Annotated in this window: 53 protein-coding genes (1 of these 53 running past the window's edge); 19 read left to right on the top strand and 34 right to left on the bottom strand. The window is 67.9% G+C overall.

All coding sequences use genetic code 11. The annotated features are described in order from the left end of the window. The 5 genes from AC5P6S_RS15865 to AC5P6S_RS15845 all read right to left on the bottom strand — a co-directional run. On the bottom strand, positions 1-834 hold the beginning of the coding sequence (locus AC5P6S_RS15865; RefSeq protein WP_005407725.1) for a TonB-dependent receptor plug domain-containing protein. 2025 nt of this gene lie to the left of the window's left edge; 834 of the gene's 2859 nt are visible here — the first part of the coding sequence; its start codon is at positions 832-834; its stop codon lies off the left edge, out of view. 393 nt (positions 835-1227) lie between these two features. Then, positions 1228-2550, bottom strand: coding sequence for an ABC transporter permease (locus tag AC5P6S_RS15860; protein ID WP_005407726.1), 1323 nt, complete (start codon positions 2548-2550; stop codon positions 1228-1230). Between the two features lie 13 nt (positions 2551-2563). After that, complete coding sequence (locus AC5P6S_RS15855) at positions 2564-3721, bottom strand: ABC transporter permease (RefSeq protein ID WP_005407727.1); 1158 nt, start codon at positions 3719-3721, stop codon at positions 2564-2566. Positions 3722-3735: 14 nt separating this feature from the next. Then, complete coding sequence (locus AC5P6S_RS15850) at positions 3736-4425, bottom strand: ABC transporter ATP-binding protein (RefSeq protein ID WP_004137569.1); 690 nt, start codon at positions 4423-4425, stop codon at positions 3736-3738. Positions 4426-4527: 102 nt separating this feature from the next. After that, on the bottom strand, positions 4528-5781 hold the full coding sequence (locus AC5P6S_RS15845) for an efflux RND transporter periplasmic adaptor subunit (RefSeq protein ID WP_024956150.1): 1254 nt from the start codon (positions 5779-5781) through the stop codon (positions 4528-4530). 202 nt (positions 5782-5983) lie between these two features. On the opposite strand from AC5P6S_RS15845, the gene AC5P6S_RS15840 reads away from it, so the two are divergent. Genes AC5P6S_RS15840 through AC5P6S_RS15825 form a run of 4 tightly spaced genes read left to right on the top strand, consistent with a single transcriptional unit; the run spans position 5984 to position 9479 of the window. Next, positions 5984-6880, top strand: coding sequence for an ABC transporter ATP-binding protein (locus AC5P6S_RS15840; protein WP_099561272.1), 897 nt, complete (start codon positions 5984-5986; stop codon positions 6878-6880). Beyond that, positions 6877-7659, top strand: coding sequence for an ABC transporter permease (locus tag AC5P6S_RS15835; RefSeq protein ID WP_005411975.1), 783 nt, complete (start codon positions 6877-6879; stop codon positions 7657-7659). The genes AC5P6S_RS15840 and AC5P6S_RS15835 overlap by 4 nt, the downstream gene beginning before the upstream one ends. Positions 7660-7665: 6 nt before the next feature. Next, positions 7666-8880: a sensor histidine kinase gene (locus AC5P6S_RS15830; RefSeq protein ID WP_099561273.1), complete on the top strand. Its 1215-nt coding sequence runs from the start codon at positions 7666-7668 to the stop codon at positions 8878-8880. Then, positions 8877-9479: a response regulator transcription factor gene (locus AC5P6S_RS15825; protein WP_005407733.1), complete on the top strand. Its 603-nt coding sequence runs from the start codon at positions 8877-8879 to the stop codon at positions 9477-9479. The genes AC5P6S_RS15830 and AC5P6S_RS15825 overlap by 4 nt, the downstream gene beginning before the upstream one ends. A 576-nt stretch (positions 9480-10055) precedes the next feature. On the opposite strand, the gene AC5P6S_RS15820 is transcribed toward AC5P6S_RS15825, so the two are convergent. From AC5P6S_RS15820 to AC5P6S_RS15775, 10 genes are all read right to left on the bottom strand, one after another. Beyond that, the gene (locus tag AC5P6S_RS15820) at positions 10056-10589 is read right to left on the bottom strand and encodes a cytochrome b (protein WP_099561274.1); all 534 of its coding nucleotides are present in this window, start codon (positions 10587-10589) and stop codon (positions 10056-10058) included. Beyond that, the gene (locus AC5P6S_RS15815; protein ID WP_099561275.1) at positions 10586-11689 is read right to left on the bottom strand and encodes a catalase family peroxidase; all 1104 of its coding nucleotides are present in this window, start codon (positions 11687-11689) and stop codon (positions 10586-10588) included. The genes AC5P6S_RS15820 and AC5P6S_RS15815 overlap by 4 nt, the downstream gene beginning before the upstream one ends. Positions 11690-11825: 136 nt before the next feature. Beyond that, the gene (locus tag AC5P6S_RS15810) at positions 11826-13193 is read right to left on the bottom strand and encodes a leucyl aminopeptidase family protein (RefSeq protein ID WP_012478900.1); all 1368 of its coding nucleotides are present in this window, start codon (positions 13191-13193) and stop codon (positions 11826-11828) included. Between the two features lie 3 nt (positions 13194-13196). After that, positions 13197-13916 (bottom strand): HAD family hydrolase, encoded by a 720-nt coding sequence (locus tag AC5P6S_RS15805; protein WP_049441851.1) that lies wholly within the window; start codon positions 13914-13916, stop codon positions 13197-13199. A 74-nt stretch (positions 13917-13990) separates the two neighbouring features. Further along, positions 13991-14308, bottom strand: coding sequence for a hypothetical protein (locus tag AC5P6S_RS15800; protein WP_495204668.1), 318 nt, complete (start codon positions 14306-14308; stop codon positions 13991-13993). Between the two features lie 241 nt (positions 14309-14549). Continuing rightward, positions 14550-15659, bottom strand: a complete 1110-nt coding sequence (locus AC5P6S_RS15795; RefSeq protein ID WP_005411982.1) for an AI-2E family transporter — start codon at positions 15657-15659, stop codon at positions 14550-14552. 67 nt (positions 15660-15726) lie between these two features. Further along, positions 15727-16188, bottom strand: coding sequence for a hypothetical protein (locus AC5P6S_RS15790; protein WP_005411983.1), 462 nt, complete (start codon positions 16186-16188; stop codon positions 15727-15729). Further along, the gene (locus AC5P6S_RS15785; protein WP_005407741.1) at positions 16185-16655 is read right to left on the bottom strand and encodes a phage holin family protein; all 471 of its coding nucleotides are present in this window, start codon (positions 16653-16655) and stop codon (positions 16185-16187) included. The genes AC5P6S_RS15790 and AC5P6S_RS15785 overlap by 4 nt, the downstream gene beginning before the upstream one ends. 8 nt (positions 16656-16663) lie before the next feature. After that, the gene (locus AC5P6S_RS15780; RefSeq protein ID WP_004153835.1) at positions 16664-17029 is read right to left on the bottom strand and encodes a hypothetical protein; all 366 of its coding nucleotides are present in this window, start codon (positions 17027-17029) and stop codon (positions 16664-16666) included. Positions 17030-17130: 101 nt separating this feature from the next. Continuing rightward, positions 17131-18564 (bottom strand): Do family serine endopeptidase, encoded by a 1434-nt coding sequence (locus tag AC5P6S_RS15775; protein ID WP_012478904.1) that lies wholly within the window; start codon positions 18562-18564, stop codon positions 17131-17133. 491 nt (positions 18565-19055) lie between these two features. On the opposite strand from AC5P6S_RS15775, the gene AC5P6S_RS15770 reads away from it, so the two are divergent. Both AC5P6S_RS15770 and AC5P6S_RS15765 read left to right on the top strand, forming a co-directional pair. Next, the gene (locus AC5P6S_RS15770; RefSeq protein WP_049450901.1) at positions 19056-19949 is read left to right on the top strand and encodes a hypothetical protein; all 894 of its coding nucleotides are present in this window, start codon (positions 19056-19058) and stop codon (positions 19947-19949) included. Between the two features lie 107 nt (positions 19950-20056). Further along, positions 20057-20749, top strand: a complete 693-nt coding sequence (locus tag AC5P6S_RS15765) for a hypothetical protein (protein ID WP_495204667.1) — start codon at positions 20057-20059, stop codon at positions 20747-20749. Between the two features lie 15 nt (positions 20750-20764). Here the strand turns inward: AC5P6S_RS15765 and AC5P6S_RS15760 are convergent, their stop codons facing one another. Both AC5P6S_RS15760 and AC5P6S_RS15755 read right to left on the bottom strand, forming a co-directional pair. Then, entirely contained in the window at positions 20765-21124 is a 360-nt protein-coding gene (locus tag AC5P6S_RS15760) for a DUF1428 domain-containing protein (RefSeq protein WP_005407745.1), read from the bottom strand. Between the two features lie 91 nt (positions 21125-21215). Continuing rightward, on the bottom strand, positions 21216-23618 hold the full coding sequence (locus AC5P6S_RS15755) for a S9 family peptidase (RefSeq protein ID WP_495204666.1): 2403 nt from the start codon (positions 23616-23618) through the stop codon (positions 21216-21218). A gap of 210 nt (positions 23619-23828) precedes the next feature. Here AC5P6S_RS15755 and AC5P6S_RS15750 point away from each other — a divergent pair, with 210 nt between their 5' ends. Both AC5P6S_RS15750 and AC5P6S_RS15745 read left to right on the top strand, forming a co-directional pair. Beyond that, positions 23829-24401 (top strand): OmpO family porin, encoded by a 573-nt coding sequence (locus tag AC5P6S_RS15750; protein WP_005407747.1) that lies wholly within the window; start codon positions 23829-23831, stop codon positions 24399-24401. A gap of 190 nt (positions 24402-24591) precedes the next feature. After that, positions 24592-25263, top strand: coding sequence for a response regulator transcription factor (locus AC5P6S_RS15745; protein WP_005407749.1), 672 nt, complete (start codon positions 24592-24594; stop codon positions 25261-25263). Positions 25264-25270: 7 nt separating this feature from the next. On the opposite strand, the gene AC5P6S_RS15740 is transcribed toward AC5P6S_RS15745, so the two are convergent. Continuing rightward, a complete protein-coding gene (locus tag AC5P6S_RS15740; protein ID WP_043035177.1) occupies positions 25271-25708 on the bottom strand; it encodes a DUF6165 family protein in 438 nt (145 codons plus the stop codon). Between the two features lie 129 nt (positions 25709-25837). Here AC5P6S_RS15740 and AC5P6S_RS15735 point away from each other — a divergent pair, with 129 nt between their 5' ends. Beyond that, the gene (locus AC5P6S_RS15735) at positions 25838-26536 is read left to right on the top strand and encodes a TorF family putative porin (protein ID WP_138970246.1); all 699 of its coding nucleotides are present in this window, start codon (positions 25838-25840) and stop codon (positions 26534-26536) included. Here the strand turns inward: AC5P6S_RS15735 and AC5P6S_RS15730 are convergent. Next, positions 26533-27681: an MFS transporter gene (locus AC5P6S_RS15730; RefSeq protein WP_219625406.1), complete on the bottom strand. Its 1149-nt coding sequence runs from the start codon at positions 27679-27681 to the stop codon at positions 26533-26535. The two genes, AC5P6S_RS15735 and AC5P6S_RS15730, sit on opposite strands and share 4 nt — an antisense overlap. Positions 27682-27824: 143 nt before the next feature. Here AC5P6S_RS15730 and AC5P6S_RS15725 point away from each other — a divergent pair, with 143 nt between their 5' ends. Further along, the gene (locus AC5P6S_RS15725; RefSeq protein ID WP_495204665.1) at positions 27825-28712 is read left to right on the top strand and encodes a LysR family transcriptional regulator; all 888 of its coding nucleotides are present in this window, start codon (positions 27825-27827) and stop codon (positions 28710-28712) included. Here AC5P6S_RS15725 and AC5P6S_RS15720 read toward each other — a convergent pair. Further along, positions 28681-29148, bottom strand: a complete 468-nt coding sequence (locus AC5P6S_RS15720) for a YehS family protein (protein ID WP_005411992.1) — start codon at positions 29146-29148, stop codon at positions 28681-28683. The two genes, AC5P6S_RS15725 and AC5P6S_RS15720, sit on opposite strands and share 32 nt — an antisense overlap. An 83-nt stretch (positions 29149-29231) precedes the next feature. On the opposite strand from AC5P6S_RS15720, the gene AC5P6S_RS15715 reads away from it, so the two are divergent. Continuing rightward, positions 29232-29720, top strand: coding sequence for a hypothetical protein (locus AC5P6S_RS15715; protein ID WP_005407755.1), 489 nt, complete (start codon positions 29232-29234; stop codon positions 29718-29720). Positions 29721-29807: 87 nt separating this feature from the next. Beyond that, positions 29808-30560 carry an SDR family NAD(P)-dependent oxidoreductase gene (locus AC5P6S_RS15710; protein ID WP_005411994.1) on the top strand — a complete coding sequence of 251 codons (753 nt, stop codon included), beginning with the start codon at positions 29808-29810 and terminating at the stop codon, positions 30558-30560. Positions 30561-30649: 89 nt separating this feature from the next. Here AC5P6S_RS15710 and AC5P6S_RS15705 read toward each other — a convergent pair whose 3' ends face one another. The 4 genes from AC5P6S_RS15705 to AC5P6S_RS15690 all read right to left on the bottom strand — a co-directional run bounded on the left by AC5P6S_RS15705 (position 30650) and on the right by AC5P6S_RS15690 (position 34773). After that, positions 30650-31549, bottom strand: coding sequence for an SPOR domain-containing protein (locus tag AC5P6S_RS15705; RefSeq protein ID WP_005407757.1), 900 nt, complete (start codon positions 31547-31549; stop codon positions 30650-30652). A gap of 21 nt (positions 31550-31570) precedes the next feature. After that, positions 31571-33259 (bottom strand): arginine--tRNA ligase, encoded by a 1689-nt coding sequence (argS, locus tag AC5P6S_RS15700; protein WP_012478915.1) that lies wholly within the window; start codon positions 33257-33259, stop codon positions 31571-31573. Between the two features lie 113 nt (positions 33260-33372). Continuing rightward, positions 33373-34077, bottom strand: a complete 705-nt coding sequence (gene radC, locus AC5P6S_RS15695) for a RadC family protein (RefSeq protein WP_005407759.1) — start codon at positions 34075-34077, stop codon at positions 33373-33375. 69 nt (positions 34078-34146) lie between these two features. Beyond that, the gene (locus tag AC5P6S_RS15690; protein ID WP_033834997.1) at positions 34147-34773 is read right to left on the bottom strand and encodes a response regulator; all 627 of its coding nucleotides are present in this window, start codon (positions 34771-34773) and stop codon (positions 34147-34149) included. 228 nt (positions 34774-35001) lie between these two features. On the opposite strand from AC5P6S_RS15690, the gene coaBC reads away from it, so the two are divergent. From coaBC to AC5P6S_RS15675, 3 genes are read left to right on the top strand one after another with little or no spacing between them, the layout of a single operon-like run. Further along, on the top strand, positions 35002-36264 hold the full coding sequence (gene coaBC, locus AC5P6S_RS15685) for a bifunctional phosphopantothenoylcysteine decarboxylase/phosphopantothenate--cysteine ligase CoaBC (RefSeq protein ID WP_049449536.1): 1263 nt from the start codon (positions 35002-35004) through the stop codon (positions 36262-36264). Then, complete coding sequence (gene dut, locus AC5P6S_RS15680) at positions 36261-36734, top strand: dUTP diphosphatase (RefSeq protein ID WP_005407763.1); 474 nt, start codon at positions 36261-36263, stop codon at positions 36732-36734. Before coaBC ends, dut begins: the two co-directional genes overlap by 4 nt. A gap of 12 nt (positions 36735-36746) precedes the next feature. After that, positions 36747-39089, top strand: a complete 2343-nt coding sequence (locus AC5P6S_RS15675; protein ID WP_005407764.1) for a phosphomannomutase/phosphoglucomutase — start codon at positions 36747-36749, stop codon at positions 39087-39089. A gap of 316 nt (positions 39090-39405) precedes the next feature. Here AC5P6S_RS15675 and AC5P6S_RS15670 read toward each other — a convergent pair whose 3' ends face one another. From AC5P6S_RS15670 to pyrE, 8 genes are all read right to left on the bottom strand, one after another. Then, positions 39406-40119 (bottom strand): response regulator transcription factor, encoded by a 714-nt coding sequence (locus AC5P6S_RS15670; RefSeq protein WP_005412001.1) that lies wholly within the window; start codon positions 40117-40119, stop codon positions 39406-39408. Next, positions 40100-42760 (bottom strand): ATP-binding protein, encoded by a 2661-nt coding sequence (locus AC5P6S_RS15665; RefSeq protein ID WP_099561763.1) that lies wholly within the window; start codon positions 42758-42760, stop codon positions 40100-40102. Before AC5P6S_RS15665 ends, AC5P6S_RS15670 begins: the two co-directional genes overlap by 20 nt. 36 nt (positions 42761-42796) lie before the next feature. Beyond that, positions 42797-43447 carry a potassium-transporting ATPase subunit KdpC gene (gene kdpC / locus AC5P6S_RS15660; RefSeq protein ID WP_049459891.1) on the bottom strand — a complete coding sequence of 217 codons (651 nt, stop codon included), beginning with the start codon at positions 43445-43447 and terminating at the stop codon, positions 42797-42799. After that, complete coding sequence (gene kdpB / locus AC5P6S_RS15655) at positions 43444-45501, bottom strand: potassium-transporting ATPase subunit KdpB (RefSeq protein ID WP_005412004.1); 2058 nt, start codon at positions 45499-45501, stop codon at positions 43444-43446. Before kdpB ends, kdpC begins: the two co-directional genes overlap by 4 nt. Before the next feature lie 10 nt (positions 45502-45511). Beyond that, a complete protein-coding gene (gene kdpA, locus AC5P6S_RS15650) occupies positions 45512-47221 on the bottom strand; it encodes a potassium-transporting ATPase subunit KdpA (protein ID WP_012478921.1) in 1710 nt (569 codons plus the stop codon). 12 nt (positions 47222-47233) lie between these two features. Further along, complete coding sequence (locus AC5P6S_RS15645) at positions 47234-47326, bottom strand: potassium-transporting ATPase subunit F (RefSeq protein ID WP_005407770.1); 93 nt, start codon at positions 47324-47326, stop codon at positions 47234-47236. A 174-nt stretch (positions 47327-47500) separates the two neighbouring features. Further along, complete coding sequence (locus AC5P6S_RS15640; RefSeq protein WP_049418611.1) at positions 47501-48166, bottom strand: hypothetical protein; 666 nt, start codon at positions 48164-48166, stop codon at positions 47501-47503. 19 nt (positions 48167-48185) lie between these two features. After that, on the bottom strand, positions 48186-48845 hold the full coding sequence (gene pyrE, locus AC5P6S_RS15635; protein ID WP_005407772.1) for an orotate phosphoribosyltransferase: 660 nt from the start codon (positions 48843-48845) through the stop codon (positions 48186-48188). Positions 48846-49007: 162 nt separating this feature from the next. Here pyrE and AC5P6S_RS15630 point away from each other — a divergent pair, with 162 nt between their 5' ends. The 3 genes from AC5P6S_RS15630 to AC5P6S_RS15620 all read left to right on the top strand — a co-directional run bounded on the left by AC5P6S_RS15630 (position 49008) and on the right by AC5P6S_RS15620 (position 51486). After that, the gene (locus AC5P6S_RS15630; protein ID WP_024956358.1) at positions 49008-49808 is read left to right on the top strand and encodes an exodeoxyribonuclease III; all 801 of its coding nucleotides are present in this window, start codon (positions 49008-49010) and stop codon (positions 49806-49808) included. Then, complete coding sequence (locus tag AC5P6S_RS15625) at positions 49805-51178, top strand: AmpG family muropeptide MFS transporter (protein WP_005412009.1); 1374 nt, start codon at positions 49805-49807, stop codon at positions 51176-51178. Before AC5P6S_RS15630 ends, AC5P6S_RS15625 begins: the two co-directional genes overlap by 4 nt. Positions 51179-51255: 77 nt before the next feature. Further along, positions 51256-51486 (top strand): hypothetical protein, encoded by a 231-nt coding sequence (locus AC5P6S_RS15620; RefSeq protein ID WP_005407775.1) that lies wholly within the window; start codon positions 51256-51258, stop codon positions 51484-51486. A 79-nt stretch (positions 51487-51565) separates the two neighbouring features. Here AC5P6S_RS15620 and AC5P6S_RS15615 read toward each other — a convergent pair whose 3' ends face one another. Beyond that, on the bottom strand, positions 51566-52693 hold the full coding sequence (locus AC5P6S_RS15615) for an anhydro-N-acetylmuramic acid kinase (protein ID WP_005412010.1): 1128 nt from the start codon (positions 52691-52693) through the stop codon (positions 51566-51568). A gap of 65 nt (positions 52694-52758) precedes the next feature. Beyond that, positions 52759-54231: a M23 family metallopeptidase gene (locus tag AC5P6S_RS15610; protein WP_049396553.1), complete on the bottom strand. Its 1473-nt coding sequence runs from the start codon at positions 54229-54231 to the stop codon at positions 52759-52761. A gap of 167 nt (positions 54232-54398) precedes the next feature. On the opposite strand from AC5P6S_RS15610, the gene tyrS reads away from it, so the two are divergent. Next, positions 54399-55610 carry a tyrosine--tRNA ligase gene (tyrS, locus tag AC5P6S_RS15605; protein ID WP_024956356.1) on the top strand — a complete coding sequence of 404 codons (1212 nt, stop codon included), beginning with the start codon at positions 54399-54401 and terminating at the stop codon, positions 55608-55610. Positions 55611-56048: the final 438 nt, after the last annotated feature.

Here is a 56048-nt window from a genome sequence, read left to right as displayed (position 1 = left end):
CGGATTGGGCGTGTGGAAGTTGCCCTTCTGGCTCGGGTCGCCGCCCGGGCCCACGGTCAGCGACTTGCCGTCGACAGTGACGCTGCCCCACTGCGTGGTCTGGTTCAGTGCCTTGACGTCGTCGGGATGGCGCGGGCCACCCGGGTAACGGCTGAACTCGCGCTCGCTGCCGAGGATCTCGTCTTCCTTGGTGCGCTCGGCGCCGACGCTGAACCAGCCGCGGTCGAAGGTCTTGCCGAAGGTGGCGCTGTAGGAGCGCTTCTGGCCGTCACCCTCACCGTACTGGCCGACGTAGACGCTGGCTTCGCCACCGTCGAAGTTCTTGCGGGTGATGATGTTGACCACACCGGCGATGGCGTCCGAGCCGTACAGCGCGGACGCGCCATCGGTGAGCACTTCCACGCGCTCGACAATCGCCGAGGGAATCGAAGCCAGGTCGGAGTAGCCACCGGCGCTGACGCCCATGCGGCGGCCGTCGATCAGCACCAGGCTGCGCTCCGGGCCGAGGTTGCGCAGGCTGACGTACGTGCCGCCGAAGTCGCGCGAAGAACTCAGCGACGACGAGCGGCTCAGGCTCGGTGCGCCGGCGGCGGTGACGTCCTGCAGGATGTCGGCGACGTTGATGTAACCCTTCTTCTCGATCTCGGCGCGGCTGAGCGCGACGACCGGCTGTGCGGTCTCGACACTGGCCTGGCGGATGCGCGAGCCGGTGATTTCGATGCGATCGAGGTTGGTCGGGGTATCGCCGGCGCTCTGTGCGAAGGCGGGGGTGGTGCAGCTGGCGGCCAGCGCGATGACGATCGCGTTGCGCAGCGGATTGGTTTTCAGGGACATCCGTGAAATCTCGTGTTTCAGGAAAAACAAGCGCCCGTTCTATGGACGCGTGGGGTGCTGCAAACCAACGTGGGGGGGCGATTCTAGAATGTTTCCATTCGTAACTGTTTGCCTCTGCGCCGCGGATGTGCGCGAAAATGAATCGCAACCAACAATCCACAGATGGGATGTGCGCAACGTCACGCGCGTTGCGCTTGCGATGGGCAGAGGCATCGATAGCGGCGTATTTCCCGCAATCTGTAGCCGTGCGCGTGTGCCGGCATCCATCCACGCATGGCGTGGATCTACTGGACGTCCTGGCTCACCACCAAGCGTGGATGACGCGCAAAAGAAAAGGGACGGAGCCTTCGCTCCGTCCCCCTGCGTGATGCGCATTCCACCGCTGCGTGATGCTCAGGTTTCGCGCAACGCCGTGGTGATCGGCAAACGTGCCGCGCGCAGCGCCGGGAACAGGCCGCCGACCAGGCCGATGCCCAGCGCCCATTTCAGTCCGGTCCACAGCAGTTCCGGCGACACGTGGAACTTGAACACCACCGCGCTGAAGTTGCTGCCGATGGTGGACACGCTGTAGCCATTGAACAGCAGCCACGCCACCGCACACCCCAGAAGGCCACCCAGCAACGCCAGCAGCATGGTCTCCAGCATCACCGCCGTCACCACCGGCAGGCCGCGGAAGCCGATCGCGCGCATGGTGGCGATCTCGCGCGCACGGGTGGCCACGGCCGCATACATGGTGTTGAGTGCGCCGAACACTGCACCCACCGCCATGATCGTGCCGATCACCTTGCCGAGGATGTCGATCAGCTTGGTCAGCCCGCCGCCCTGCTTGCTGTAGTAGACACGGGTGGTTTCCACGTCCAGTTTCAGGCGCGGGTCGGCGGCGACCGCTGCCTTGAACTGCTCGAAGCCGGCCTTGCCATCGGTACGCACGCTGATCGACTGCCAGGCGCTGCGCTGGTAGGTGGTGGCCAGCGTATCGGCGTCGGTCCACAGCTCCGAATCGTGCGCATCGCCGGTGGCGAACACGCCGACCACGGTCCAGGTCTGGTTGCCCAGGGTCAGCGTCCTGCCCACGTCCATGTCGCGGAACTGGCCCTTGGCCCCCTGGCCGACCACGATCTCGCGCAGGCCAGCTGCGAACTTGCGGCCTTCGATGATCTTGACCTTGTCATGCACGGCCCAGGCCTGCGGACCAACGCCGCGGAACTGCGCGTTGACGTCGGTGCCGTCGGACTTCGATACCAGGTTGACCACCTGCGACAGCTCCGGCGACAGCAGCGGCCGGCCTTCGCCATCGCGGCTGATGCCGGGCAGGGTGGACAACGTCGGCACCTGCTCGCGGGTGATCACCGAGTTGGTCTCGGCCTGCGAGCCGCCGCGCAGCACGATGGCGGTGGTGTCGTCGCCGGTGTTGTTGAGCGTGGCCTGGAAGCCTTCGCCCATCGCCAGCATCGCCACCAGCACGCCGACCACGCCGGCGATGCCGACCACGATCACCGAGGACGCGCCCCAGCGCTGCGGCAGGCTGGCCACGCCGATGCGGGTGGCGGCCAGCGCCAACCGTCCGCCACGGGTCAGCAGCAGCCAAAGTGCCACCAGCACGGCCACGGCCAGCACGCCAAACCACGGCAGGCTGATCCACAGCACCAGGCCGATCACCAGCAGCAGCACCGTCAGGCCGTTGCCCAGCCATTTCTTGAGTTTGCTCTTGAACATGTCGGTGTCCTCCTCAGCGGCCGGCCAGTGCGTCGACGATCTTCAGGCGCTTGGCACGCAGCGCCGGCAACAGGCCGACGATGATGCCGATCACCACGATCAGGCCCAGCCCCATCAGCCAGGTCGGCGTCGGCACGTGCGGCGGCAGCATGCCCATGCTCTTCGGGCCGATCGCCGGCAGGATCAGTGCGGCCAGGCCCATGCCGATCAGGCCGCCCAGGCCGATCAGCAGCACCGACTCCACCATCACCAGGGTCAGCACGGTGCTGTCCTTGAAGCCCAGCGTCTTCAGCGTAGCGAGCTCCGGCACGCGCTCGCGCACGGCCTGCGCCATGGTGTTGCCGGTCAGCAGCAGCAGGGTGAAGAACACCGCGCCCATGATTGAAGTGACGATCATGCCGATGTCGGCGAACTGCTTGACGAAGGCCTGCTGGAACGCCGACTCGGTCTGGGTCTTGGTCTCGTGGTCGGAGTTGGCCGAGATTGCATCAATGGCCTGCGCTACCCGCGAGGAATGATCCGGGTTGTCCAGCGTCACCGTGTACCAGCTCACCTGGTTCTTGATGTAGTCGTTGGATTCATCGAAGTACTTCCAGTTCATCATCAACTGGCGTTCTTCGTTGGCCGCCAGCGCTCGGTCCTTGGAACGGTAGATGCCCTTCAGTTCCAGCGGCCAGTCGTTGCTACCGCCGCGCGGGAAGATCGTGGCCTGCAACGGGATGGTGTCGCCGATCTTCCAGCCGAACTGCTTGGCCAGCGATTCGCCGACGATGGCGCCGGTGCGGGTCTGCTTCCAGTCCTCCAGCTGGGCCGGATCGATCTGCAGTTCGCGGTAGACATCGAAGTAGTTGGGCGACACCGAGAAGTTCGGGAAGAAGTTCTTTGGATCCTGGTAGATGCCGCCGAACCACATGCCGTAGGCCACGTCGCGCACGCCGGCCACCTGGCGGATCTGGGTTTCCAGGCGGATCGGCAGCGACTGGGTGATCGACAGCCGCGAGGCCACCACCAGGCGATTGGCGCCTTCCACGCTGCCGCCGGACGAGAACGCCACGCGCACCGAGTCGAGCATGCCGAACAGCAGGAACGCGGCCACCACCGACAGCAGGGTCAACAGGGTGCGCGTGCGGCTGCGGAACAGCTGCGCCCACACCAACGAGAAGTATTTCATCGCCGTGGCCTCCGTCAGTGGGCCAGCGGCGCGTCGGCCAGCTCGCCCTTGTCCAGGTGCACCGTGTGCGTGGCGTACTCGGCGGCCTTCGGGTCATGGGTGACCATGATGATGGTCTTGCCGTGTTCGCGGTTGAGCTGCTGCAGCAGGCCGAGGATCTCCTCGGCGGACTGGCGGTCGAGGTCGCCGGTGGGTTCGTCGCAGATCAGGAAGGTCGGGTCGGAGACGATCGCCCGCGCGATCGCCACGCGCTGCTGCTGGCCGCCGGACAGTTCATTGGGGCGATGGCTGCGGCGGTCGGCCAGGCCGACCAGGGTCAGCGCGATCTCGGCATTGCGGCGGCGCTGCGCGGCATTGAGGTGGGTCAGCAGCAGCGGCAGCTCCACGTTCTTCTGCGCGGTCAGCATCGGCATCAGGTTGTAGAACTGGAACACGAAGCCGACGTGGTGGCTGCGCCAGGTCGACAGCTGGCCGCCGCTCATCTGGTCGATGCGCTCGCCTTCGATGCTGATCTCGCCGCCGCTGGGGTTGTCCAGGCCGCCGATCAGGTTGAGCAGGGTGGTCTTGCCCGAGCCGGACGGGCCCATCAGCGCGACGAAGTCGCCGCTGGCGATGTCCAGGTCGATGCCGTGCAGCACCTGCACTTTCTCGGGGCCACGCTGGTAGGTCTTGGTGATGTTGCGCAGTGAAACCAGGGTCGACATGGGTGGTTCTCCACGGAAGGCGGGAAACGGGGAAGCGCACCTGCGGTGGCCGCAGGCGTGCGTCGAGCGGTGTTGCCGGCGGCGCCCATGGGCGCCAGGCCGTTACTGCGCTTGTTTCTGTTGCACCTTGGCGCCATCGCGCAGGGTGTCCGGCGGGTTCACCACCACCGACTCACCCGCGCTGACGCCCTTGAGGATCTGGCGGTCCTTGCCCATCGCCTGGCCGGCCTCGACCGTGCGCTGCTGCACGCGGCTCTGGTCGCCCAGTACGAAGGTCACCGAGGCGCCCTCGCGCTGGATCACCGCGCCAGCCGGCACGCGCACGCCCTGCGGTTTGGCGGCCGCCTGCGGCTGCGCCTGCTCCAGGAAGCTGACCCGCACGCCCATCTCCGGCACGATGCGCGGGTCCTTCACCTTCAGCGCCACGCGCACCTTCACCGTGGCCTTGCCGCGGTCGGCAGTGGGGATGATGGCGATGACCTCGCCCGGAATCTTCCACTCCGGATAAGCGTTGAGCGTGGCTTCCACCGGCATCTTCGGTTGCACGCGGCCGATGAAGGCCTCGCCGACCTCGACTTCGATCTCCAGCGAGTCCATGTCGACGATGGTGCCGATGCCGGTACGGGTGAAACCACCGCCCGCCGACAGCGGCGAAACGATTTCGCCCGGCTGCGCGGCCTTGGCGGTGACCACGCCGGAGAACGGCGCGCGCACGATGTTGTTGTCCACGCCCAGATCGGCAATGGCCAGCTGGTCGTTGGCGACCTTGACGTTGCGCTGGGCCGTTTCCAGCTGCGCACGCAGGCTGTCACGCTGGGCCACGGCCTGGTCGTACTGCGAACGTGACACCAGTTGCTGGCCGACCAGCGCCTGCAGGCGGCTGGCTTCGGCGGCGGCCTGCTTCTGCTGTGCCTCCAGCCCGGCCACCTGGCTGCGCGCGGCCTGCAACTGCGAGGCATACAGGCTGCGCTGCGCATCGGCATCGATCGGATCCAAGGTGGCCATCACCTGGCCGGCTTCGACCCGCATGCCTTCCTCGATCATCACCTCGCGCACCTTGCCGGTGATCTTGGCCGAGACCGTGGCCATGCGCCGGGCGACCACGTAGCCACTGGCATCGAGCACCGAACTGCTGGCGCTGCCCTGCTGGATGGCCACTGCGGGCGCGGTTTCCACTTCCACGGCCGGCGCGCGGCCGAACAGGAAGGCCACGGCAGCGGCGATCAGCAGCACGACCACGATGATCGCGATCCACAGCCAACGACGGCTACCGCCATTGCTGCCACCACCGGAGGCGGGCGGCGGCGACTTGCGGTCGATACGGAGTTCCTTCAACAGCTCGGCAGAAGCGTTCATTCGTTCCATCACAGGCGTTCGGGCGGGTGTGGCCGGAAGCGCGGACGGCGGCGGTTCCGGCGGTGGAGCGTGCGGTACAGCATGAAGGCAGGCACAGCGATGACGGCAGTGACAGCTGTCATCCGATGACACTGACGGCGGCAACTGCGAAATGTGACCACGGCGGCACAGGATGGCAACGTCCCCGCTACCGGTACCGCCCATGGATCCGATCGCCCCGTCGCTGGCCCGCCTGCAGCAGGTGCAGGTGCGCTACCGCGACCATACCGCCCTGCAGGGCATCGACCTGCAGGTCCGCGCTGGCCAGGTGCTGGCATTGCTGGGCCGCAACGGTGCCGGCAAGAGTACCGCGATCAGCGTGCTGTTGGGCCTGCGCCGCGCCGGTGCCGGCCAGGTCGAGCTGCTCGGTGGCGACCCGCAGCAGCGCAGCAGCCGCCTCGGCCTGGGCGTGATGCTGCAGAGCACCAGCCTGCCGCCGATGCTGCAGGTGGACGAACTGGTGGCGCAGGCCAGCGCCTGCTATCCGGACCCGATGCCGCTGCAGGAGGTGCTGCAGCGCGCAGGCCTGCAGGCACTGGCAGGCCGTCGCTACGGTCAGCTGTCCGGTGGCCAGCAGCGCGCGGTGCAGTTCGCCATCGCGCTGTGTGGCCGCCCGCGCGTGCTGTTCCTGGACGAGCCCACCACCGGCCTGGACATCCAGGCGCGGCAGGCGATGTGGCAGGCGATCCGGCAGCTGGTGGCCGAAGGCTGCGGCGTGCTGCTGACCACCCACTATCTGGAAGAGGCCGAAGCGCTGGCGCGGCAGGTGCTGGTCCTGGAGCAGGGCAGGGTGCTGGCCGATGCACCGTTGAGCGAGCTGCGCCTGGCCGATCGGCCGCGCCGCATCCGCTGCCGCAGCGTGCTGACTGTTGAAGACGTACAGCAATGGCCGGGTGTGCAGCAGGTGCAGCGTGACGGCGAGCATCTGCAGCTGCTGGCGAGCCCGGCCGAGCCGGTGGTGGCGCGCCTGCTGGCCGCCGATGCACAGCTGCGTGAGCTGGAAGTACAGGGCGCGGCACTGGCCGACGCTTTCCTCGACATGACCCGGGAGGCCGCATGAACACGATGACCCGTACCGGCACTACACCCGCGCCGGTATCAGCCTGGCGCCAGGCCTTGCGCCCGTACGGCGCTGAACTGGTGGCGGAGCTGCGCCGCGCCTGGCGTACACCCGCCTTCGCGGTGCCTTCGCTGCTGTTCCCGGTGCTGTTCTACCTGTTGTTCGGCGTGCTGTTGGGCCGCGGCCATGCACCGCTCTACCTGCTGGCCACCTACTGCGTGTTCGGTGCGATGGCCCCGGCCCTGTTCGGCTTCGGCGTGCAGCTGGCGCTGGACCGTGAAGGCGGCCTGCTGACCCTCAAGCGAGCGCTGCCGATGCCGGCGGCGGCACCGTTGCTGGCGCGACTGGCGATGGCCGTGATGTTCGCGTTGCTGGTAGCCGCCCTGTTGATCGGGGTGGCGTGCGCGCTGGGTGGCGTGCAGCTGCAGGCAGTGCAGATGCTGCAGCTGCTGGCGGTGGCGGGCCTGGCAGCGCTGCCGCTGGGGGCGATCGGCCTGCTGATCGGCAGTCATGTCAGTGCCAGCGCGGCGCCGGCGATGGTCAACCTGGTCTACCTGCCGCTGGCCCTGCTGTCGGGCCTGTGGCTGCCGTTGTCGGCGCTGCCCAAGGTGTTCTCGATGATGGCACCGCTGTGGCCAACCTGGCATCTGGCGCAGCTGGCGCTGCCGGTGGTCGGGCTGCCGTCGGTGGGCAGCATGGCTGGCCACCTGCTGGTGCTGCTGGCGGTCACGGTGGTGGCGCTGCTGCTGGCGCGCCGCCGCCTGCGCCGGATCGGCTGAACTGGCATGATCGGCAGCGATCATTCCCGCCTGGATTCTTCCGTGTCGTCGAGCTGGCTTGCGTCCCTGCTGCGCCCCGCGCCGGACTCGGCGGTGGCCGACCTGCTGCGGCGTGGCAAGTCGCCCTGGAGCGGTGCGATCCACCTGCTGTGGTCGGTCTGGATCTTCCTCACCCCGGTGCTCAGCAATGGCTTCACGGTGCGCTGGCTGCTGCTGACCGTGGCCAGCTATCCGCTGTTCCTGCTGCTCTATGCGAAGGTGATGCTGGCGCCACGGCATCACGCATGGCGCTATGCGCTGGGCATGATCCTGATGGCCCTGGTGCTGCTGCCGTGGTATCCGTCGGGACTGAGCTACTTCGTGTTCGGTTGCGTGATGATCCGCATGAGCAGCCGTGGCGGCTGGTGGGTGTACCTGTTGCAGCTCACCGGCCTGAACCTGTTGTTCTGCGGCGCTGCGCTCTACGTCGGTTATCCGTGGCAAGCCATGGTGTGGATGCCGGCCGTGTCGTTCATCGTCGGCCTGGTGGTGAACGTGGAGGCCTTGAGCCATCAACGGGACGTTGCCCTGCAACTGTCCCAGGACGAGGTGCGGCGGCTGGCCACCACCGCCGAGCGCGAGCGTATCGGCCGCGATCTGCATGACCTGCTGGGCCACACGCTGTCTCTGATCACGCTGAAGCTGGAGCTGGCGCGCAAGCTGTACGACCGTGATGGCGCGCGCGCGCGGCAGGAGATCGGCGAAGCCGAGGCGATCGCCCGCGAGGCGCTGGCCCAGGTGCGCAGTGCGGTGACCGGCATCCGCGCCAGCGACCTGGCTGGCGAGCTGGCCTCGGCGCGCCTGCTGCTGGAATGCCAGCAGGTACACCTGCAGTACACACCGCCGCCGCCGATGCCGGTCGACGTGGAACGTGGGCTGGCGCTGGTGCTGCGCGAGGCTGCGACCAACATCGTGCGTCACGCACAGGCGACCCGGGTGCAGGTGGATTTCATGCTTGAGGAACGACAGTTGGTGATGCAGATACGCGATGACGGCCGCGGTGGCGTACAGGCCGAGGGCAACGGATTGTGTGGCATGCGCGAACGGGCGATGGCGCTGGGCGGCCAGTTGTCACTGCAGTCGTCGCGCGGAGAAGGCACGGTAGTGACCGTGCGCGTGCCACTGGTGGCCGCGACCACGCCGCTGTCGCCAGCGTCATTGGCGCAGGATGGTGCCGCATGATCCGCATCCTGCTGGCCGAAGACCAGGCGATGGTGCGCGGTGCATTGTCGGCGCTGCTGGGCCTGGAGCCGGACATCGAGGTGCTGGGCAGCGCTGCTGACGGCGAGGCGGCGTGGCGCATGCTGCAGCAGCTGCAGCCGGACATCCTGGTCACTGACATCGAAATGCCCGGCCTGTCCGGGCTGGAACTGGCCCAGCGCATCGCCCGCCACGAGTTGCCGATCAAGGTCGTGATCGTGACCACCTTCGCCCGTGCCGGCTTCCTGCGCCGCGCGCTGGAAGCGGGCGTGCTGGGCTACCTGCTGAAGGACGCACCGGCCGAGAACCTGGCTGATGCCCTGCGCAAGGTGAAACAGGGCATCCGCGCGATCGACCCACAGCTGGCACTGGATGCGTGGTCGCAGGCCGACCCGCTGACCGACCGCGAACGCCGCGTGCTGCGGCTGGCGGGCGAGGGCCGTACCGCCAGCGAGATTGCCGAGCAGCTGGGGTTGTCGCATGGCACGGTGCGCAATTACCTGTCCGAGTGCATCGGCAAGCTGGGCGTGGCCAACCGGATCGAGGCGTACCGGCTGGCGCGGCAGAAGGGATGGTTGTAGGGGCGTGCGCCGACGCACTGGTAGCGCCGGGCGCTGCCCGGCGGATTGTTACCGCGCCTGCGGAGAGGTGTCACTTTCTTTGCTCGTGCAAAGAAAGTAACCAAAGAAACACGCCGCCAGAGCGCGAGCCGGTGCTACGCACCGGTGCCCTGCGCTTCTCGGGGAATCAGGGGACGGCGCCGAACTCGCTTCGCTCAAACACCGGCGCCTCTACGCCCCTGATTCCCCTGCGATGCTCGGCTCGCTAGAAGGCGGACCCAACGTCAAAAGCCACAGCTGCACCCAGTAGATCCACGCCATGCGTGGATGCTGTTGCTCTTGATCTTGACCTTCCAGTCCGCCTTCAAGCGAGCCGAGCACCGGAGGTCCGGCGAGGGCGAAGAGGTGCGGGTGTCTGAGCGCAGCGAGTTCCCGCGCCGTCCCTCGACGGACCGAGGAGCGCAGGGCACCGGCGTGCGAAGCACGCCGGCTCGCGGCCGGCGGAGCGTTTCTTTGGTTACTTTCTTTGCGCGCAAAGAAAGTGACACCCCTCCGCAGTCGCGGAAACAATCCGCCGGGAACACCCGGCGAATCCGCTCAATCCTTCCCGCGCGCCATCGCCTGGAACACGCCATCGCGCCGCACCCACAGGTGGAACAACGCCGCACCCACGTGCATCAGCACCGTGGCGAACAACACATACGCCAACAAGCTGTGCGCATTGCGCAGCGCGGCATACAACGCCGGGGTGTGCGGCACGATCGGCGGCAGGTGCAGGCCCAACAGCACGATCGGGTAACCGCCGGCCGACAGCATCGCCCAGCCGATCAACGGCATCGCCAGCATCAGCGCATACAGCATCCAGTGCGAGGCCTTGGCCGCCATCACCTGCCACACCGGCAGGTCGGCCGGCAGCGCCGGCGGGCGGTGGCGCAGGCGGTTGTACAGGCGCAGCAGCACCAGCAGCAGGATCGCGATGCCCAGTGGTCGGTGCAGGTCGATCAGCAGTGGCCGCATGTGCAGCGAGGCGACCATGGTCACGCCGATGAACAGCATGGCGATGATCATCAGCGCCATGGACCAGTGCAGCACCCGCGCCAGCAGGTTGAAGTGGCCGTTGCCGGTGCTCATCGTGCGGCCTCCTTCGGTTGCTCGACGTTGCCGCTGGCGCGCTCGCGCTCGCGGCGGTTGAAGGATTGCGAATACACCGCCGAGCGGGCCGCCAGGATCGGATCGTCACTGCCGCGCACGCCGCTGGGCAGGATCAGCGGATCGAAGTTGATCTGGCCGCACGCGCCTTTTTCCTGCGACTGCATGCGGTTCAGGCTGAGTACGCCGGCCACCACCTGATCACGCGACTCGGGCCACGGCACCGAGGGATCATCAATGGCATCACCGGGCTCGGCGGTGGTGACGACCAGGTTCCAGCGCACCGGGCCGCTGGCCATGCGCTGCTGCAGTTCCTGGCTGAGGAAATCGACACTGGCCTGCTTGCGCGTTTCCGCATCCATCTCCACCACCGGCGCCTGCGGCTGCCAGCGCCAGCGCACCGCACGCTTCTGGCCCTGCGCGTTGGTGAACCAGAAGCTGTTGACGCTGTTGAAGGTGGTGTCGGCCCAGCTGCTGGTCCACGGCGCCGTCTTGGCCCACTGCTGGAACGCCTGTGCGCTGGGGTATTTCGCCAGCACCGCGGCCATCTTCTGCGGGTCGGGCTTGCCGGTGGTCGGGTCGGGAATGGAGGCGCGCGTCTGCTCGTAGAACGCCTCGGCATCGGGCACGGCGAAGAACGGGAAGCTGTTCATCGCCATGCGCCATTCCTGGCCATCATCGCTGACCATCTGCACCGCCAGGCTGCGTACGCGCGCGGTGTTGTCGGCACCGTAGGGATCACCACCGCCGATCGACAGGCGGCCCATCACCGGCACGCGGCGCTGCGAGAACACCCGTGCACTGGACAGGGTAGGGGCCTGTGCACTGGGTTCGAACCAGCCGCTCACGCAGATGCCCTTGCTGTGCGCCCGGCGGAACCCGGGATGTGCCGGGCCGGTGGCTTCGATGGTGTCGGTGAAGCGCTGCGCGGTCAGGCGGCCGCCAATCCAGCCGGCCAGCCAGGCGAAGGCCAGCGCGACCGCACCCAGAATGAGTGCGATCAGTGCGATCCAGAGCAGGGGTGAATGCTTGCGTGGCGCGCCCGGCGTCTGGCCAGCGCGGGTGTAGCGGAAGAGCGACATGGTCGGAGTCCTGCCTTCACGGAGCGTGTGGGTGGTCGACCCACACATCCTCGCAGAACCCGGCCGGGGCCGAAATTCAATTTTTCGTCAGATTTTCCGGGGACGGCGTGCCGACCAACGGTCGGCACCCACCCGATCAGCTGTAGCGCTGCTTCAGCATCGCCCACGCCGAGCGCAGCGCCAGCGCTTCGCCACCGGCCGGACGGCCCGGGCGCTCGCCGTCGTTCCAGGCATACACGTCCAGATGCGCCCAGCGCTGGCCGTCTTCCAGGAAGCGTTCCAGGTACAGCGCGGCGGTAACCGAGCCGGCCATGCGCGAACCGGCGTTGGCCAGGTCGGCGATGCCGCTGCTCAGGTAGCGCAGGTAGGGGCGCCACAGCGGCATGCGCCAGACCGGGTCGCGGGTCGCGTCACCGGCCTGCAGCCACTGCTGGGCCACCGTGTCGTCGTTGCTGAACAGTGCCGGCAGGTCCGGGCCCAGGGCGATGCGCGCGGCACCGGTGAGGGTGGCGAAGTCCAGCACCAGGTCCGGTTTCTGTTCACCGGCGAAGGTCAATGCGTCGCACAGGATCACGCGGCCCTCGGCGTCGGTGTTGTCGATCTCCACGCTCAGGCCCTTGCGGGTGGCGATGACCTCGCCCGGACGGAACGCATCGGGGCCGATCGCGTTTTCCACTGCCGGCACCAGCAGGGTCAGGCGCACCGGCAGCCCGCGCGCCATCACCAGGCCGGCCAGGGCCAGTGCGTGCGCGGCGCCGCCCATGTCCTTCTTCATGTTGCGCATGCCGTCGGCCGGCTTGATGTCCAGCCCGCCGGTATCGAAGCACACGCCCTTGCCGACCAGCACCAGTGCCGGGTCGGTTTCCCTGCCCCAGCGCAGCACGACCAGGCGCGGCGCACGGTGCGAAGCGCGGCCCACGGCGTGGATGGCCGGGAAATTCTGCTTCAGCAGTTCGTCGCCGGTAATCGCCTCGACCTGCGCACCATGTGCATGGGCCAGCGCGCGCGCGGCGTCTTCCAGCTGCTGCGGGCCCATGTCTTCGGTCGGGGTGTTGACCCAGTCGCGCACGCGCAGGCTGGCGGCGATCAGGTCGGCCACTTCGCCGGTCGGCGAGGCCACCAGCTGCGCCGGTGCGCGGTTGCGCTTGCGATAGCGGTCAAAGCGGTAGCTGCCCAGGCCCCAGCCCAGCTGCAGCAGCGCCAGTTCGGCGGCCGGCAGTTCATTGGCCAGCTGCCAGACGCTGCCTTCCGGCAGCGCGTGCGGCGCATGCGCATAGCTGTAGGCATCGGCACGATCACCCACGCCCATCACGGCACCGGCCAGGCCATCGGCGCCCGGCAGCAGTGCCACGCTGTGGGCGCCGGCGTTGAAGCCCTGCGATGCCAGCCACGCCTGCGTGGCAGCCGGCTGGCTGTCCTTCCAGGCGGCGAACTGCTCGCGGTCCAGCACGTACAACGGCAGCGCCGCAGCGGTGTCGGCGGTGAAACCAGTGATCTCGCTCATGCGTCAGGTACTCCGGGGTGCGGCGGCGTCGAGGTTGGCATCCAACCAGTCGGCCAGGCCGGTAAGGGTGTCGAACTGCAGGTCCGGCTGCAGCTGCGGATGGGTCCAGGTGGCGGCGTCGCGGTTGATCCAGCAGCCGCGCAGGCCGGCGGCAATCGCCCCGGCCACGTCCATGTCGGCATGGTCGCCGACGTGCAGCACCTGTGCCGGTGCCACACCCAGGCGGGTGCACGCGGCATGGAAGATGCTGGCTTCGGGCTTGGCCGCGCCGTGTTCGCGCGAACCCAGCTGGAAGGCGAAATGATGGGCCAGGCCGATCCGCTCCAGGTCGGCGTTGCCGTTGCTCAGCGCCGCCACCGGTACCCGTGCGGCAATGCGCGCCAGCGCGTCGATCGCATCGGGATAGCACTCCACCTGGTTGCGCGCGGCGTAGAACACTTCATACGCTGGCTCCAGCAGATCGAGGCTGGCACCGCTGGTGTGCAGTGCTTCGTGCAGGGTCAGCCGGCGCAGCGCACTCAGGTCGTGGTGGAGGTGCGGATGGGCGTGGTACAGCCGCTCGCGCAGTTCGCGCATCGCCTCCACCGGATACATCGCGGCGGTAGCGGGGCTGTGTTCGCACATCCAGGCGTGCAGGACCTGTTCGATGCGGGCGCCGATCGGAGCGAACGGCCACAGCGTGTCGTCAAGGTCGAGGGTGATGGCTTGGACGGGGAAATTCACCCCGCCATTCTACCCCTGCCAGCACGGGCTTTCATGCGACGCGGCGGGCGGGTGGGCACTGTGGCTGGGCCGGGTCAGCGCAGGTTGTACGAGCAGGCGATGGTGGTCTGGCCGTCGAACTGCTGCACGTCCAGGTTGTGCCGCCCAACTTCCTTCGGGTAGGTGCCTGCTACCGGGTCGGACATCTTCGCCAGTGCCGCGACCTGTTCCACACTGGCCGAGCTGAAGTACGCGGTGAAACTGTCGATGCCATCCTCGCCGCTGTCGCCGTCATAGGACTGCAGCCGGTTCACGGGCTGGCCCAGCACCATCAAGGGCGTGGTCAGCCGGAACTCGCCGCTGGATTCGCCGTCCTGCACCCTTGCCGGGGCCGGTGTCAGCATCCGGGCCATGGCGTCGAACTGTATGGGCGTGAGGTGCCGCTTGCAGGTAACCGCCTCAGCAAGCTGAGTGCGCGCCTGATCGGCAGTCGGCGGTGTCGCGGCGAACGCGGGAGCGGCAATGCAGGCCAAGGCAAGGCAACGCGTGGCGAGAGAGTTCATCCGAGCGGATCCATCCGGGTAGGGCGCCATAGTCTGCCACTTCGTCCCTGTTTCTGGTTCCGCCACCTGCGTCCATCCGTTGTTGATGCCGTCACTCCAGCAGGCGTGCCCAGCCCTGCATGCCGTCCAGGCGTGCCAGCACCAGCTTGATGCACACCAGCAGCGGCACCGCCAGCAGCAGCCCGATCATGCCCCAGGCCCAGCCGAACACCATCAGCGCCAGGATCAGCACCAGCGGCGACAGCTTCATCCGACGGCCCAGCACGATCGGGGTCACCATCTGCCCTTCCAGTGTGTGCAGGCCCAGGTAGGCGGCCGCTGGCAGCAGGGCCTGCAGCGGGTCGCGGAACTCGACGAAGCCCATCAACAGCATCAGCGCCACGCCGATCAACGGACCCACATACGGCGCAAAATTCAGCAGCGCGGCCACCGTGCCCCACAGCAGCGCTTCCTGCAGGCCGATACCGAGCAGCATCAGCACGCCGGCGAACACCAGCCCGACCAGAGTGTTGATCACGCTGATGGTCAGCACGTAACGCGAGACCTCGCGTTCGATCGAACGCAGGATGTCCGTAGTGAAGCGCTGCTGCTGGCGGTTGGGGAACAGGGCGATCGCCGCGCGCTGCAGGCTCTGCCCGTAGATCATGAAGAACAGCGTCAGCAGCACCACGGCCAACACCGAGGCAGCCAGCCGCGGTGCACGGGTCAGCATGCGGTACGGGTCGTCCAGCTGGGTACGGATCACCTGCACCTTGTGGTTGCTGTCACCACCGGCCACACGGGCGAAGTTTTCCGCCGCCTGGTTGGCCTGCTGCACCGGCTTGGTCAGGTCCTGCACCTGGCGGGCGACCTTGCGCAGCTGCTGTGGGGCTTCCTGCGCCCATTCCATCGCCGGGCCGATCAGCTGCACGGCGAGCGAACCGGTCACGCCCAGGCCGGCGCCGAGGATCAACAGTGCGCCCAGCGCGCGCGGAATCCACAGCTTCTGCAGCAGGCGCAGGATCGGGTTGCCGACCAGGGCGAAGAACATCGCCAGCAGCACCGGCAGGATGATGTCCTGCGCGGCCCACAGCGTGTAGCCCACCGCCAGGGTCGCCAGCACCACCAGCGACATCGGCCCGCGCGGGCGCGACGGTGGTGGCAGCGCTGCCTCCGGCTCGTCGGGGCCGGCCGGTGGCGGGGACAGGAGGGACTCGCTCATCGACGCATCAACCGGAAAGGGGAGCGCATTATCCGCCGGCCGCGATCGGCGCGGCGGATTCCATGGATCAACGTTCGGACAGCTCGGTGGCCGCTTCGGCCGGACGCGGTCCGCGCAGGTCCGGTTCTGGCTCCGGCACGGAGCGTGGCGCCGGTGCCGGCCGTGCTCCGGCAGCGGAGGCCGCTGCCTGTGCCTGCTCGCTGGCATCGTCGGCTTCTTCGGCCGCATCGTCGGCGGTGGCCGCGGCCTGCGCCGCCATCGCCGTGGCGAACGCCGCCTGCGCACTGGCGAACAGGTTCGAGACCGAACCGACCATCTGCAGCCAGCGGGCACCGTTGACCTTGCCCGGCACCTCCAGCTTGCCGGCGATGAAGCCACCGGCCAGGCCGACCACCACGATGCGCAACGGCGACCAGCCCTGTCGCCATACCTGGCCGAGGGTGGACCAGTGGTCCTGTGTCTCGCCCAGACGCACGGTCACCACTTGTTCGCAGCGCTTTACCCGCCGCTGCAGCGCGCCGAACTTCATGGCTTGCCCTCGGGCAGCTGCACGCCGGCATCAGGGTCGTCTTCGCTGGGTTCGTCAAACAGGCCCAGGCGTGACAGCTGACGCCGGGTGGCGTGCATGCCGGTGTGGTGGAAGAAGTAGGACACCCGCCAGATCGCATAGCCGGTGACGGCCAGGCTCAGCAGCGAGGTGATCAGCAGGGCCTGCAGCCAACTCAGGCCCCAGCTCTGCAGCAGCGCGATGAGGGTGGCGGCCATCAGCAGCCACGCCGATGCACCAAACACGATCGCCACGCCGGCCCAGGCCAGCGCACGACCGAATGCGCTGCGCGCCAGCGCGAAGTCGGCCGAGGCCAGCCGGCGCAGTGAACGCAGCGTGTGCTTGGCCGAATCGGCAGCGGCACGACCGGCCGCGCCGACCTGGCGGATGCTCTCATCCAGCGGCGGGGTGGCCGCCGGATCAGGCGCTTGCGTGTTGTCTTCGCTCACGCTGCGGCTTACTTGTCGCTGCTGCCGCGGGCCAGCTTGGCGATGATCCAGCCGGCTGCGAAGGCAACGCCGAACGAGGCCAGCGGACGTTCGCGGATCAGTTCGGCGGCGCTGTCGATCAGGTCCTTGCCCTTGTCCATCAGCGCATCGACCTGTTCCTTGGCGGCGGCACCGCCGAACTCGGCGGCGGCCAGGCCGGACAGTGCACTGTCGGACAATTCAGCCTTGACGTTGGCCTTGCCGATGCGAAGCTCGTCGGTCGCTGCACCGGTTGCACCCTTGATCGCACCGCCGGCGGCCGTAGCGGCCTGCTTCAGGTGGGAACCGGCTTCACCCAGGTGTTCCTTCAGGTTCTCGGTATTGGTGGGGCTCATCGAATCACTCCTGTTGCGATGGGGGAACGGGAGTCGGCGGTGCCGACCTGGACTGACAGCAATAGCATTGCCGGGGTATAGGGGGTGTTACGGCAGGGCGATCAGCGCATCACGAGCTGGCCCTGCTGCTGGCCATTGTTGCGCAGCACGCGCAGCACCAGCGTCGGCGGGCGCTGCTGGAAGTTGGCGCGCCAGCTGGCCAGGTCGGCGAATTCACCGACGGTGGCATCGGTGATGATGTCGCCCTGCTGCAGGCCGTTGCTGGCGGCGCGGCTGCCGCGCTTGACCTCGCTGACCAGCACGCCGCTGGCGCCTGACTGGCGCAGCGACTCGGGCAGGTCGACGAAGGTGGCCCCGCCCAGGCGCGGGTCCAGGCTGTCGCCGGTGACCGCGCGTGCCTGTTCCTTCAGCGTCGCCTTGATCTGCAGCGGCTTGCCTTCGCGGCGTACGTCCAGCGTCATCGGGCTGCCGACCGCCGCCAGGCCTTCCACGTTGTGCAGGGCTTCGGCGCTGTCCACGCGCTGGCCATTGGCCGACACCACCACGTCGCCCGGCTTCAGGCCGGCGGCGGCCGCCGCCGAACCGGCCAGCACGCGGGTGATCAGCGCACCGCGGGTTTCGCCCAGGCCCAGGCCCTGCGCGATCTGCGCGGTCAGGTTCTGGCTTTCCACGCCCAGCGTGCCGCGCACCACCACGCCGTGCTTGACCAGCTGGTCGACCACGCTGCGCGCCAGGTTCGAGGGAATCGCCAGGCCCAGGCCGATGTTGCCGGCCATGCTGCCCTGCGGGTTGAAGCTGGCAGTGTTGATGCCGACCAGCTGGCCCTGCAGGTCGACCAGCGCGCCACCCGAGTTGCCCGGGTTGATCGACGCGTCGGTCTGGATGAAGTTCTGGTAGCCCAGCCCGCGGATGCCGCTGCGGCCCACCGCCGAGACGATGCCCGAAGTGACCGTCTGGCTGAAGCCGAACGGATTGCCGATGGCCACCACGAAGTCGCCCACCCGCAGCTGGTCGCTGTTGCCGAGCTTGATGTCGGTCAGGTTCTGCGCCGGAATACGGATCAGCGCGATGTCGGTATCGCGGTCCGAGCCGAGGAATTCGGCCTTGACCGTGCGCCCGTCGGCCAGTGTCACCTGTACGTCATCGGCGTTGTCGATGACATGGTGGTTGGTCAGCACCAGGCCCTCCCTGGCGTCGATGATCACGCCCGAGCCCAGCGATTCGTTGATGCGTTCCTGCGGGATGTCCGGGAACAGGCGGCGGAAGAACGGGTCGTTGAAGAAGGGATTGCGTACGCGCACCACCTGCTTGGTGTTGACGCTGACCACGGCCGGCATCGCCTTCTCCAGCATCGGTGCCAGTGACGGAACCTGCTGCCCGGCCACTGCGGCTGGCAGTGCCGCCATGGTCGGCACCACCGCTGGAAGCGGAGCGGCATCGGCACGGTTGTCCAGGTGGGCGTTGATGCCGGTGGCAACGAAGCCACCGAAGGCGGCGGCGATTGCGAGCGTGAGCAGGGTAGGTAGCGGTCGCATGGGAGTCGGTTCGCTGGCGGGAATGGGGGCGGTTCGGCTCTACGGTAAAACAAGCTGAATGAGTGTGTCGCGATCTGGATAAATGCGCCATGAAAACCGCGCGCCGGGAACGCGGATCGCGACGACCGGCGCTGGGCCGGTGATGACAGCGGAGGCGGCGCCCGGCAGTGCGCGGACGTCAGCCGCAGGTCGCGCGGATACAGGACGATACTTGCGCAGTTCTGCGCATCCCGGTGCCGCGACGCGCCATATTGCATGCCTTCCGAGGCATCCGGGCGGGAGCACACAACCAATGCCTGTCACGACGCGGATCATGCGGCGCAGCACTGAAAAAAAGGGGTTTCCTGTAAACACGGTGTGCCTGCAGGGATGGTCGACTACACCATCGCCGTCGCAGCAGATGCGATTGGTGGCGCATGCCCCGTTCCACGATCGTCAATGTCGGTATAGCATCGCCCCGTTTTGATACTTAAGGCCCCCAGGAGGGCAACATGAGCAACGGTAATGGTGTGTCGGTCGTGACCGACGCTGTCGAGAACGTCAAAGAAACCGCCACCAACGTTGGCGAGACCATCGCCCACGCTGCCGAAGACGCAGTGAAGTCGGTCAAGAAGACCGTCAAGCGCGCCACCAAGGCTGCCGGTACCCGCGTTGCCAAGGCCAAGAAGGCCGTGGCCAAGGTCGAGAAGACCGTTGCCAAGAAGGCCGAAAAGGCTGCCAAGTCGGTCGGCAAGACTGTTGCCAACGCCAAGAAGAAGCTGGAAGCGGCCAAGAAGAACGCCAAGGCCGAAGCCGCTGCCCTGAAGAAGGAAGTGGCCAAGAAGAAGGCCGCTGCAGGCAAGGCTGTGACCAAGAAGGCCGCCGCTGCCAAGAAGACCACCAAGGCCGCCACCAAGGCTGCCGGCAAGAAGGTCGCCACCGTGAAGAAGGCTGCCACCAAGAAGGCCGCCGTCGCCAAGAAGACCGTTGCCAAGAAGACCGCGGCCGCCAAGAAGGTGGTCGGCAAGAAGGTCGCCACCGCCAAGAAGGCTGTGGCCAAGAAGACCGTCGCCGCCAAGAAGGTTGCTGGCAAGAAGGCCGTGGCTGCGAAGAAGGTTGTCGGCAAGAAGGTTGCCGCCACCAGGAAGGTCGCCACCAAGAAGACCGCCGCGGCCAAGAAGGTTGTCGGCAAGAAGGCTGCCGTCGCCAAGAAGGCCGTCGGCAAGAAGACCGCTGCTGCCAGGAAGGTTGTCGGCAAGAAGACCGCCGTTGCCAAGAAGGCAGTTGGCAAGAAGGTTGCCGCTACCCGCAAGACGGTTGCCAAGAAGGCTGCCCCGCTGAAGAAGGTCGCCGCCAAGAAGGCTCCGGCCAAGAAGGCCGTGCGCAAGACCGCCAAGCGCAAGTAATCGCGCCGTGACCAAAGGCCCTGCCACCCACCGGGTGGTGGGGCCTTTCGCGTTTCCGGGACACTGTCCGGGGCAAGATGCAGGTTCTTTCCGCTGGAGCCCCGGGCATGCGCGGTATCGACTTCAGTTCCTGGCAGGGCGTGCTGTCCACCTTGGCCGGCCTGGTCCTGATCACCCTGCTGGGCGTGGGCATCCGCCTGCTGGTGATGCAGACCCTGCAACAGCGCCGCGAGCGCGAGAACCGGCAGATCAACGAACGGCTGCGCACGCTGATGGCGGCCTACAAGACCCTGGGCGGTTCGTTCACCGGCGAACTGGGCGTGGATCCCAGCCATCGCCGCGACCTGCGCCAGCGCGAAGATGCCGAAGGCATCGCCGAACCCCGCTCGGATCGCGCGCGCCGCATCCGCGATGCCGTTGAAGCGGCGCTGTCGGACATCCTGCTGCTGGGCACCGACGAACAGGTGCGGTTGGCTGCGCGCGCTGCCAACGATCTTGCACAGGGGCGACCGGTGCATACCCACGAACTTGTGGTCTCGCTGCGCGACTTCGTGCGCGAAGCGCTGGACCTGGCGCCGATTCCGGCCGACCTGCAGATACCGCCGCAGGGGCCGACCCGGCCGGGCGGTGCCAGTGGCAAGGGCCGCAACGACGGCGATGCCAAGGGCGGTCGTGCGGGTGGAGGCGGCGGTGGCGGCGGTGGCGGAATGGGGGCCGGCATGGGCGGTGTGGGCCTCGGCGCCGGCGCCGCACTGGGCGCCGGCCATGCCTCCGCCAGCGATGAAACGGACGCGCGCTGAGCACGTCCGCCCGGTTCAGCGGGTCAGTTCGTAGATCGGCACGAAGCCACCGTAGATCATCCGCGCGCCGTCGAACGGCATCGGATTCGTCGCCGGATCAAACCTTGGGTCTTCCATCATCTTCTTCATGCCGGCGTCGCGGGTCGGCTTGTCCGGCCATTCGATCCAGGAAAACACCACCGTCTCGTCCGGCGTGGCTTTCACCGCGCCGAAAAAGTCGGTGGTCTTGCCGTGCGGCACGTCGTCACCCCAGCACTCGACCACGCGCAGCGCGCCGTACTCGATGAAAACGGGATCCCCTGTGCGTGCATGGGCGAGGAACTTCTCTTTGTTGGCGGTGGGCACCGCCAGGACGAAACCATCGATGTAGCTCATTGCCTGCCTCCGGATGGACCGTGCCGCATGCACGGCCTTCAAGTACACGACGAACCAGAGCGTCGGGGATCGACATCCTCTGGCCGCCCGTTCAGCCCGGGCCACCGGGCAGTGGTGCCAGCACCGTATCCGGTGGCTGCTGGCCGGCCAGGTGGCGCACGAAGTAGTCCCACATGCGGTGCGTGTAGGTGGCGTCGTTGCGGAACAGCTCGTGGTCCTGCCGGGCCAGGTACAGCAGGTCGTAGCGGCGCTGGGCCTTGTTCAAGGCGGCGGCCAGCTGCAGGGTCAGCGCCGGCGGTGCGTTTTCGTCCAGCTCGCCATAGACCAGCATCAGATGCCCGCGCAGGTTGCCGGCCAGCGCTGCGTTGTCGAGCCCGGCAAAGGGCGCCGGCACGCCATCGGTCATGGCCGTGGCTGGCAGCACGCCACCGAACAGCCGGTCCATGCCGTGCAGGGCGCCGCCGTACATGCCCTGGAAATTGTGACTGCCGGCCGAGGCCACGCCCACCTTGTAGAACGCCGGGTAGCGCAGCAATGCCCGCGCCGCGCTGTAACCGCCGAACGAATGCCCGTAGATGCCGACCCGCTGCAGGTCGATGCCCGGGTAGCGTTCGCCCAGCTGGCGCAGCGCGGCCACGTGGTCATCCAGCTGCACATCGGCGCCGTGCAGGAAGCTGCTGTCATGGAAGGCCTTGTCGCGGCCGCCGGTGCCGCGCGCATCGATGCTGACCACCACGAAGCCAAGCTCGGCCAGGCTGGCGCGTGACACCGGATTCAGCGCGGACACCGCTTCGGCGTAGGTCACCGGGGCATTGCTGATGAAGGCGCCGCCGTACATCGCATCGATCACCGGGAAGCTGCCGTCATCGCGATAGTCGCGGGGCAGGTAGACGGTGGCGAAGATCGGCGTGCGCCCGTCGGCGGCCAGCAGACGTTCGCGCTGCGGTGGGCGCCACCCCGCAGCAAGCACTGCCCGGTTGTCCGCCGCTTCCAGCAACAGCAGCTCGCGACCGTCATCGCTGGCCCGCAGCACGGTGCGTGGTGGCTGGTCGAGACGGGAAACGGTATCCACCAGATAGCCACCGCCAGGCGACAGCGCCTGGGGGGCGCGCCCGCCGAACAACGCGCCGCTGCCGGCATCGGCCAGATGGTCGTTGCCATCGGCGGCCAGGCGCTGGACCGGTCCACCCTGCAGCGATACACGGTACAGGCCGCGTACGTAGGGGTCGCCACCGTCGACGCCGCCGGCGCTGAAGTACGCCCAGCCACCGGCAGCGTCCACACCCAGCAGGTCGCGCACCGCCCAGTGGCCGCGGGTGAGCTGGCGCAGCACTTTGCCGTCGGACAGGCGCACCCGGTACAGATGGCCCCAACCATCGCGCTGCGAGAACCACACGGCGGTGTCCTGCCCGGGCAGGATGGCCACCGCTGGCCGGTTGTAGGAATACACGTTGAGCTGCAGGCGAGTGTCGCTGGCTTCTTCCAGAACCGTGCGCAATGCACCGCTGTTGCCATCGATCTCCACCAGGCGCAGCCTGCGCGGCGTGCCGAAGTGCGCGATCACGGCATACAACCGATCGCCGTCCCAACCCAGGATGCCGGCCTCACTGAGCGTGTTCCAGCCCTCGGGCAGCGCGATGTCATGCTGCCTGCCGCTGCGGGTATCCACCACAAACAGGGTGTCGCGCACCTGCTGTGCATCGCCCAGCACCCCCAGCTTCACGGTATGCACGCGCGGCCGCGCGCTGTGGGTCGGGCTGCTTTCCAGATAGGGGTAGTCCTGCAGCGCGCGTTCGTCGTAGCGGATGCCGGCCACGTAGCGCCCGTCCGCAGACCAGCCAACCGCGAACGGCCGCACCGGCATCCGGCCCTGACGGCGTGGAATACCGCGCAGGGCGAAGTCCGGCAGCACGCCATAGCCATTACCGGCTTCTCCGCCGTGGGTCAGTGCCCGTGGCGCCGTGCCAGGCGACTGCAGCCACAGGTTGTTGTCGCGCACCTGCAGCCACGCATCGCCGACGGGCGAAGGCAGTGCATCGGCCGGCGGCCGCGCATCCGGCGAACGTGCGCATTGCCAGCGCGGCCATTGGCAATCGACGGGCACTTCTCCGCTGAACCGCAGGCGCAGGCCATCGTCCGCCTGCTGCACGCTGGCCAGGCGCAGGCGTGGCCCGCTGGCACCGAGCGGCGCAACCGCAGCGTCCAGCGCAGTGGGTTCGAACAGGGTCTGGCGTGTCGCCTGGACGGGATCGACCAGTACCGCCTGGCGCCGGCCCTGAGTGTCTTCGCGCTCATACCAGAATCGTCCATCGGCCAGCCAGTGGGGCAGGACCGAAGCATTGCGCAGCGCACCGCGCAGATGACTGTCATGCACGCGTTCGGCGCGCTGGTAGTCGGTCGCCTGCAGCGCACGTGCAGTGTGTGGCGACAAGAGGGCAATGCAGGCAAAGACAGCGGCGCGGACACACGTCCGCAGCGGATCGGAAACGAGCAAGGCAACCTCCTGTTGCAATCGTCGAAGGATTACAGATGCACGCGCGCCGCGCGCGTATGCCAGACGGAGCCTGAATCAAGCCCAAAAATTCAGCAATGCGAAGACCACTGTTTTCAGGGAGCGTTGTGGCGAATAACGGAGAATTTACATTCCCGATGCGATGGCGCCCTGGCGCTGCTGCACACCATAAGAAAGTAAAGGTGTACCCCCATGAAGAATTCGCTGATTGCTCTGGCCCTGGCCGCTGCCCTGCCGTTCACCGCTTCGGCTGCTGAGAACCTGTCGTACAACTACGCTGAGGCCGACTACGCCAAGACCGACGTCGATGGCATCAAGGCTGACGGCTGGGGCGTCAAGGGTTCCTACGGCTTCCTGCCGAACTTCCACGCGTTCGGTGAATACAGCCGTCAGGAAGTCGACCACACCAACATCAAGGTTGACCAGTGGAAGGTCGGTGCCGGCTACAACGTCGAAATCGCTCCGTCGACCGACTTCGTTGCCCGCGTTGCCTACCAGAAGTTCGATCGCAAGCACGGCCTGGACTTCAACGGCTACAGCGCTGAAGCCGGTATCCGTACCGCCTTCGGTGCCCACGCCGAGGTCTACGGCATGGTCGGCTACGAAGACTACGCCAAGAAGCACGGCGTCGACATCGACGGCCAGTGGTACGGCCGCCTGGGTGGTCAGGTCAAGCTGAACCAGAACTGGGGCCTGAACGGCGAGCTGAAGATGAACCGCCACGGCGACAAGGAATACACCGTCGGCCCGCGCTTCAGCTGGTAATTGCTTCCTCGGCGCGCCTGCGCGCTGAAGATGCCTCGACAGGCCCGGCCCATGCCGGGCCTGTTGCGTTTCCGGCTGGGCAAACGCTACCTGACCGTGTTGAGGTGGACGGGCGGCATTGCAACGAATTGGATTCCGCAGGCGTCGGCTGCGCCCTAGGGTGAGTGGCCTGTCCTGCAGGAATGCAACGATGCCCCCGTTTCCCTCGCCCCGCGATTCTCCCTGCCGCTTGTTGCTGCTGGATCCGCATCCACTGTTGCGGCATGGCGTGCAGGAACTGCTGGCCCGGCAGACGGGCCTGCAGGTCGATGGAAGCTATGGCCGCAGCGGTGACCTGCTGCAGCGCCTGCAGCAGCAGGCAGCTGCGATCGATCTGCTGCTGGTTGACGCCTTGCCGATCGGTGACAGCGGGGAAGGCCTGGAACTGCTGCGGCACGTATCACGACATTGGCCGGCAGTGCCGATCCTGGTGCTGTCCGCACACTGCAACGCGGGTGTCGTGTCCTTGGCCCTGCAGGCCGGTGCGCGCGGATTCCTGTCCAAGGCCTGCGCGCCGCAGATGCTGCTGCGCGCGGTGAGCGTGGTTGCCCGCGGCGGGCGCTTCGTGCCGCCGGAGCTGCGTGCACAGTTGAACCAGTCCCGCCGGCAGCGCCAGCAGTCCATGCGTTCACCACGGTTGAGTACGCGCGAGCGCGCTGTCCTGCAGTGGGTGCTGCGTGGCTGCAGCACCGGCGAGATGGCACGCCGCAGCGGGCGTGCGGCCAGCACCATCAGCACGCAGAAACGAGCGGCCTACCGCAAGCTGGGCATCCGCAACGATGGCGAGCTGTTCCGCTTCCGCCATCTGATCGACGCTGATTGAGGCGGGGTTACTCGCCCTGGTACTGCTTTTCTTCGACCAGGGCCGAACCGGCCACGCGGTTGATCTCGTTCTTCACCTGCACGCGCTCGCCATTGGTGCCATAGACACCGCGTGCCAGCTGGATGAAGGCATCGTCGAACACCTGGGCCGCTTCCTTGTCGCGCAGCTGGTCCTGGATGTCCCACATGCGCTCGTTGATCACCTTCAGCTGCTGCTTCAGCGCGGCCAGTGCCGGTTGTGCGTGCAGCAGCTGCTGCAGCAACGGCAGCAGGCCGTCCAGCTCGGTGCGGACGTTGGCCAGCTTGGCGGCATCGTCGATGCGCTCGGCCTTGATCTCGAGAATGGTGATCTTGTCGATCAGCTCGCCGATCGATACCGGAGTCAGGATGGCGTCCACGCGGTTGGTTCCTGGAAACAGGGCGCCATGATACCGCGCTGCTGGCATTGGCCGCAGTCCACGGGATTTACGCCGAATTTGCGCCACGGGCCCGGCAGCACCCTCGATCCGTTACGGCCCTCGCCTCGACACTGCGTTCCCGGCGGCGTGACCGCCTTCGACGAGGAACACAGTGCAGTGAACAGCAAGGGGATGATGGCGGCGCTGGTGGCCGCCCTGGCAGGGCTGCTCGGGATCGGCAGCGCGCAGGCACAGGTGCAGGTCAGTGGCAGTGCGGCGTTGACCAGTGACTACGTATGGCGCGGCAGCTCGCAGAGCGACGGCGACCCGGCGGTGCAGGCCGGCGCGAAGGTCTCGATCCCAGCGGGCTGGTACGCCAGCGTGTGGGGGTCCAACGTTTCGTTCAAGCCGGACAATGGCGCGCGCAGCGAGTTCGACCTGGTGACGGGCTGGTCCGGCGCACTGGCACCGGACTGGAGCCTGGATGCCAACCTGACCCGTTACGTGTACCCGGGCACCGGCCGCGCGCTGGACTGGACCGAGCTCAACACCACGGTGACCTGGAAGCAGCGCGCCTGGCTGCAGGTCGCCCATTCCAACGATGCGTTGGCCGGTGGCCATCGCGGTACCTATGCCCAGCTGGGTGTGCGTGTGCCGTTGCACGAACGCCTCCGCCTGGAAGCAGCGGTGGGCCAGTACTGGCTGGCCACCGCCCAGGGCCCGGACTACCTGCATGGGCAGCTCAGTGCCATCGCCTCGCTGACCCCGGCATGGGAACTGCGCGCCACCGTGCATGGCACGGACAACGCAGCCAAGCGCCTGTTCCCCGGCAACGCCGGTGGGCGATGGGAGCTGGCGCTGCAGGGCAGCTTCTAGTCGGCCAGCGACGCCTGGCGCGCGCGCAGCGCGCCGGGCAGCCACAGCAGCAGGGCCAGCGCAGCCACGGCAGCGCCGGCCACGCATACGCCGGTCCAGCCGAAGCGCTGGTAGACCTGCGCAGACAGCAGCGAACCCAGCGAACCACCGATGAAATAGCCGGTCATGTAGCCGGCATTGAGGCGGTTGCGTGCCGCCGGTTGCAGTGCGTAGATCAGGTTCTGGTTGCTGACGTGCAACAGCTGTGCGGCCAGGTCCAGTACCACCACGCCCACCAGCAATGCCAGCAGCGAGTGTGCGGACAGCCCCAGCGGCAGCCACGACAGCAGCAAAAGCAGCAGTGCAATGGCGGTGGCACGCCCGGTCTGGCCACGGTCGGACATGCGGCCAGCCAGGCCGGCCGCCAGCGTACCGGCCGCACCGACCAGCCCGAACAGGCCGATGGTGGCGTCGCTGTAGGCATACGGCGGCTGTGCCAGCAGGAACGCGAGCGGGGTCCAGAAGATCGCGAACATGGCGAAGCTGCAGGCGCCCAGCAGCGTGCGCTGGCGCAGCACCGGTTCCTGCACGAACAGCACGCCGATCGAGCGCAGCAATGCGAAATAGCCCAAGCCGGCGCTGTGGTGGAATCGCGGCAGACCGCGCTGCAATGCCAGTGCGGTCAGCACCAGGGTGGCAGCGGCGATCGCATACACCAGGCGCCAGTCGCCCAGGCTGGAAAGCAGGCCGGCCACGGTGCGCGCCAGCAGAATGCCCAGCAGCAGGCCACTCATCAGCGTGCCGACCACGCGACCGCGATGTTCCGGCGCGGCCAGCGTGGCCGCGAACGGCACCAGCACCTGGGCGACCACGGAGAACAGGCCGGTGATGGCGGTGCCCACCAGCAGCCAGGTCAGTGACGGTGCGCAGGCACTGATCACCAGTCCGCCGGCCGACAGCAGGCTCATCACCACGATCAGGCGGCGGCGTTCGAACAGGTCTCCCAGCGGCACCAGCAGGATCAGTCCGGCGGCATAGCTCAGCTGTGCCGCAGTGACCACCATGCCGACCTGGCCGAACGGCACACCGAAGGCATCGGCAATGGTGTGCAGCAGTGGCTGCGCATAGTAGTTGCTGGCCACGGCCACGCCGGTAGCCACGGACATCAGCAGCACCTGCCAGCGGTGCAGAGGGGGGAGGGACGGGCTCACGCGGTGATCCAGGAAGCGGGGGGCACAGTGTCCACCTGCTGCGGCCATGATGGAAATGAATCATCATCATCCATGCCATCTGGAAACGAGATAGTTGGATGAATCTCAAGCAGCTCGAATTTGCCGTTGCCCTGGCCGAAGAGGGCAATTTCACCCGTGCCGCCGAACGCTGCCATGTGGTGCAGTCCGCGTTGAGCCACCAGATTGCCCACCTGGAGCAGGAACTGGGCACGCCGCTGTTCGAGCGCCTGCCGCGGCAGGTGAGGGCGACGGCAGCGGGTGAGGCGCTGCTGGTGCACGCACGCCAGGTGCTGGTCAGCCTGCGCCACCTGCGCGCCGACGTGGCCGCGGTCAGTGGCGAGGTGCGCGGGCTGCTGGCGATCGGGCAGATCTCCTCGCTGACCGATATCGATGTGGTGGCGATGCTGGCCGCGTTCCAGCAGGCGCACCCGCAGGTGGAATTCCAGTTGCGGGTGGACAAGAGCGAGGACCTGATCGCGCAGGTGCAGTCGCGTGACCTGGATGTTGCACTGGTGGGGTTGGCGCCCTCGGCCGGCCTGGACGGGGTCTGCCACCAGATGCTGCAGGAAGAAGACCTGGTGGCGGTGCTGGCCCCCTCGCATCGGCTGGCTAGGCGCAAGCGGCTGCCATTGACCGAACTGCAGGACGAGGCGCTGGTCGACTTCCCGCGCGGCACCGGTGCGCGGCGGCAGACCGACGATGCTTTCGTCGCCGCTGGCCTGCCGCACACAGTGCGTTTCGAGGTCAACCTGATGGAACTGGTCGAGCGCTTCGTCCGCCATGGTCTGGCGGTTGGCATCGTGCCGGCGCTGATCGCCGAAGGCTTCCAGGGCGTGGTGCGGATTCCGCTGCAGCCAACCCCGACCCGCCGCGTGCACCTGGTCTGGCAGCGGCTGCCGACACCGGCGGCGCGGGCGTTCGTCGAGGCCGTGCTCAGCCGCGCAAGCGCAGGCTCAGGCCCTTGAGGAAGTTGCGCAGCATCTGGTCCAGGCAACGCCGGTAGTTGGTGTGCCCGGGCTGGCGGAACAGCGCACCGACTTCCGACTTGGAGACGTTGAAACCGGCGCTGGCGAAGATCTCCATCAGATCGACGTCGCGCAGCTGGAACGCCACGCGCAGCTTCTTCAGCACCAGGTTGTTGTCGATGCGGGTTTCCACCGCGCGCTGCGGCTGGCTCTCGTCGCGACCGCGCAGGTGCACGATCAGGCCATCGAGGAAGTGCGCCAGCGCGCTGTCGCTCATCGCTTCGAAACCGGCTTCGTCCTCGCGGCGCAGCCAGGCCTTCACCTGTTCGGGATCCACGGCGAAGGCCGGGTCGGCCATCTGGCACAGGGTCACCACGTGGTGGTCGCCCAGGTCCAGGGAATAGCGCACGCTGCGCAGGACATCGTTGTTGATCATGGCCCATTGTACCGGCCCCTGGCGTGTCACCGGACTGTCATCGAACTGCAGCATCGTGGGCACTCGTTCGCTGAGACCCTTGCATGCGCCGGTATCTGTTTTCCGCACTGCTGCTCGCCAGCAGCTTCGCTGCCTTCGCCCAGGACCGCTTCGTACCCGTCGAGCGGCGCCTGAGTGCATCCCAACTGGCCGAGGTCGGGCTCAGCCCAGCGCAGTTGCAGGCGCTGAACCGGGTACTGCGCGAGGCAGAGCGCGCGGCCACCGGGCCGACGGCAGCGGTGGCCCCCGCCGCTGCGCCGCTGCCTGCCAATGTGCCGGCACCGGCAGCAATGCATCTGGGCCTGGAAGAAGGACCGGTCAATGCACGCGTGGTCGGAGAGGTCGCAGGCTGGCAGCCCGGCACGCTGTTCACCCTTGATAACGGCCAGCAATGGCAGGTGATGAAGGGGCAGATGAAGCTGCGCAAGGTGCTGCAGTCGCCGCAGATCGCCGTTGTTCCAGGAATTGCCGGGCGCTGGTTCCTGCAGGTCGACGAAGACCTGCCCAAGGCCAGAGTGTTTCGCGTGCGTTGAGCCGGGGGGACGGCAGGACGGCGGGCAACTCAGGACGGGCCGGGAATGCCAGAATGGGCGTCCGGTTTTTCCCCCTGGAGTTGCCTGATGACCCGCACTGTCCTGATTACCGGCGCCACGTCCGGCTTCGGCGCCGCCGCCGTCCACCGCTTCGCCCAGGCCGGCTGGAAAGTGATCGCCACGGGCCGCCGCGGCGAACGCCTGCAGCCGCTGGTCGATCGCTACGGCAAGGACGTGGTGCATGCCGCCGCCTTCGACATCCGCGATCCGGTTGCGATGGAAGCGGCGCTGCTGGCACTGCCGCCCGCCTTTGGCGAGATCGATCTGCTGGTCAACAACGCCGGCCTGGCGCAGGGCACCGCGCCGGCACAGAGCGCCAAGTTGTCGGACTGGACCACGATGATCGACACCAACATCACCGCGCTGGTGACCCTGACCCACCGCCTGCTGCCGCAGCTGGTGGAGCGCAAGGGCGCGATCATCAACATCTCGTCGGTGGCCGGCGTCTACCCGTACCCGGGTGGCAACGCCTACGGTGGCACCAAGGCTTTCGTCAGCCAGTTCTCGCTGGGCCTGCGTTCGGACCTGCACGGTACCGGCGTGCGCGTGACCACGATCGAACCAGGCATGGCTGAAACCGAGTTCACCGTGGTGCGTACCCACGGCGACCAGGCGGCGTCGGACAAGCTCTACAACGGCGCCAACCCGATGACCGCCGAAGACATCGCCGAACAGATCTTCTGGGTGGCCAGCCTGCCGCCGCACCTGAACATCAATCGCCTGGAACTGATGCCGGTGAGCCAGTCCTTCGCCGGTTTCCAGGTCGCCCGCGAAGGCTGACCGCCGTTTGTAGAGTCGAGCATGGCTCGACTCTGCAGAAACAAGAAAAAGCCGGGCAATGCCCGGCTTTTTCATTCACAGCGGCAGGCTTACTGGGCCTTGATCGCCATCGCCTGCAGGCCGGTGCCATCCAGCTTCTGCTTGGCCTCGGACAGTTCACCGGCACTGCCATACGGCCCCATGCGCACGCGGTACACGGTCTTGCCGTTGATCTGTGCTGACTCCACGCGTGCCGCAAGTCCCATCATCGCCAGCTTGGCCTTGGTTGCTTCGGCATCGCCGGAGGCGCCGAAGGCGCCTGCCTGCAGGATATAGCGGGCGTTGTCGGCGGCCGCCGGAGCGGCTGTGGCCGGGGTACCCGCCGTTGCCGTTGCGGTTTCCGCGCGCGCTGCCGGCGTGGCGGCGGCGGTGCTGGTCGAGGCCGTGCTGGCCGGCGGCGTTGCCGCAGCCGGACGTTCACTCAGCGGTGCCGGCAGCGGACGGCTGGTGGCGGTCACCTGCGCGGTGCTGGACACGCTGGCGGTGGCCGCCGGTGCCGGTGCGGTCGTGGTCGCCGGCGGAACCGGCTTGCCTTCCAGTGCCGCCTGCGCGCGCTGCGCTTCGGCCTTGGCCCGGCGCTGGTCTTCGGCACGCGCGCTGGCGGCCAGTTCGGCGTCGGACATCTCGACTTCCTTGCCCGGCAGCAGGGTGTAGAAGTCGTACTGGGTGGCGGCCGGCTTTTCCGGTTCGGCCGGCTTCGGCGCAGCCGGCTGCGCGGCCGGCTGGGTACCGACATCGCTGTCGGCATCGGCGACCGGGGCCGGCTGCGCGTTCGGGTTCGGCTGCGGACCGGCGCGCAGGAAGCCATCGCCCTCGCCCTTGAACAGGTTCGGCGCCGCCAGGAACACCACGGCCGCGATCGCTACACCGGCCACCAGCCACACCCATCCGGGGGTGCCCTGGCTGCCGCTGTTGCGTCGTGCCTGGCTTTTGCCGCGTCGTGCTGCCATGTGTACTGCGTCTCCTGATGCTTACATTTTTTCCGGGGCGCTGACGCCCAGGAGTTCGAGGCCATTGGCCAGTACCTGGCGCGCCGCACAGGCCAGGGTCAGTTTGGCGTTGCGATCGGCGGCATCTTCCACCAGTACCGGCGTCCCGTGATACCACGTGTGGAACGCATGCGCCAATTCACGCAGGTACTGCGCCACCAGATGCGGTTCCAGCGCCACGCCGGCCGCTTCCACCACTTCCGGATAGCGCGAGATCTCGTTCATCAGCAGCAGCGAGGCATCGTCGGCCAGGCGGCCGAGGTTGGCCAGGCCGTTGCCCTGCTCGTACACCAGGCCCTTCTCCTGCGCCTGGCGCAGCAGGCTGCAGACGCGGGCATGCGCGTACTGCACGTAGAACACCGGGTTGTCGTTGCTCTGCTGGCGGGCCAGGTCGATGTCGAAGGTCAGCTGCGAATCGGGCTTGCGCGCGATCAGGAACCAGCGGGTGGCATCGCGGCCGGCTTCCTCGATCAGGTCGCGCAGGGTGAAGTAGCTGCCGGCACGCTTGGACAGCTTCACTTCCTCGCCGCCACGCATGACGGTGACCATCTGGTGCAGCACGTATTCCGGCCAGCCCTGCGGGATGCCCACTTCCATCGCCTGCAGGCCGGCGCGCACGCGGGCCAGCGAGCCGTGGTGGTCGGCGCCCAGCTCGGTGATCGCGCGCTCGTAGCCGCGCTGCCACTTGGACAGGTGGTAGGCCACGTCGGGCACGAAGTAGGTGAAGGTGCCGTCGGACTTGCGCATCACGCGGTCCTTGTCGTCACCGAAGTCGGTGCTGCGCAGCCACAGCGCGCCACCTTCTTCATAGGTATGACCCGACGCCTGCAGCTTGGCCACCGCTTCGGCTACCTTGCCGTCGGCGTACAGCGAGCTTTCCAGGAAATAGATGTCGAAGTCGACGCCGAACGCGGCCAGGTCCAGGTTCTGCTCGTTGCGCAGGTAGGCCACGGCGAAGCGGCGGATCGCCTGCATGTCGTCCGGGTCCTTGGCGCCGACCACGGTGCTGCCTTCCAGGTCGACGCTGGCGCCGGCCATGTAGGCGCGTGCGACGTCGGCGATGTACTCACCGCGGTAGCCACCTTCCGGCCAGCCGTCCTGGTCCGGCGCGATGCCCTTGATCCGTGCCTGGGTGGACAGCGCCAGGTTCTCGATCTGCACGCCGGCGTCGTTGTAGTAGAACTCACGCTTGGCGTTCCAGCCGTTGGCATCGAGCACGCGCGCCACGCAGTCGCCGATCGCCGCCGCGCGGCCATGGCCGACATGCAGCGGGCCGGTCGGGTTGGCCGACACGTACTCCACGCCCACCGTGCGGCCATTGCCGGACAGGTTGCGGCCGTAGTCGTGGGCTTCCTTGATGACCGACGCGGCTTCGCGCTGGTACGCGGCCGGGGCCAGGTGGAAGTTGATGAAGCCGGGGCCGGCGATCTCGACCTTGCTCACGTCCTCGCTGCGCGGCAGCGCCTCGACCAGCGCCTGCGCCAGTGCGCGCGGATTGCTGCGCGCGGCCTTGGCCAGCAGCATCGCGGCGTTGGTAGCGAAGTCGCCGTGGTCGCGGGTCTTCGGGCGCTCGACCACGAAGTCCGGCGGCAGGGAGTCGGCGGGCAGGGTGCCATTGGCGCGCAAGGCTTCGATGCCTTGGCTGATCAGGGCGCGGAGGAGATTTTTCACGAGGCCTGCTGTGAGAATGAGCGGCGGAATCGCCCATTTTAGCGCAGATACCCGCGCCCACGCTGACCAGAACATGCCTGTGGGGGCGGCCGATGGCGCCTGAACGGCCGCGCTCAGCCGAACAGCCGCGGCTGGGGCGGGGATAGCAGACCCCGTTCAGCAAATGAAACGGGACGGCCCTCGCCCACCACGAAGTGGTCCAGCAGGCGCACGTCCACCATCGCCAGCGCCTGCTGCAGTTCGTCGGTGATGCGGGTATCGGCGCTGGAGGGTTCCGGATCGCCCGAAGGGTGGTTGTGGCTGAGGATCACCGCCGCCGCGTTGTGCAGCAGGGCGCGCCGCACCACTTCGCGGGGGTAGACCGGTGCGGCGTTGATGGTGCCGTGGAACAGCTCTTCACAGGCGATCAGGCGGTGGCGGTTGTCCAGGAACAGGGCCATGAAGACCTCGCGGGCCTGGCCACGCAGCCGGTGCTGCAGGTAGCGGCCGACCGCCGCCGGATTGTTGCCAACCGCCTCGCCGTGCTCCAGCTCAGCCGCCAGGTAGCGATGGGCCAGTTCCAGCCCGGCAGCAAGCGTGCAACTGCGTGCCGGGCCGAGCCCGGGCAGGCGGGCGAGCTCGGCGGCGGGGCGGTCGAGCAGTACCCTCAACGGGCCGTGCGCCTGCAGCAGGTCGCGCGCGGTCTGCACGGCATCGCGGCCACCGAACCCGGATCCGAGAAACAGGGCCAGCAGTTCGGCGTCGGAAAGTGCCGTGGGCCCGCGCGCGATCAGCTTCTCGCGGGGGCGTTCCTGTTCGGGCCAGTCATGGATGGGCATGGCCCATCATCGCCAGACCTTGCGGTGGCTCCCATCGGGGCATGCCGCGGACTGGGGTCGGAGGTTGCCTCAGCCGCGCCGGGTCTGCAGGTAGTCGAACAGTTCCTGGTTGTTCTGCAGGCCCAGCTTGCGCTTGGCTTCGGCCTTCTGCCGGCTGATGGTCTTCGGGCTGCGCCCGCAGCGCTCGGCAACTTCGTTCACGCTGAGGCCGGCTGCCAGCAGCTCCAGCACTTCCTGTTCGCGTGCCGACAACGGCGCCGGCTGACGCGGAAACAGCAGGTCGCGCGCCTGCAGGTGGTGGCGCAGCTGCTGGGAGACGAATACCTGCCCGGCCAGCGCGGCGTTCAGCGCGTGGGGCAGTTCGGCGAAATCGGCGCACTTGTCGACCAGGCCACTGATACCCTCCCGCAGCAGGCTGTCCAGCAGGCCGGGATGGCGGGCGCCGGTCAGCACCACCACCGGCAGGCCAGGGCGGCGCATGCGCAGCGCGTCGATCAGCTCCGGACCGTCCGGACCGGCGCCCGGCATCGACAGGTCGGTCAGCACCGCATCGCAGTCGTGGTGATCCACCAGCTCCAGCAGCTGGGCGCCGTCGCGCGCACTGCCGACGATGTCCATCAGGTAGGTCTGCAGCACGATACGGATGCCATGCAGGACCACGGGATGGTCGTCGGCGATGATGATGCGCGGATGCACGCGGCTCCTCGAAGGTCGAACAGGCCACGGCGGGCGGCAGCCAATGCCTGATTCTGCAAAAGCGCAGACCCGTAGAGGTATAGGAAAGGTCCGAAACTGATACCGGGTGAATCCCGGGTCAACGGAGACGGACTCCATCTGCTGATAGCCGCCCGCTATGTGCGCCCTGCACCGGGACATTACCGACCATCGGGTAAGCTAGCGCCCTCGTTTGCACAGGAATTCCAGGTGGCTGACTCCCCCAACGCTTCCCCCGCGCCGGCCCGCGCGCTGGAAGGTCAGAAACTGCTGTTGTGCGTCGGAGGCGGGATCGCGGCCTACAAGGCCCTGGAACTGGTGCGGCGCCTGCGCGACGCCGGTGCCCAGGTGCAGGTGGCGATGACCGCCGGAGCACAGCAGTTCGTCACTCCGCTCAGTTTCCAGGCCCTGTCCGGGCAGCCCACCCGCACCACGCTGTGGGACAGCGCCGCCGAACAGGCCATGGGCCACATCGAGCTGGCCCGCTGGGCCGACCGCATCGTGGTCGCCCCGGGTACCGCCGATCTGCTGGCCCGGCTGGCCCAGGGCCACGCCGATGATCTGGTCAGCACCCTGTGCCTGGCCAGTACCGCGCCGCTGACGATCTGCCCGGCGATGAACCACCGCATGTGGCTGCATCCGGCCACCCAGGCCAACATCGCCCTGCTGCGCCAGCGCGGCGCTCAGGTGGTCGGCCCGGTCGACGGTCCGCTGGCCGAAGGCGAATCCGGTCCCGGCCGTCTGGCCGAACCGGGCGACATCGTTGCCGCGCTGGCTGCCAATGGCAGTGCTGCAGCGGCGGTTGTCGCACCGGAAACCCGCGCGCTGCAGGGCCTTCGGCTGCTGATCAGCGCCGGCCCGACCTATGAAGACATCGATCCGGTGCGCTACGTCGGCAACCGCAGCAGCGGCAAGATGGGCTTTGCCCTGGCCGCGGCCGCCGCGACGATGGGCGCCCAGGTGGTGCTGGTCAGCGGCCCGGTACAGCTGCCGACGCCAGCCGGCGTGCAGCGCGTGGACGTGCGCTCGGCCGCGCAGATGCGCGATGCCGTGCTGAAGTCGTTGCCGGCCGACATCTATATCGGTGCCGCCGCGGTGTCCGACTACACGCCACGCCAGGTCGCGCCGCAGAAGCTGAAGAAGACCGCCGACAGCCAGTCGCTGGTGATCGAGCTGGTGCGCACGCCGGACATCCTCGCCGAAGTCGCTGCACAGACGCAGTCGCTGAAGCTGGTGGTCGGCTTCGCCGCCGAGACCCACGACGTGGAGAAATATGCGCGTGGCAAGCTGGTCGACAAGCGCCTGGACCTGGTGATCGCCAACCAGGTCGGCATCAGTGGCGGCGGTTTCGAGAGCGACAACAATGCCGCCACGGCCTTCTGGCAGGACGGTGAACAGGTATTCCCGGCCACCTCCAAGCGCGAGCTGGCCGAACAACTGCTGGCGCTGATCGCGCGGAGACTCCAGGCATGACCCAGGCTTCCACTTCCCAACCGCTGCAGGTCAAGCTGCTTGATCCGCGTTTCGGCGACAGCTGGCCGCTGCCCGCCTACGCCACCGAAGCCAGCGCCGGCATGGACCTGCGCGCGGCGCTGGATACCGCGCTGACCCTGCAGCCGGGCGACACCGCGCTGGTGCCCAGCGGCCTGGCCATCCATATCGCTGATCCGCACCTTTGCGCGGTGATCCTGCCGCGTTCCGGGCTGGGCCACCGCCACGGCATCGTGCTCGGCAACGGCACCGGCCTGATCGACGCCGATTACCAGGGCCCGTTGCTGATCAGCGTCTGGAACCGTGGCCGCGAGGCCTTCACCATCGAGCCGGGCGATCGCATCGCGCAGCTGGTGGTCGTGCCGATTGCCCGCGTCAGCCTGCAGGTGGTGGATACTTTCACCGACAGCGTGCGGGGAACGGGTGGATTCGGCCATACCGGGGTGCGTTGACGGGGGACATTGATGAGCGGCATCGGGGAAGGGCAGCGGGAACGGTCGTTGGGACGCAGTGCGCCACTACTGGGGGTGCTGCTGGTCCTGCTGGCCGGCTGGTTCGGATGGAGCGCGGTGCAGCAATGGCGGCAGGAGGCCAACGGCCAGGCGCTGGAAGAAGCGCGTGACCAGGCCGTGCAGGGCTTGCAGGAGGCCGCAGCCGGCCAGCTGAAGCAGCTGCAGCAGCAGTTGAAGAACGAACGCGTGCAGCAGGCACTGCAGGCCGGTGACGCCGCGGCAGCGGCGCTGGCCGTGCGCGAGAGCTGGACCGGCGTGGAGCAGGCTGACGTGCTGACCGCCGATCTGGCCACGGCCTATGCCGACCCGGCCACCTTCGGCTACGCACGCCTGGCCCTGCTGGAACAAGCGCTGGCCGAGGGCAAGCCTGGCCTGCGCGTGGTGCGCGATGCAGGTGGCAATCGCCTGGGTCTGGCGGCTCCGGTGCAGCTGGGCAGCCTTGGCCCGGCAGTGCTCTACGTGCGCCAGCCATTGCTGCGGCTGACCTCGCCGCTGGACCAGGTGAGCGCCCCGTCCACCGGTTTCCTCGGCCTGCGCCAAGGCACGCATGACCTCGTTGCCCAGGGCGACGCCGGCCTGGCCGAGAGCGCCGAAGCGCTGGCGCGCCCGGTTCCGGGCACGCCGTTGCGGCTGGTGGCCGCCGTACCGAATGTCGAAGCCGGTCCTCTGGGCCTGGGTTCGCTGGCCAGTGCCATCGTCGCGCTGCTGCTGGCGTTCATCGCCGTGCTGCTGGTGGTGGGTCGCGGCCGGCTGCCGAAGTCGCTGCCGTTGCCGCGCCGTGCGGCCGTGGCGGAAGCGGATCATGGCCCGACCCTGAGCGAGAGCCTGCAGATGGCGCCGCCACCGGTGGCCGCCGCCAGCGCCGCGGACACTGCGCCGCCGCCGCCACCGGTCCCTGCCGGGGAACTGGCCGCCGGCATCTTCCGCGCCTACGACATCCGTGGCGTGGTCGGCAGCGAACTGACGCCGAAGACCGCCGCGCTGATCGGCCAGGCCATCGGTACCGTGGCGCTGGAACAGGGCCTGCGCGAGGTGGTGATCGGCCGTGATGGCCGCCTGTCCGGCCCGGAACTGGCTGCGGGATTGGCCGAAGGCCTGCGTCGCACCGGTTGCGCGGTGATCGACATCGGCCTGGCACCGACCCCGGTCGTCTATTACGCCGCCTTCCACCTGCGCACCGGCACCTGCGTGGCGGTCACCGGCAGTCATAACCCGCCCGAGTACAACGGCTTCAAGGTGGTCATCGGCGGCGAGACGCTGTCAGGCGATGCCATCACCGATCTCTACCAGCGCATCGTCGAGGGGCGCCTGGCGCAGGCGGCCGAGCCGGGCGATTACCAGCAGCGCGATGTCAGTGCCGACTACATCCAGCGCATCGCCGACGACGTGCAGCTGGACCGCCCGTTGAAGGTCGTGGCCGATGCCGGCAACGGCGTCGCCGGTGCGCTTGCACCACAGCTGCTGGAAGCCATCGGCGCCGAAGTCATCCCGCTGTACTGCGATGTCGACGGTACCTTCCCCAACCATCATCCCGACCCGAGCGAGCCGGCCAACCTGGAAGACCTGGTGCAGACGGTCAAGCGCTTCGGCGCCGACCTCGGCGTCGCCTTCGATGGCGACGGAGACCGGTTGGGCGTGGTCACCGGCGAAGGCAGGATCATCTATGCCGACCGCCTGCTGATGCTGTTTGCCGCCGATGTGCTGATGCGCAACCCCGGCGCGATGGTGATCTACGACGTGAAGTGCACCGGCAAGCTGTCCGATCACGTGCTGCGCAATGGTGGCAGCCCGTTGATGTGGAAGACCGGGCACTCGCTGATGAAGGCGAAGATGCGCGAGACCGATGCCGAGCTGGCCGGCGAGATGAGCGGCCACTTCTTCTTCAAGGAGCGCTGGTTCGGTTTCGACGATGGCCTGTATGCCGCCGCGCGACTGCTGGAGATCCTGGCGCAGCGCGAGGAAACCCCGGACGAGGTGCTGGCCGAGCTGCCGGAGATGGTGGCCACGCCGGAACTGAAGGTGCCGGTGGCCGAAGGCACGCCTCATGCGCTGGTGGCGATGCTGGTGGCGGCGGCACAGTCGCCGGACAACCCGTATGTGGGCGGCCGCCTGTCGACCATCGACGGCCTGCGCGTGGACTTCCCCGATGGCTGGGGGCTGGTGCGTGCTTCCAATACCACGCCGGTGCTGGTGCTGCGCTTCGAGGGCAACGACGAGGCGGCACTGGAACGCATCCAGGCGTTGTTCCGCAGCCAGCTGCAGCCGGTGCTGGGCGACACCCCGCTGGGGTTCTGAGGTGAGGCCGGGCTGCGCCCGGCACCCGCCGAATCAACGTCAACGTCAACGTCAAAGGCCGGCTATCCGAGGGATGCGGGGTGGGTCCGGTTACGGGGGACGCTGCAAGTACGTCCATGTAAGCTCGGTCGCCGCATCCATGCGGCTCACGCCCCCGCAACCGGACCCACCCCGCCTTCGACAGATTTCCGCGATCTGTCGGAACGGCATGGACCGCTGCTGGTGGGTGTCGACCTTGGTCGACACGGTAGATCCACGCCATGCGTGGATGCTCTTCCGGCTTCGATGATGTCCATCCACGCATGGCGTGGATCTATTACCCCTTGAAACGCAAGCCCACGCCCGGCTCGGTGAACAGGTAGCGCGAATCCAGCGCTGAATCGCCCAGCTTGTGCCGTAGCTTGCCGACCAGGATGCGCAGGTAATGGGTGTCGTGCTGGTGGGTCGGGCCCCAGATTTCCTGGAGGATCTGCGGCTGGGTCACCACCCGCCCGGCATTGCGCAGCAGCAGCGACAGCAGCGCGTACTCCTTGCGGGTCAGCGCCACCGGCTCGCCATCCAGCGCCACTTCGCGGCGTACGAGATCCACATGCAGATGGCCATCGTCGAACACCGGTGGCGTGCCGTCGCTGGGCACGCTGCGCGTGCGCAGCAGCGCCCGCACCCGCGCCATCAGCTCCTGGGTGCCGAACGGTTTGGTCACGTAGTCATTGGCGCCGGTATCCAGTGCGCGCACCTTTTCGGCTTCACCCGCACGCACGGTCAGCATGATCACCGGCACCTGGCTCCACTGCCGCAGTTGCTCCAGCACCTCATGGCCTTCCATGTCCGGCAGGCCGATGTCCAGGATCACCAGGTCCATGTCCTCGCTGGCCGCCAGCTGCAGGCCTTCCTGGCCGGTGGCCGCCTGCCGCACCTGGTAGCCCTGCGCGCGCAGGCTGATGTCCAGGAACCGGCGGATCTGGGTTTCATCATCGATCACCAGCACGCGCGGGGCCGGCGCGCTGGCGTCAATCGGAGTCGGGCTCATCGTGGGAGGCTGGCTTGAGCAGGGGCAGGGTGATGCGGATCAGGGTACCGCGACCGTCGCGTCCGGGCAGCGCCTGCACGATGCCGCCATGCGCACCGACCATGCCCTGGCAGATGGTGAGGCCCAGGCCGGTGCCGTGGCGGCCACGGTCGCCGCGCTCGACGCTGTAGAACATGTCGAAGATGCGCGCGCGCTCGTCATCGGGAATGCCGGGGCCGGCATCGATCACGTCGATGCGCAGCTGCCCGTCCAGTTCACGCGCCTGCACCTGCACGGCCGCATCCGGCGGTGAGAACTTGGCCGCGTTTTCCATCACGTTGAACACCGCCTGTTCGACCAGCGCCGGGTGTACCCAGATCGGCGCCAGCGTGGCCGGAATATCCAGCTCCAGCCGCACCTTGGGCTGGTAGCGCTGCAGGCGCCGCGCCGCCGAGCCGATCAGCTCGTCCACGCCGATCCAGTCGCGGTTGATCTTCAACCCTTCGTGGCCGAGGCGGGTCATGTCCAGCAGGTTCTGGATGTAGCGGTCCAGCCGCTCGCCCTCGACCAGGATGGTGTCGAGCAGGGCTCGGCGATCGGCCGTATCCATTGCCGCACCATAGCTGGCCAGGCTGTCGGCCGAGCCGATCATCGCCGCAAGCGGCGAGCGCAGGTCGTGCGACACCGAAGAGAGCAGCGCCGAGCGCAGCCGCTCGGTCTCGTTGCTGACGTGGGCCTGCTCCAGTTCGGCCACCAGCCGCGTGCGCAGCGCGGCCTGGGCGATGTCGTCGACCATCGCCTCGGCCAGCTGCCGCTGCTCGGGCAGCAGGCGCGCCTGTGCGCCGGGCAGGTAAAGGCCCGCCACGCCGATGGCGCGGTCTTCGCCATCCAGCAGCGGCAGGAACCACCACTGCGCACCGGCCAGGGTGTCGGTGAAGCGCCCGCTGGGCTGGCCGTGGCGCAGTGCCCAATCGGCGGCGGCCAAGTCGGTATCGCCCGGCTGGCTGCGGCCACCGGTTGCGGTATCGGCGCCGATCCGTAGCCACGCTGGAACGTCCATGGCCTGTTCCAGTGCATGCCGACCCGCCTGGGCCACCTCGCCGTTGCCGGCCGCGCTGGCCAGCTGCCGTCCCAGCTGCTGGCGCGCACGCGCATGTCGATTCGCCGCACGCAGCGCGATCACCTGCATGCGCAGGCGCGAGGCCAGGCGTCCGGCCACCAGTGCGGCGGCCAGGAACAGGAACACGGTGATCACGCCCTGGCGCGCGCCGATGGCGAAGGTGAAGCGCGGCGCGATGAACAGGAAGTTGTAGGCGAGGAAGCACAGGATCGCCGCCATCACCGCCACGCTGGCGCGCGTGCGTGCGGCCACCAGCACCACCGCCACGATGAACACCATCGACAGGTCGGCCATGCCGACCCAGCGTTCGGCCAGCCATGCCACCGCACAGGCCAGCGCGGTGGCGATCAGCGCCTGCACCGGTTCGTAGCTGATGCCGCGCATCGGCGGCAGCAGGCCCTCGCGGCGCGAGCGCGCACGTGCCTGTGGGGTGCTGATGATGGTGATCTCGTAATGCGCGCCGCGCTGGATCAGCTGCTGGGTCAGGGTGCGGTTGAACATCCGCGCCAGTGGACGTTCGCGGGTCCGGCCGAGCACCAGGGTCGACACGCCGTTGTGCGCGGCATGGTCGAGCAGGGCATCGGCGATGCTTGATCCGTGCAGCAGTTCGGCGTCGCCGCCGAGGCGGCGTGCCAGGGCGAACGCAGCATCGATCTCGCGCCGGGTCGCCTCGTCCTGGCGTCGGCCCTGCACGGTCACCACCGTCCACGGCGCATCGCGGCGTTCGGCGATGCGCCGCGCCACCCGCACCAAGTATTCGCTCTGACCGCCGCCATCAATGGCCACCAGCACGCCACGACGCAGTGGCAGGTTGCTCTCGCCGCGCGCGGCGCGCGCTTCACGCAGGCTGCTGTCGACGCGGTCGGCGGCCTCCTGCATGGCCAGCTCGCGCAGTGCGGTGAGGTTGGCCGGCGAGAAGAACGCCTGCAGCGCCTGCGCGGCCTGTTCGGGCACATAGACCTTGCCCTGCTGCAGGCGCGCGATCAGCTCGCGCGGCGGCAGGTCGACCAGCACGATGTCATGCAGGCGGTCGAGCACCCCATCCGGCACGGTCTCGCTGACCCGCACACCGGTGATGCGCATCACCACGTCATTGAGGCTTTCCAGATGCTGGATGTTGACCGTGGTCCAGACGTCGATGCCGGCGTCCAGCAGCTCCATCACATCCTGCCAGCGCCGCTCGTGGCGGCTGCCGGGTGCATTGCGATGGGCCAGTTCGTCCACCAGCACCAAGGCCGGATGCCGTGCGAGCACGGCATCCAGGTCCATCTCCTGCAGGGCATGGCCGTGGTAGGCCACGTCCTTCAGCGGCAGCTGTGGCAGCCCCTCCAGCAGCGCCTGGGTATCGGCACGGCCATGGGTTTCCACCAACCCGACCACCAGGTCGACGCCGCGACGCAGCTGTTCCTGCGCGCGGGTCAGCATGGCGTAGGTCTTGCCCACGCCCGGCGCCGCGCCGAGGAACACGGTCAGCTTGCCGCCGGCTTCGCGTTGCAGGCCTTCGACCAGGGCATCGGCCTGGCGGGTACGCGCATCAGTCATGGGTGCCATTGTGCGCGCAGCCGGTGCAGGCCGGCATCACGGCGCCTTGGGCGCGTGGTCCAGCGCGAAGTTCAGCGTCACCACGTTCACCCGCGGCTGGCCGAACAGGCCCCACTGGCGACCTTCGGTATGCGCCTGCACCAGTGCCTGCACGCGTTCCACAGGCAGGCCACGGGCACGCGCCACGCGGGCCACCTGCAGCTGCGCCGCGGCCGGCGACAGTTGCGGATCCAGGCCGCCGGCGGACTGCGTGACCAGGTCCGCCGGTACCTGCGCCGCGGTGACGCCTTCGCGCGCGGCCACCGCCGCGGTGCTGGCGGCGACGCGCTCGGCCAGCGCCGGGTTGCTGCGCGCCATGTTGGAACCGGCTGCCGCCATCGGGTCGTAGTTGGCCGCCGACGGACGTGCCTGGAAGTAGCCGTCACCGGTGAACGGCTGCGACAGCCACGCCGAGCCGCGCACCTGGCCATTGCCATCGCGCAGCAGGCTGCCCTCGGCCTGGGTCGGGTAGGCCAGGCCGGCGAAACCGGTGGCGATGCCGGCGTAGACCGCACCGGCCAGCAGCAGGGTGGCCAGGCCCAGGCCGATCACCGGGCGCCAGCTGGCGCCATCCTGCAGGCTGGCCACGCGGGCCTCGGCCTTCGGTTCGCGCGACAGGGAAGTGGAGGTGGAAGCAGAACGGTTCATGCGCCGAATACCAGGACAAGAAGGAGGTCGATCGCCTTGATCGCTGCGAACGGCAGCAGCACGCCGCCGAGGCCGTACACCAGCATGTTCCGGCGCAGCAGCGCCGTTGCGGTGGCCGGGCGGAAGCGCACGCCACGCAGGGCGAGCGGGATCAGGGCGGGAATCACCAGGGCGTTGAAGATCAGCGCCGCCAGCACCGCGTTGCGCGGGCTCGACAGCTGCATCACGTTCAGTGCGGCCATGGTCGGAACGGCCGCGGCGAACAGCGCCGGCAGGATCGCGAAGTACTTGGACACGTCGTTGGCCAGCGAGAAGGTGGTCAGCGCGCCGCGGGTGATCAGCTGCTGCTTGCCTACTTCCACCACTGCCAGCAGCTTGGCCGGGTCCGAATCGAGGTCGACCATGTTGCCGGCCTCCTTCGCCGCCTGCGTACCGGAGTTCATCGCCAGGCCGATGTCGGCCTGGGCCAGTGCCGGGGCGTCGTTGGTACCGTCACCGACCATCGCCACCAGACGGCCACCGGCCTGCTCCTGGCGGATGCGCGCCAGCTTGTCTTCCGGTCGCGCCTCGGCGATGTAGTCGTCGACACCGGCTTCGGCAGCGATCGCGGCGGCGGTCAGCGGATTGTCACCGGTGATCATCACCGTGCGGATGCCCATCGCCCGCAGCTGCGCGAACTTCTCGCGCATGCCGTGCTTGACCACGTCCGACAGTTCGATCACGCCCAGCACGTGGCGGCCCTCGGCCACCACCAGCGGGGTGGCACCGTTGCGTGCGACCTGCTCGACGCGGCCGGCCAGTTCAGCCGGTACATTGCCGCCCAGCGCCTGTACGTGGGCACGGATCGCATCGGCGGCACCCTTGCGGATCTGCCGCCCATGTTCAAGATCCACGCCGGACATGCGGGTCTGCGCACTGAACGCCAGGTACTCGGCGTGGTCCGGTTCAGCGGTGGCGCAGCCCTGTTCGCGCGCCAGGCGCACGATCGACTTGCCTTCCGGGGTCGGGTCGGCCAGCGAGGACAACAGCGCCGCTTCACGCAGCTGGCTGGCATCGATACCGGCCAACGGATGGAAGTGGCTGGCCTGGCGGTCGCCGTAGGTGATGGTGCCGGTCTTGTCCAGCAGCAGCACGTCCACGTCTCCCGCGACTTCCACCGCCTTGCCCGACTTGGCCAGCACGTTGGCGGCCAGCGCGCGGTTCATGCCGGCGATGCCGATGGCCGGCAGCAGGCCGCCGATGGTGGTCGGGATCAGGCAGACCAGAAGCGCGATCAGCAGCAGCGGGTCAACCTGCACGCCTACCGCCGCGCCAATGGCCGGCAGCGTCGCCACCACCACCAGGAAGGTCAGCGTCATCGCCGCCAGCAGCAGGGTCAGTGCGATCTCGTTCGGCGTCTTCTGCCGGTTGGCGCCTTCCACCAGCGCGATCATCCGGTCCAGGAAGCTGTGGCCCGGCTCGGCGGTCACCCGCACGATGATCTGGTCGGACAGCACCTTGGTTCCGCCGATCACACCGGATCGGTCGGTACCGGCCTCGCGCAGCACCGGTGCCGATTCGCCGGTCACCGCTGCTTCGTTGATGGTGGCCAGGCCCTGCACGATCTCGCCATCGGCCGGTACCAGCTCACCGGCACTGACGATCACATGGTCGCCCGGGCGCAGCTCGGCGGCTGGCAGCTGGGTTTCCGCGGCACCCGGCTGCGGTGCGGCCAGGCGGCGCGCCACCAGGTCCTGGCGGGCGCGGCGCAGCGATGCGGCCTGGCCACGGCCACGTGCTTCGGCCACGGCTTCGGCAAAATTGCCGAACAGCACGGTCACCAGCAGGATCGCGGTCACCGCCAGGCCAAAGCCCAGCGGCGCATTGCCGGTCAGGGTGACGATCGCGGCCACGATCGTGCCGGCCATCACCACCGCCATCACCGGGCTGCGCACCAGATGCATCGGCGACAGCTTGCGCACTGCCTCGACCAGTGCGCGGCGCAGGCCTGCGCCATCCAGCAGGGCAGGGCGCGGTGCGAGGGAACTACGGGTTGAACTTGCGTGGGTACTCATTGCGATGTCCTCAGTGCAGTCCCAGGCTCAGGTGGTCGGCGATCGGGCCGAGTACCAGCGCCGGCATGAACTGCAGCACGGTCAGGATGACGATCACCGAGACCAGGGTCAGGGCGAAGGTCGGCGTTTCGATCTGCAGGCTGCCGGCAGACTCCGGCGCCTGGCGCTTGGCAGCCAGCTGTGCGGCCACCACCAGCGGGATGATCAGCAGCGGGAAGCGGCCGAGCAGCAGCACCAGCGAGCAACTCAGGTTCCACCACAGCGTGGCGTCACCCAGCCCTTCGAAGCCCGAACCGTTGTTGGCATAGGCCGAGACATACTCGTAGAACACCTGGCTGATGCCATGGAAGCCGGGATTGGAGGTGCCGGCCAGGCCGGGTACGGCCAGGGTGATCGCGGTGAACACCAGCAGGGTGATCGGCTGCAGCAGCACCAGCAGGGCCAGCAGGCGTACCTGTGGCGTCTCCAGCTTGCGGCCGAACAGTTCCGGCGTACGCCCGGTCATCAACCCGGCCAGGAACACGCCCAGCAGCAGGTACACGATGAACTGCTGCAGGCCGCAGCCGATACCGCCCCAGATCGCGCTGACCAGCATGTTGACCATCGCGATGCCGCCACTGAGCGGCGCCAGCGAATCGTGCATGCCGTTGACCGAGCCGTTGGAGACCTGGGTGGTCACCGCCGCCCACAGCGCAGTGCCGTCGGCGCCGAAGCGCACTTCCTTGCCTTCCATCAGCAGCGGGGTGGCGGCGCTGGCGCTATGCCCTTCGCTCCACATCATCGCGCCGGTGGACAGCAGCGACATGCCCAGCATGCAGCTGAACACCAGGGCGCCGAAGCGGCGCCGGCCGGTGAACGCGCCGATCATGAAGATCACCGCCATCGGCACCAGCAGGATGCCGACGATCTCCAGCGCGTTCGACAGCGGGGTCGGGTTCTCCAGCGGGAAGCTGCTGTTCGGGCCATACCAGCCGCCGCCGTTGGCGCCCAGCTGCTTGGCCGCGACCATCGCCGCGACCGGGCCCAGCGGAAGTTTCTGTTCGGCCATGCCAGCGCTGGCATCGATCGGCGTAGCCTGTGGCCCACCGGCGATCGTCGACGGCACGCCCTGACTGGTCAGCACCAGCGTCCACACCAGGCACAGCGGCAGCAGGAAGCGCACGCACAGGCGCACCACGTCCACGTAGTAGTTGCCCACCGCCACCTGGCGGTCATCGCCGGCCCCGGTGGTCGCCGCAGCCTGCGGCGCACGCGAGAACAACGCGCGCAGCGTCGCCACCGCCAGCGCCAGGCCCATCATCGGCGTCACCACCTGCAGGCCGGTGATGCCGGTCATCTGCGAGAAGTAGGACAGCTGCGCCTGGCCCGAATAGTGCTGCTGGTTGGTGTTGGTCAGGAACGAGATCATCGTGTGCAGCGCGGTGTCCCAGCGCATGTTCGGGATCTGGTCCGGGTTCAACGGCAACCAGGCCTGGGTCATGAACACCGCCTGGGTCAGCACCGCGACCACCACGTTGCTCAGCACGAAGGCCAGCACATAGCCGCGCCAGGACATGGCGCGCGATGGATCTACGCCGAGCACCTTGTACAGCGGCTTCTCTATCCAATGGAACAGCACGTCGACCTTCATCGGCGTGCCGCGCATCACGCGCGCCAGGTACAGGCCCAGCGGCCACGCCAGCAGCAGGCTGGCGGCAATAATCACAAGCATCTCAGTCATGGCCGGCTCCGCTCAGAACGACTCGGGCCGCAGCACGACATAAAGGAGATAGGCGGCGGCAACCAGCACCAGCACGCCACACAACAACGACAGCCAGGGGGACATTGCAATAGCGTCCTGGTGGAACCCCTCCACCTCAGGCCGCCATCGTCGTCCTACCCCCCATAAACGCACTACGCGCCGGACCGGGCCGACGCGTAAAGAGTGCATAAATTCCGTGGGCCAACCCGTAACCAGGCCCGGGGTAGCGCCGGGCCATGCCCGGCGGAGGCAGCGCCGTCAGCCCGCCGGAGTGTCCGCCGGCACCAGCCCCTTCAGCTCGCGATAGCGCTGCAGGGTGCTGTCGATCTCGGCCTTCAACGCCTGCTGCTGCTGCACCAGCCCGGCCTGCAAGCGCTGCTGCGCCTGCAGCTGCGCATGCCGCTTGCGGATCGCCTCGGCCTGCTTGTCGGCCACCTTGGCGCCGGCCAGCTCGCGGTCTCCCGCCGCCGACAGCAGCGCCACCAGCGACTCACGCAGGCTGGTGACGTTGTACTCGGCGGTCTTCAGGTTGTTGTCCAGCACTTCCTGGCGCTCGGCAAACACCCGGCGCAGGTCGGCCTCGCTGCCGTAGGTGGACAACATGGCCTGCTCGGTGCGCTGGCGGGTCTGCTCGGCCATCAGGTCCAGCTGTTGCTGCTGCGCAGCCGTGCTGGCAGCGGCACGCTCCTCGTCGGTCAACGCGCGCTGGACCTGCGCATTGCGCAGGCCCGTGCTCGCATTGAATTCCTCGCGGGCATGGTTGACCGCGTCGGCCGGCAGCGAATCACTGCAGATCCGCTCCTTGCCCTCGTTCCAGCAGTACAGCTTCTTTTCCGCCTTGCCGCTGTCGCGCGACTGCGCCGGTACGGTGAACGGCACGACCAGCAGCAGGCCGGCGAAGAGGACAGCAGGAACTCGGGACATGACCTTTCCCCTGGGTCGGTCAGCGGATCGAACGAACGCCGTACTGGGCCCGGTAGGCTTCCAGCGGCTGCCGGTAACCCACAAGTTCCGGGTTGCCGGAGGCGAAATCAAGCAGATCGGCCAGCGATGCCACGGCGATCACCGGGATACCGGCTTCTTCGGCCACCGACTGCGCGGCAGAACGGCGGTCGGTCTCCGAAGCGATCTCCTGGCGGTCCAGTGCCACCACGATGCCGGCCGGGGTGCCACCGGCGGCGCGGATGATGCCCAGCGCTTCGCGGATCGCCGTACCGGCGGTGATCACGTCGTCGACGATCAGCACGCGCTTGCCCTGCATGTCGGCGCCGATCAGCTGGCCACCCTCGCCATGGTCCTTGGCTTCCTTGCGGTTGAACGACAGCGGCAGGTCGCGGCCGCGCTGGGCCAGCTCGCAGGCCATCGCGGTGGCCAGCGGGATGCCCTTGTAGGCCGGGCCGAACACCACGTCGTACTTGATCCCGCTGGCATCGATGGCATCGGCATAGCACGCGCCGAGCTGGGACAGCAGCGAGCCGGAGTCGAAGCGCCCGGCGTTGAAGAAATAGGGGCTCAGCCGGCCGGACTTGAGGGTGAACTGGCCGAAGCGAAGGGCGTCGGCGGTCAGGGCCAACTGCAGGAAACGGTGGCGGTGGTCGCTCATCAAAACTCGATTCATCTTCATTTGGAGCACAAATCCTAATCCAGCTGGGCGTTTCGCGCTCGTCCGGCCCCGTGTGAAGGCGCTGGCGGGCCCACCCGGCGGACTGCGCAGCCCTGCAGTCAACCGGTATGCTTGCCCGGTTTCCCGCCGTAGGTCTTCCGCATGCGCATCATCAGTTTCAACGCCAATGGCATCCGTTCCGCCGCGACCAAGGGCTTCCTCGACTGGTTCCGTGCCCAGGATGCCGATGTCCTGTGCATCCAGGAAACCAAGGCCCAGGAAGACCAGCTGAGCGACCCGATGTTCCGCCCGGACGGCCACCACTGCTTCTACCGCGACGCCATTACCAAGAAGGGCTACAGCGGCGTGGCGATCTACAGCAAGCGCGAGCCGGACCAGGTCATCACGTCGCTGGGCTGGGCCCCGTTCGACGACGAAGGCCGCTACATCGAGGCACGCTACGGCAACCTCAGCGTGGTCTCCTTCTATATCCCGTCCGGCAGCTCGGGCGACCTGCGCCAGGGCTTCAAGTTCGAAGTGATGGAATGGCTGCGGCCGATCCTGGAGGAGTGGGCGCGCAGCGGCCGCGACTACGTGCTGTGCGGCGACTGGAACATCGTGCGTTCGGCGCTGGACATCAAGAACTGGAAGTCCAACCAGAAGAATTCCGGCTGCCTGCCGGAGGAACGCGACTGGCTCAACGCCCTCTGCGCCGACCACGGCCAGGCCACCGATGTCGCCGCCGGTCGCGGCTGGGCCGATGCCTACCGCCTGCTCAACCCCACCGGAGAGGACTACACCTGGTGGAGCAACCGTGGCGCCGCCCGTGCCAACAATGTCGGTTGGCGCATCGACTACCAGTTCATCACCCCGGGCCTGCGTGACCGCCTGCGAAGCTGCTCGATCTACCGCGACGAGCGCTTCTCCGACCACGCCCCGTTCACCGTGGACTACGACCTGTGACCGAGGCTGCCAAGCCGCGCCGACCGTGGCAGCAGGTGTTGTCCAACCTGAGCCAGCGCAAGGTGCTGGCGATGCTGCTGCTCGGCTTCAGTTCCGGCCTGCCGATCTATCTGGTGGGCAACACGCTCGGCTTCTGGATGCGCAAGGAAGGCATCGAGCTGAGTACGATCGGCTTCCTGTCATGGGTCGGGCTGGCCTACACCATGAAGTTCCTGTGGGCACCGATCGTCGACAAGACCGACGTGCCTCTGTTCGGCCGCTTTGGCCGCCGCCGTGGCTGGATGCTGCTGTCGCAGCTGGTCGTGGTGGTGGGCCTGGTCGGCATGGCGCTGGTCCAGCCCAAGGGGGGCCAGATCCAGTTCCTGGGTATCGCCTGGCAGCACATCGTCGTGTTCGGCGTGATGGCCGTGATCGTAGCGTTTGCTTCGGCCACCCAGGACATCGTCATCGATGCCTGGCGCATTGAAAGTGCTGACAACAGCGAGCAGCTTGGACTGCTGACCTCATCCTCGGCACTGGGCTACCGCACTGCATTGCTGGTCACCGATGCGCTGATCCTGATCATCGCGGCCCGTGTCGGCTGGCAGGTTTCCTACGAGATCATGGCCGTGCTGATGGCGCTTGGCGTGGTGGCTGTGGTGATGGCCCGCGAACCCGCGCGGGAAGTGGCTGCCGTGCAGGCGCAGGCGACCTCGCTGTGGACACCGCGCGGATTGTTCGACGCCGTAGCGGGACCGTTCATCGCCTTCGTCCGCGAGCATCGCAGCGGCGCGATCCTGATCCTGGTGGCCATCAGCGTCTATCGCATGGCCGACTTCGTCATGGGACCGATGGCCAACCCGTTCTACGTCGATCTCGGCCTGGACGAAGATACCGTGGGCGCGGTGCGTGGTTCGGTCGGGCTGGTCGCGACCTTCGTCGGTATTGCCGCAGCGGGCCTGGTCTCGGTCCGCTGGGGGGTGCTGGCGGCGCTGATGGTAGGCGCCGTGCTGGGGCCGGCCTCCAACCTGGCGTTTGCCTGGCTGGCCTATTCCGGCCCGGACACAACCCATTTCGCCGTGGCCATGGCAATCGACAACTTCGCCAGCGGCTTCGCCGGTACGGCGCTGATCGCCTACATGTCGAGCCTGACCAGCATCGGATACACCGCCACCCAGTACGCGCTGCTCAGCTCGTTCTACGCGATGCCCGGCAAGGCGCTCAAGGGGCTCTCGGGGTGGTCGGTACAGACGCTCGCACAGGGCCGGACGCTGCTGGAAGGCTACGCGCTGTTCTTCGTCGGTACCGCGCTGGTGGCGATCCCGGTGGTGATCCTCTGCGCCCTGCTGATCCTGCAGCAGCGCCGTCGCCAGGCCGCCGGCTCGACCTGATTGCCTGCCCGCCCGGTCTGCGGGATCATCGCCCCGACGCGCCGAGGGGGCGGTGCCTTGCGAACGGGGAAGTGAGCATGGCCGACGTTGTGCTGCGGGACCTGGACCCGCTGCTGCTGGAACGTATCAAACGCGTCGCGGTCGCCCGCGGCTGGACCCACGAACAGACCTGTGCCGCCTTGCTGGAGCAGGGCCTGTTCAGCAGTGAACTGGAAGTCCGCTCCGGCTTCGGCGATCCGGAAGTGGATGCCCTGTCCGATGCCATTGCCGCCCTGCAGGCCTTGCCCGCAGGGCAGGGCTTCGATTAGCGGCCGCGCCGCAATGCTGTAGAGACGAGCCCACGTCCGGCTGCCCGGTAGATCCACGCCACGCGTGGATGGCGCCACCTCACGCCAGGTGGATCGCACCCAGGATCCGCGGGCCCTTAGCTCCGGTCACGCTTGGCAGGTTGCCGGCCAGCCCGTCCATCGTCCGCTGCGCCAGCCATGCGAAGCCCATTGCCTCCACGTACTCCGGGTCCAGCCCGTGCACGGCGCTGGATTCCACCTGCACGTCCGGCAGCCGGGCCGCGAGGCGCTTCATCAGTTGCCGGTTGCGTACCCCGCCGCCACAGACCAGCAGGCGGCGGGTCTGCGGCTGCTGCGCCAGCAGCGCATCGGCCACCGTTGCCACGGTCAGCTCCAGCAGGGTCGCCTGCACGTCGGCCGCCGCGTACTGGCCCTCGGCCATGTGCGCCTCGGCCCAGGCCAGGTGGAACTGCTCACGGCCGGTGCTCTTCGGCGGCGGCAGCGCGAACCACGGGTCCGAGCGCCAGCCCGCCAGCAGGCCCTCGTCCACCGCGCCGCTGGCGGCGTACGCGCCGTCGGCATCAAAGGTCCGGCCGGTGTGGCGCTGGCACCAGGCATCCATCAGCGCATTGGCCGGGCCGGTATCGAAGCCACGTACCGCACCTTCGCGCGGAATCAGGGTCAGGTTGGCGATACCGCCCAGATTGAGCACGGCGCGGTCTTCGTCGGCCGTGCCCAGCATGGCCAGGTGGAAGGCCGGCATCAGTGGCGCACCATGGCCCCCGGCCGCCACGTCGCGGCGGCGGAAGTCGGAGACCGTGGTGATCCCGGTCAACTCGGCGATGCGGTTGCCGTCGCCCAGCTGCACGGTGAAGGCGGGGTCGGCCAGCGGCCGGTGACGCACGGTCTGCCCATGCGAGCCGATCGCGCGCACCTGGCTGCGGTCCACGCCAGCCTCGGCCAGCAGCTGGTTGGCGGCCCCGGCGAAGCTGATCGCGATCCGGGCGTCCAGCTCGCCCAGCTCCTCCAGCGAATCCAGTGGACCACCTTCGCCCAGCGCCACCAGCCGTGCACGCAGCACCGGCTCCCAGCGGGCGGTCAGGCCGTGCACGAAGCGGCAGCCTCCGCCGGCAGGAAACTGCACCAGCGCGGCATCGATGCCGTCGGCACTGGTGCCCGACATCAGGCCAAGGTACAGGGGGGCGTCAGTGTCGGCAGTCGTGTTCATGGCGGGCATAAAAAAAGGACGCGGCAAGCTTGTGCTGCCGCGTCCTTCTTCGTCAACGCAGGGGCTCAGCCGCGCTTGCGGCCGATGCTGCTCTTGTCCTTGGCGCTGGCCACCTCGGGGGCGGCCTCGTCGCGGCTGGTCGGTGCCGGGCTGGCATCGGCGTAGATCAGCTTCTCCATGCCCTGGATGCGGGCCATCGCCGGCGCGGTCTGCGCGCGGAAGGCGGCCAGCTCGGCGCCCTTCAGCGGCTCCGGCGGCGGCATGGTCACGGTCAGCGGGTTGCGGTGCTCGCCGTTGACGCGGAATTCGTAGTGCAGGTGCGGGCCGGTGGCCAGGCCGGTCGAGCCGACATAACCGATCACCGTGCCCTGGGCCACCCGCTGGCCGGTCTTGATGTTCGCAAAGCGCGACATGTGCCCATACAGGGTGGTGTGGCCACGGCCGTGGTCGAGGATCACCACGTTGCCGTAACCGCGCTGCACGCCGGCGAACTGCACGCGGGCGTCGCCGGCGGCCATGATCGGGGTGCCGGTGCGCGCGGCGTAGTCCACGCCCTTGTGCATGCGCATCTTGCCCAGCACGGGGTGCTTGCGCGCACCGAAGGTCGAGCTCAGCCGCGCGAACGGGATCGGCATGCGGATGAAGCTCTTCTTCAGCGAACGGCCGTTGATGTCGTAGTACTCGGACTTGCCGTTGCGGTCGAAGCGGAAGCCAGAATAGGTCTTGCCACCGGTGGTGAAAGTCGCCGCCAGAATCTTGCTGGTGTCCACCTTCTCGCCTTCGCGCCAGGTTTCATCCATCACCACGCTGAAGCGGTCGCCCGGCTGCAGGTCCTTCGAGAAGTCGATGTCGTACTTGAAGATGTCGTCGGTCATCGTCGCGATCGCCGACGGCGACAGCCCGGCGCGGCGGGCCGCGGCATACAGCGAGCTGGTGATCTCGCCACTGGTGACCACCGTGCGCGTGGAGGTCTCGCGCTTGGTCACCTTCTCCTTGATGTCGTCACCGGCCAGGCTCAGCTCCACCCGGTTGTCGGCATCGCGGTCGAAGCGGATGCTGCGCAGGTCGCCGGACAGCGGCATGTCGAAGGCGATCTCGGCGCCCGGGCGAAGCTTGGTCAGCGCCTCGCGCGCGCCCGGGTGGTCCAGCACCCGGTGCAGGGTGGTCGCCGGGATACCGGCCTTGTCGAACAGATCGCTCAGGGTCTGGCCGCGTTCCACGCGCAGCACCTGCCAGCTGTCACCGGGCACCTGCTGCTGGCGGGCCATGGCCAGCGGCGGCAACGGCAGTGCCAGGCTGGTATGGCTGTCGGCAAAGGGGGCGTCGATGGTGTGCGAGAAGCCCGGCACGATCGTCGCCACCAGGGCGCCGATGGTCGCGAACAGGCTGGCATGCATCCAGTGGCGCCGGGTCCAGCGCTCGTTGAAGGCGGCGGGAAGATGTTGCCTGAGCTTCCGATGCAGGGCGTTGTCGTGCAGGACGTGGAGGCGTTCCTGGAAGCGCTGCTTGCGTGCGCGCCCTTGTTCGGAATTGTGCATCGGCGGTTTTTTCCTGGTGGCCCGGGAGCGGGGGCCTGATCGCCGGTTACCATAGACACCTGAGAAAACCGCGTCAAACCCTTGTGCCCATTGGCTTTTGTGAAGCCAATCGGGTTAACTTTGCTTTAACACCCCACACAAGAATCGGCGTTGCCGGGAGTAGTCACGTGTCCTCGATTGAAGAAGCCCTTGCCCAGATCGGCCGTGGTGCCGACGAGATCCTCAAGCTCGAGGATCTGCGTGCGCGCCTGCAGGAGGGCCGCCCGCTGCGGATCAAGGCCGGCTTCGACCCCACCGCGCCCGACCTGCACCTGGGCCACACGGTGCTGCTGAACAAGATGCGCCAGTTCCAGGACCTCGGCCACCAGATCATTTTCCTGATCGGCGACTTCACCGGCATGATCGGCGACCCGTCCGGCAAGAGCCTCACCCGCAAGCCGCTCAGCCGCGAGGACGTGCTGGCCAACGCCCGTACCTATGAGGAGCAGGTGTTCAAGGTGCTGGACCGCAGCCGTACCGAAGTCCGCTTCAACTCGGAGTGGTTCGGCAAGATGGGCGCGGCCGACATGATCCGCCTGGCCGGCCAGCACACCGTGGCACGCATGCTCGAGCGCGACGACTTCGCCAAGCGCTACGCCGCCCAGCAGTCCATCGCCATCCATGAGTTCCTGTACCCGCTGGTGCAGGGCTACGACTCCGTGGCCCTGGAGGCCGACGTGGAGCTGGGCGGTACCGACCAGAAGTTCAACCTGCTGATGGGCCGTGGCCTGCAGGAGCACCACGGCCAGAAGCCGCAGGTGGTGCTGACCATGCCGCTGCTGGAGGGCCTGGACGGCGTCAACAAGATGTCCAAGTCGCTGGGCAACTACATTGGCATCAGCGAACCGGCCATCGACATCGTCACCAAGACCATGAAGGTGGACGACACCCTGATGTGGCGCTGGATTGAGCTGCTGTCCTTCGACATCAGCCAGGCCGAAGCCGTGCAGCTGCGCGAGCAGGTGGCCACTGGCGGCCTGAACCCGCGCGTGGTCAAGCTGCGCCTGGCGCGTGAACTGGCGACCCGCTTCCACGACGCCGCAGCGGCCGAGCAGGCGATTGCCGGCTGGGAAGCGGCGGTAACCGGGCAGGGCGACATCACCCAGCTGCCGCTGCAGGACGTGGCGATCCCGGTCGAAGGCCTGCGTATCGCTGCGCTGCTGACCGCGGCCGGCCTGACCCCGAGCAACTCCGAAGCCAACCGCAAGCTCAAGGAGCGCGCGGTCAAGGTGGACGGTGAGGTGGTCGAAGACGGCCAGCAGGTGCTGCAGCCGGGCTTCGAAGGCCTGTTGCAGGTCGGCAAGCGCACCTTCGCCCGCGTACGCCTGGTCGCTGGCTGAGACAAAGGAAGGGCCGGCGCAGCCGGCCCTTCCTTATGCTCTTGCAGAGCCAAGCCCACGCTTGGCTTGCTGTTCGAGCGGTCCTCCCGCAGCGCGACGGATGAACGGATGCAACATCCGGTGAAAAAAATCGCCACACCCCCTTCACAAACGATGGGAATAGGGACATACTTCTCCTCCCCCGTCGCAGGGGTCGCCACCAAGGGGCTTCAGCGGCAACAGGGCGCCCTCCACCGCCGAACGAGATGATCGAACGAAGGTGTTGACGGACTGAAAAAGTCTGGCATAATGGGCGGCTCGCTACGAAGGAAACTTCGCAGCACACGGGAACGGCGCTGAGGCCACTTCCCCGGATCTTTGAAAGTATGCGCAGGTATCTTGTGAAGGCGCCTGCAGGAAGGATGATTGTCCATCTTGCAGACGTTTGATCAAGCAACT

Source organism: Stenotrophomonas sp. YJH_SMC_119, assembly GCF_059368315.1.
This window is presented reverse-complemented; position numbering and strand designations above follow the sequence as displayed.

What these genes read in the sequence shown, in the direction of transcription:
- AC5P6S_RS15860 (WP_005407726.1), bottom strand. Translation starts at nt 2,550, where the DNA reads ATGTTCAAGAGCAAACTCAAGAAATGGCTGGGCAACGGCCTGACGGTG.
- AC5P6S_RS15855 (WP_005407727.1), bottom strand. Translation starts at nt 3,721, where the DNA reads ATGAAATACTTCTCGTTGGTGTGGGCGCAGCTGTTCCGCAGCCGCACG.
- AC5P6S_RS15850 (WP_004137569.1), bottom strand. Translation starts at nt 4,425, where the DNA reads ATGTCGACCCTGGTTTCACTGCGCAACATCACCAAGACCTACCAGCGT.
- AC5P6S_RS15845 (WP_024956150.1), bottom strand. Translation starts at nt 5,781, where the DNA reads ATGAACGCTTCTGCCGAGCTGTTGAAGGAACTCCGTATCGACCGCAAG.
- AC5P6S_RS15840 (WP_099561272.1), top strand. Translation starts at nt 5,984, where the DNA reads ATGGATCCGATCGCCCCGTCGCTGGCCCGCCTGCAGCAGGTGCAGGTG.
- AC5P6S_RS15835 (WP_005411975.1), top strand. Translation starts at nt 6,877, where the DNA reads ATGAACACGATGACCCGTACCGGCACTACACCCGCGCCGGTATCAGCC.
- AC5P6S_RS15830 (WP_099561273.1), top strand. Translation starts at nt 7,666, where the DNA reads ATGATCGGCAGCGATCATTCCCGCCTGGATTCTTCCGTGTCGTCGAGC.
- AC5P6S_RS15825 (WP_005407733.1), top strand. Translation starts at nt 8,877, where the DNA reads ATGATCCGCATCCTGCTGGCCGAAGACCAGGCGATGGTGCGCGGTGCA.
- AC5P6S_RS15820 (WP_099561274.1), bottom strand. Translation starts at nt 10,589, where the DNA reads ATGAGCACCGGCAACGGCCACTTCAACCTGCTGGCGCGGGTGCTGCAC.
- AC5P6S_RS15815 (WP_099561275.1), bottom strand. Translation starts at nt 11,689, where the DNA reads ATGTCGCTCTTCCGCTACACCCGCGCTGGCCAGACGCCGGGCGCGCCA.
- AC5P6S_RS15810 (WP_012478900.1), bottom strand. Translation starts at nt 13,193, where the DNA reads ATGAGCGAGATCACTGGTTTCACCGCCGACACCGCTGCGGCGCTGCCG.
- AC5P6S_RS15800 (WP_495204668.1), bottom strand. Translation starts at nt 14,308, where the DNA reads ATGGCCCGGATGCTGACACCGGCCCCGGCAAGGGTGCAGGACGGCGAA.
- AC5P6S_RS15795 (WP_005411982.1), bottom strand. Translation starts at nt 15,659, where the DNA reads ATGAGCGAGTCCCTCCTGTCCCCGCCACCGGCCGGCCCCGACGAGCCG.
- AC5P6S_RS15790 (WP_005411983.1), bottom strand. Translation starts at nt 16,188, where the DNA reads ATGAAGTTCGGCGCGCTGCAGCGGCGGGTAAAGCGCTGCGAACAAGTG.
- AC5P6S_RS15780 (WP_004153835.1), bottom strand. Translation starts at nt 17,029, where the DNA reads ATGAGCCCCACCAATACCGAGAACCTGAAGGAACACCTGGGTGAAGCC.
- AC5P6S_RS15775 (WP_012478904.1), bottom strand. Translation starts at nt 18,564, where the DNA reads ATGCGACCGCTACCTACCCTGCTCACGCTCGCAATCGCCGCCGCCTTC.
- AC5P6S_RS15770 (WP_049450901.1), top strand. Translation starts at nt 19,056, where the DNA reads ATGAGCAACGGTAATGGTGTGTCGGTCGTGACCGACGCTGTCGAGAAC.
- AC5P6S_RS15765 (WP_495204667.1), top strand. Translation starts at nt 20,057, where the DNA reads ATGCGCGGTATCGACTTCAGTTCCTGGCAGGGCGTGCTGTCCACCTTG.
- AC5P6S_RS15760 (WP_005407745.1), bottom strand. Translation starts at nt 21,124, where the DNA reads ATGAGCTACATCGATGGTTTCGTCCTGGCGGTGCCCACCGCCAACAAA.
- AC5P6S_RS15750 (WP_005407747.1), top strand. Translation starts at nt 23,829, where the DNA reads ATGAAGAATTCGCTGATTGCTCTGGCCCTGGCCGCTGCCCTGCCGTTC.
- AC5P6S_RS15745 (WP_005407749.1), top strand. Translation starts at nt 24,592, where the DNA reads ATGCCCCCGTTTCCCTCGCCCCGCGATTCTCCCTGCCGCTTGTTGCTG.
- AC5P6S_RS15740 (WP_043035177.1), bottom strand. Translation starts at nt 25,708, where the DNA reads ATGCCAGCAGCGCGGTATCATGGCGCCCTGTTTCCAGGAACCAACCGC.
- AC5P6S_RS15730 (WP_219625406.1), bottom strand. Translation starts at nt 27,681, where the DNA reads ATGTCCGTGGCTACCGGCGTGGCCGTGGCCAGCAACTACTATGCGCAG.
- AC5P6S_RS15725 (WP_495204665.1), top strand. Translation starts at nt 27,825, where the DNA reads ATGAATCTCAAGCAGCTCGAATTTGCCGTTGCCCTGGCCGAAGAGGGC.
- AC5P6S_RS15720 (WP_005411992.1), bottom strand. Translation starts at nt 29,148, where the DNA reads ATGATCAACAACGATGTCCTGCGCAGCGTGCGCTATTCCCTGGACCTG.
- AC5P6S_RS15715 (WP_005407755.1), top strand. Translation starts at nt 29,232, where the DNA reads ATGCGCCGGTATCTGTTTTCCGCACTGCTGCTCGCCAGCAGCTTCGCT.
- AC5P6S_RS15710 (WP_005411994.1), top strand. Translation starts at nt 29,808, where the DNA reads ATGACCCGCACTGTCCTGATTACCGGCGCCACGTCCGGCTTCGGCGCC.
- AC5P6S_RS15705 (WP_005407757.1), bottom strand. Translation starts at nt 31,549, where the DNA reads ATGGCAGCACGACGCGGCAAAAGCCAGGCACGACGCAACAGCGGCAGC.
- radC (WP_005407759.1), bottom strand. Translation starts at nt 34,077, where the DNA reads ATGCCCATCCATGACTGGCCCGAACAGGAACGCCCCCGCGAGAAGCTG.
- dut (WP_005407763.1), top strand. Translation starts at nt 36,261, where the DNA reads ATGACCCAGGCTTCCACTTCCCAACCGCTGCAGGTCAAGCTGCTTGAT.
- AC5P6S_RS15675 (WP_005407764.1), top strand. Translation starts at nt 36,747, where the DNA reads ATGAGCGGCATCGGGGAAGGGCAGCGGGAACGGTCGTTGGGACGCAGT.
- AC5P6S_RS15670 (WP_005412001.1), bottom strand. Translation starts at nt 40,119, where the DNA reads ATGAGCCCGACTCCGATTGACGCCAGCGCGCCGGCCCCGCGCGTGCTG.
- AC5P6S_RS15665 (WP_099561763.1), bottom strand. Translation starts at nt 42,760, where the DNA reads ATGACTGATGCGCGTACCCGCCAGGCCGATGCCCTGGTCGAAGGCCTG.
- kdpC (WP_049459891.1), bottom strand. Translation starts at nt 43,447, where the DNA reads ATGAACCGTTCTGCTTCCACCTCCACTTCCCTGTCGCGCGAACCGAAG.
- kdpB (WP_005412004.1), bottom strand. Translation starts at nt 45,501, where the DNA reads ATGAGTACCCACGCAAGTTCAACCCGTAGTTCCCTCGCACCGCGCCCT.
- kdpA (WP_012478921.1), bottom strand. Translation starts at nt 47,221, where the DNA reads ATGACTGAGATGCTTGTGATTATTGCCGCCAGCCTGCTGCTGGCGTGG.
- AC5P6S_RS15645 (WP_005407770.1), bottom strand. Translation starts at nt 47,326, where the DNA reads ATGTCCCCCTGGCTGTCGTTGTTGTGTGGCGTGCTGGTGCTGGTTGCC.
- AC5P6S_RS15640 (WP_049418611.1), bottom strand. Translation starts at nt 48,166, where the DNA reads ATGTCCCGAGTTCCTGCTGTCCTCTTCGCCGGCCTGCTGCTGGTCGTG.
- pyrE (WP_005407772.1), bottom strand. Translation starts at nt 48,845, where the DNA reads ATGAGCGACCACCGCCACCGTTTCCTGCAGTTGGCCCTGACCGCCGAC.
- AC5P6S_RS15630 (WP_024956358.1), top strand. Translation starts at nt 49,008, where the DNA reads ATGCGCATCATCAGTTTCAACGCCAATGGCATCCGTTCCGCCGCGACC.
- AC5P6S_RS15620 (WP_005407775.1), top strand. Translation starts at nt 51,256, where the DNA reads ATGGCCGACGTTGTGCTGCGGGACCTGGACCCGCTGCTGCTGGAACGT.
- AC5P6S_RS15615 (WP_005412010.1), bottom strand. Translation starts at nt 52,693, where the DNA reads ATGAACACGACTGCCGACACTGACGCCCCCCTGTACCTTGGCCTGATG.
- AC5P6S_RS15610 (WP_049396553.1), bottom strand. Translation starts at nt 54,231, where the DNA reads ATGCACAATTCCGAACAAGGGCGCGCACGCAAGCAGCGCTTCCAGGAA.